General features: G+C 39.8%; 47 protein-coding genes (2 of these 47 cut by a window edge). 27 read left to right on the forward strand and 20 right to left on the reverse strand.

The features are described from left to right. The 8 genes from IQ31_RS17390 to IQ31_RS17425 all read right to left on the reverse strand — a co-directional run. Positions 1 to 629, reverse strand: the 5' portion of a protein-coding gene (locus tag IQ31_RS17390; protein ID WP_145328894.1) for a SusC/RagA family TonB-linked outer membrane protein. The gene continues 2,623 nt to the left of window position 1, outside the view; only the first 629 of its 3,252 coding nucleotides appear in the window; its start codon is at positions 627 to 629; its stop codon lies off the left edge, out of view. 138 nt (positions 630 to 767) lie between these two features. Then, complete coding sequence (locus tag IQ31_RS17395; protein WP_075991010.1) at positions 768 to 1,085, reverse strand: hypothetical protein; 318 nt, start codon at positions 1,083 to 1,085, stop codon at positions 768 to 770. A gap of 124 nt (positions 1,086 to 1,209) precedes the next feature. After that, the gene (locus IQ31_RS17400) at positions 1,210 to 1,581 is read right to left on the reverse strand and encodes a hypothetical protein (protein ID WP_075991009.1); all 372 of its coding nucleotides are present in this window, start codon (positions 1,579 to 1,581) and stop codon (positions 1,210 to 1,212) included. A 131-nt stretch (positions 1,582 to 1,712) separates the two neighbouring features. After that, positions 1,713 to 2,462, reverse strand: coding sequence for a hypothetical protein (locus tag IQ31_RS17405; RefSeq protein WP_075991008.1), 750 nt, complete (start codon positions 2,460 to 2,462; stop codon positions 1,713 to 1,715). Positions 2,463 to 2,477: 15 nt separating this feature from the next. Continuing rightward, a complete protein-coding gene (locus tag IQ31_RS17410; protein ID WP_075991007.1) occupies positions 2,478 to 3,131 on the reverse strand; it encodes a hypothetical protein in 654 nt (217 codons plus the stop codon). Further along, a complete protein-coding gene (locus IQ31_RS17415) occupies positions 3,115 to 3,804 on the reverse strand; it encodes a hypothetical protein (protein WP_145328896.1) in 690 nt (229 codons plus the stop codon). Before IQ31_RS17415 ends, IQ31_RS17410 begins: the two co-directional genes overlap by 17 nt. Positions 3,805 to 3,820: 16 nt before the next feature. Further along, positions 3,821 to 7,318: a DEAD/DEAH box helicase gene (locus IQ31_RS17420; protein WP_145328898.1), complete on the reverse strand. Its 3,498-nt coding sequence runs from the start codon at positions 7,316 to 7,318 to the stop codon at positions 3,821 to 3,823. Next, positions 7,315 to 9,057, reverse strand: a complete 1,743-nt coding sequence (locus tag IQ31_RS17425; RefSeq protein ID WP_088160190.1) for a hypothetical protein — start codon at positions 9,055 to 9,057, stop codon at positions 7,315 to 7,317. The genes IQ31_RS17420 and IQ31_RS17425 overlap by 4 nt, the downstream gene beginning before the upstream one ends. A 575-nt stretch (positions 9,058 to 9,632) precedes the next feature. Here IQ31_RS17425 and IQ31_RS17430 point away from each other — a divergent pair. From IQ31_RS17430 to IQ31_RS17480, 11 genes are all read left to right on the forward strand, one after another. Next, a complete protein-coding gene (locus IQ31_RS17430) occupies positions 9,633 to 10,703 on the forward strand; it encodes a S41 family peptidase (protein WP_145328900.1) in 1,071 nt (356 codons plus the stop codon). A 34-nt stretch (positions 10,704 to 10,737) separates the two neighbouring features. Next, positions 10,738 to 11,829 carry a DKNYY domain-containing protein gene (locus tag IQ31_RS17435; protein WP_145328902.1) on the forward strand — a complete coding sequence of 364 codons (1,092 nt, stop codon included), beginning with the start codon at positions 10,738 to 10,740 and terminating at the stop codon, positions 11,827 to 11,829. 368 nt (positions 11,830 to 12,197) lie between these two features. Further along, entirely contained in the window at positions 12,198 to 13,661 is a 1,464-nt protein-coding gene (locus IQ31_RS17440) for a hypothetical protein (RefSeq protein WP_145328904.1), read from the forward strand. Between the two features lie 127 nt (positions 13,662 to 13,788). Beyond that, entirely contained in the window at positions 13,789 to 14,316 is a 528-nt protein-coding gene (locus IQ31_RS17445; RefSeq protein ID WP_112373850.1) for an RNA polymerase sigma-70 factor, read from the forward strand. 96 nt (positions 14,317 to 14,412) lie between these two features. Then, positions 14,413 to 15,360 (forward strand): FecR family protein, encoded by a 948-nt coding sequence (locus tag IQ31_RS17450; protein WP_088160186.1) that lies wholly within the window; start codon positions 14,413 to 14,415, stop codon positions 15,358 to 15,360. A 67-nt stretch (positions 15,361 to 15,427) separates the two neighbouring features. Continuing rightward, entirely contained in the window at positions 15,428 to 18,775 is a 3,348-nt protein-coding gene (locus IQ31_RS17455) for a SusC/RagA family TonB-linked outer membrane protein (protein WP_244294521.1), read from the forward strand. Positions 18,776 to 18,955: 180 nt separating this feature from the next. Continuing rightward, positions 18,956 to 20,470 carry a RagB/SusD family nutrient uptake outer membrane protein gene (locus tag IQ31_RS17460; RefSeq protein WP_145328906.1) on the forward strand — a complete coding sequence of 505 codons (1,515 nt, stop codon included), beginning with the start codon at positions 18,956 to 18,958 and terminating at the stop codon, positions 20,468 to 20,470. Then, positions 20,464 to 22,317: an alkaline phosphatase gene (locus tag IQ31_RS17465; protein WP_145328908.1), complete on the forward strand. Its 1,854-nt coding sequence runs from the start codon at positions 20,464 to 20,466 to the stop codon at positions 22,315 to 22,317. Before IQ31_RS17460 ends, IQ31_RS17465 begins: the two co-directional genes overlap by 7 nt. Positions 22,318 to 22,484: 167 nt before the next feature. Then, positions 22,485 to 24,278 carry an alpha-L-fucosidase gene (locus tag IQ31_RS17470; protein WP_244294522.1) on the forward strand — a complete coding sequence of 598 codons (1,794 nt, stop codon included), beginning with the start codon at positions 22,485 to 22,487 and terminating at the stop codon, positions 24,276 to 24,278. Positions 24,279 to 24,489: 211 nt separating this feature from the next. After that, a complete protein-coding gene (locus IQ31_RS17475; protein WP_145328910.1) occupies positions 24,490 to 26,385 on the forward strand; it encodes a sensor histidine kinase in 1,896 nt (631 codons plus the stop codon). 155 nt (positions 26,386 to 26,540) lie between these two features. After that, a complete protein-coding gene (locus IQ31_RS17480) occupies positions 26,541 to 26,948 on the forward strand; it encodes a response regulator (protein WP_145328912.1) in 408 nt (135 codons plus the stop codon). A 106-nt stretch (positions 26,949 to 27,054) separates the two neighbouring features. Here IQ31_RS17480 and IQ31_RS17485 read toward each other — a convergent pair whose 3' ends face one another. Beyond that, positions 27,055 to 28,830 carry an aminopeptidase P family protein gene (locus IQ31_RS17485; protein WP_145328914.1) on the reverse strand — a complete coding sequence of 592 codons (1,776 nt, stop codon included), beginning with the start codon at positions 28,828 to 28,830 and terminating at the stop codon, positions 27,055 to 27,057. A gap of 238 nt (positions 28,831 to 29,068) precedes the next feature. On the opposite strand from IQ31_RS17485, the gene dacB reads away from it, so the two are divergent. The 5 genes from dacB (at position 29,069) to IQ31_RS17510 (ending at position 36,728) form a co-directional block, all read left to right on the forward strand. Next, positions 29,069 to 30,493, forward strand: a complete 1,425-nt coding sequence (gene dacB, locus IQ31_RS17490; RefSeq protein ID WP_120333575.1) for a D-alanyl-D-alanine carboxypeptidase/D-alanyl-D-alanine endopeptidase — start codon at positions 29,069 to 29,071, stop codon at positions 30,491 to 30,493. Between the two features lie 93 nt (positions 30,494 to 30,586). Then, entirely contained in the window at positions 30,587 to 32,869 is a 2,283-nt protein-coding gene (locus IQ31_RS17495; protein WP_145328916.1) for an NADP-dependent malic enzyme, read from the forward strand. Between the two features lie 32 nt (positions 32,870 to 32,901). Next, positions 32,902 to 33,483, forward strand: coding sequence for a Holliday junction branch migration protein RuvA (ruvA, locus tag IQ31_RS17500; protein WP_145328917.1), 582 nt, complete (start codon positions 32,902 to 32,904; stop codon positions 33,481 to 33,483). Between the two features lie 732 nt (positions 33,484 to 34,215). Next, entirely contained in the window at positions 34,216 to 36,072 is a 1,857-nt protein-coding gene (locus IQ31_RS17505) for a beta-N-acetylhexosaminidase (protein WP_145328919.1), read from the forward strand. A 179-nt stretch (positions 36,073 to 36,251) separates the two neighbouring features. Continuing rightward, positions 36,252 to 36,728 (forward strand): GAF domain-containing protein, encoded by a 477-nt coding sequence (locus IQ31_RS17510; RefSeq protein ID WP_046672350.1) that lies wholly within the window; start codon positions 36,252 to 36,254, stop codon positions 36,726 to 36,728. 24 nt (positions 36,729 to 36,752) lie between these two features. Here the strand turns inward: IQ31_RS17510 and IQ31_RS17515 are convergent, their stop codons facing one another. From IQ31_RS17515 to IQ31_RS17565, 11 genes are all read right to left on the reverse strand, one after another. Further along, the gene (locus IQ31_RS17515) at positions 36,753 to 37,658 is read right to left on the reverse strand and encodes a WD40 repeat domain-containing protein (RefSeq protein ID WP_244294523.1); all 906 of its coding nucleotides are present in this window, start codon (positions 37,656 to 37,658) and stop codon (positions 36,753 to 36,755) included. A 293-nt stretch (positions 37,659 to 37,951) separates the two neighbouring features. After that, positions 37,952 to 38,536: a bifunctional phosphoribosyl-AMP cyclohydrolase/phosphoribosyl-ATP diphosphatase HisIE gene (gene hisIE, locus IQ31_RS17520; RefSeq protein ID WP_088160174.1), complete on the reverse strand. Its 585-nt coding sequence runs from the start codon at positions 38,534 to 38,536 to the stop codon at positions 37,952 to 37,954. Positions 38,537 to 38,650: 114 nt separating this feature from the next. Beyond that, on the reverse strand, positions 38,651 to 39,403 hold the full coding sequence (gene hisF, locus IQ31_RS17525) for an imidazole glycerol phosphate synthase subunit HisF (RefSeq protein WP_088160173.1): 753 nt from the start codon (positions 39,401 to 39,403) through the stop codon (positions 38,651 to 38,653). 1 nt (position 39,404) lies between these two features. Beyond that, positions 39,405 to 40,157, reverse strand: coding sequence for a 1-(5-phosphoribosyl)-5-[(5-phosphoribosylamino)methylideneamino]imidazole-4-carboxamide isomerase (locus IQ31_RS17530; protein ID WP_075990987.1), 753 nt, complete (start codon positions 40,155 to 40,157; stop codon positions 39,405 to 39,407). Between the two features lie 12 nt (positions 40,158 to 40,169). Continuing rightward, the gene (gene hisH, locus IQ31_RS17535; protein WP_088160172.1) at positions 40,170 to 40,769 is read right to left on the reverse strand and encodes an imidazole glycerol phosphate synthase subunit HisH; all 600 of its coding nucleotides are present in this window, start codon (positions 40,767 to 40,769) and stop codon (positions 40,170 to 40,172) included. 1 nt (position 40,770) lies between these two features. Then, complete coding sequence (gene hisB / locus IQ31_RS17540) at positions 40,771 to 41,910, reverse strand: bifunctional histidinol-phosphatase/imidazoleglycerol-phosphate dehydratase HisB (protein WP_075990986.1); 1,140 nt, start codon at positions 41,908 to 41,910, stop codon at positions 40,771 to 40,773. Between the two features lie 4 nt (positions 41,911 to 41,914). Further along, positions 41,915 to 42,973 carry a histidinol-phosphate transaminase gene (gene hisC / locus IQ31_RS17545; protein ID WP_075990985.1) on the reverse strand — a complete coding sequence of 353 codons (1,059 nt, stop codon included), beginning with the start codon at positions 42,971 to 42,973 and terminating at the stop codon, positions 41,915 to 41,917. 227 nt (positions 42,974 to 43,200) lie between these two features. Continuing rightward, a complete protein-coding gene (locus IQ31_RS17550; protein WP_088160171.1) occupies positions 43,201 to 44,112 on the reverse strand; it encodes a ribonuclease Z in 912 nt (303 codons plus the stop codon). A 1-nt stretch (position 44,113) separates the two neighbouring features. Beyond that, positions 44,114 to 44,494 carry an STAS domain-containing protein gene (locus IQ31_RS17555; protein WP_075990983.1) on the reverse strand — a complete coding sequence of 127 codons (381 nt, stop codon included), beginning with the start codon at positions 44,492 to 44,494 and terminating at the stop codon, positions 44,114 to 44,116. A gap of 33 nt (positions 44,495 to 44,527) precedes the next feature. Continuing rightward, positions 44,528 to 45,478, reverse strand: coding sequence for a phosphoribosylaminoimidazolesuccinocarboxamide synthase (locus IQ31_RS17560; protein WP_075994626.1), 951 nt, complete (start codon positions 45,476 to 45,478; stop codon positions 44,528 to 44,530). 114 nt (positions 45,479 to 45,592) lie between these two features. Continuing rightward, a complete protein-coding gene (locus IQ31_RS17565) occupies positions 45,593 to 46,558 on the reverse strand; it encodes a PhoH family protein (RefSeq protein WP_046672338.1) in 966 nt (321 codons plus the stop codon). 350 nt (positions 46,559 to 46,908) lie between these two features. Here IQ31_RS17565 and IQ31_RS17570 point away from each other — a divergent pair, with 350 nt between their 5' ends. The 11 genes from IQ31_RS17570 to IQ31_RS17620 form a co-directional block, all read left to right on the forward strand. Next, on the forward strand, positions 46,909 to 47,697 hold the full coding sequence (locus IQ31_RS17570; protein ID WP_046672337.1) for an SAM hydrolase/SAM-dependent halogenase family protein: 789 nt from the start codon (positions 46,909 to 46,911) through the stop codon (positions 47,695 to 47,697). A 155-nt stretch (positions 47,698 to 47,852) separates the two neighbouring features. Beyond that, positions 47,853 to 48,407 carry a hypothetical protein gene (locus IQ31_RS17575; protein WP_145328923.1) on the forward strand — a complete coding sequence of 185 codons (555 nt, stop codon included), beginning with the start codon at positions 47,853 to 47,855 and terminating at the stop codon, positions 48,405 to 48,407. A gap of 160 nt (positions 48,408 to 48,567) precedes the next feature. After that, entirely contained in the window at positions 48,568 to 50,403 is a 1,836-nt protein-coding gene (locus IQ31_RS17580; protein ID WP_088160169.1) for an ABC transporter ATP-binding protein, read from the forward strand. A 103-nt stretch (positions 50,404 to 50,506) separates the two neighbouring features. Beyond that, entirely contained in the window at positions 50,507 to 50,905 is a 399-nt protein-coding gene (locus IQ31_RS17585) for a hypothetical protein (RefSeq protein WP_075990980.1), read from the forward strand. A gap of 41 nt (positions 50,906 to 50,946) precedes the next feature. Continuing rightward, on the forward strand, positions 50,947 to 51,606 hold the full coding sequence (locus IQ31_RS17590; protein ID WP_046672334.1) for a heme exporter protein CcmB: 660 nt from the start codon (positions 50,947 to 50,949) through the stop codon (positions 51,604 to 51,606). 37 nt (positions 51,607 to 51,643) lie between these two features. Next, positions 51,644 to 52,306, forward strand: a complete 663-nt coding sequence (gene ccsA, locus IQ31_RS17595) for a cytochrome c biogenesis protein (RefSeq protein WP_046672333.1) — start codon at positions 51,644 to 51,646, stop codon at positions 52,304 to 52,306. Between the two features lie 147 nt (positions 52,307 to 52,453). Continuing rightward, positions 52,454 to 52,663 carry a CcmD family protein gene (locus tag IQ31_RS17600; RefSeq protein ID WP_046672332.1) on the forward strand — a complete coding sequence of 70 codons (210 nt, stop codon included), beginning with the start codon at positions 52,454 to 52,456 and terminating at the stop codon, positions 52,661 to 52,663. A gap of 20 nt (positions 52,664 to 52,683) precedes the next feature. Then, positions 52,684 to 53,667 carry a DUF6427 family protein gene (locus tag IQ31_RS17605; RefSeq protein ID WP_088160167.1) on the forward strand — a complete coding sequence of 328 codons (984 nt, stop codon included), beginning with the start codon at positions 52,684 to 52,686 and terminating at the stop codon, positions 53,665 to 53,667. 175 nt (positions 53,668 to 53,842) lie between these two features. Beyond that, positions 53,843 to 55,168: a BamG family beta-barrel-assembly machinery protein gene (gene bamG, locus IQ31_RS17610; RefSeq protein ID WP_088160166.1), complete on the forward strand. Its 1,326-nt coding sequence runs from the start codon at positions 53,843 to 53,845 to the stop codon at positions 55,166 to 55,168. Between the two features lie 8 nt (positions 55,169 to 55,176). Next, entirely contained in the window at positions 55,177 to 55,806 is a 630-nt protein-coding gene (lptC, locus tag IQ31_RS17615; protein WP_075990975.1) for an LPS export ABC transporter periplasmic protein LptC, read from the forward strand. 293 nt (positions 55,807 to 56,099) lie between these two features. Beyond that, positions 56,100 to 57,671: the 5' portion of a peptidylprolyl isomerase gene (locus IQ31_RS17620; RefSeq protein WP_145328925.1), read on the forward strand. It continues 534 nt past the right edge of the window; only the first 1,572 of its 2,106 coding nucleotides appear in the window; it begins with the start codon at positions 56,100 to 56,102; its stop codon lies off the right edge, out of view.

A 57,671-nucleotide genomic window follows, 5' to 3' on the forward strand; every position in this document is an offset into this window, starting at 1 on the left:
TTGGGGTTGATATTGAGATTGTTCCCTGCTGGATAACCATCAATAACGTACAATGGATCCGAACCAGCATTGATCGATCCCATTCCGCGAACACGCATTTTGGTCCCATCGTATGGAGCACCACTTGTTTGCATCACCTGTACACCTGCTACTTTACCAACCAACGCCTGGGATAATTTTGGTGCGCTCAAATTGAGTTCCTCGGCCTTAACACTGGCAATAGCACCAGTGACATCCGACTTTCTGATCCGCTGGTATCCGATAGAGATGGTCACCTCTTCCAGTGTGTTCTCATCAGTCTGTAGGGAAAATATCTGCCCATTGGATTGGGTAACAGCTTGCACAAGTCTGCTATACCCAATAAAGGAAATACTCAGGTTATCGCCCATTTCGGCTTCGATCTGAAAATTTCCTTTTTCGTCAGACTGAACAGATTTTTTACTTTTCAAATTTTGAACAGTTGCTCCGGCGACAGCATTTCCTTGGGCGTCGACGACACGGCCTTTGACCATCCCCTGTACATGCGTAAATTGGGACGTGGTTAGTGTGAACGATTTGGCTTGAACAGCGGGTGAGCTCGCTGCAATGGCACATAACAACCAAAAGACATTGTTGGCTTTAAATTTCATAAGTAGCGCATTTGATTTATGGTTACAAGATTACAAATGCTATATGAAGGCAGGGTCAATAAAACATTAACAGTTTTTAACTAAACCGAGTTAGCATGTCATGAAAGCTTAACAAAAGGATAACAATACACCTAAGATTTATTTCCTAAGATTCCTGCTAACAAAGCTATAAATCAATAAAATCAGAAGATATAAAGTAGCAGAAAAAAGAATATTGCCGATCAATTTTAGAGGTTCAAATTCATGGTATCCAACCTGCTCATTAAGATCTGGGCTATAGCCGCTTCCTTCCCTATAAAATGTCCAGGGAAATCCTATTGTCAAGTTGCCGTCAACGTCAAGTTGATTATGATAGAAACAAGCTGTCAAAATAGCAAAAACACCAATAGTACCAATAAAAACTTTACATAATACTGGTACTAATGATGTTTTTCGTTGTTCAGGTTTTGCATGCATGATTAAATATAGCAATTCATTTTGATTGCATGTTATAATCACTATCGTTAGCCAATTAATGACGAGTTAGGTTTAAACATTTTGATCGTCGTATTTTACAAGGTTGATCAAACTTAACATAAAGTTACGCTATATCGTCCCCTTCATCTTCTTTCATAATACTATGAATACGATCCTCTAAAACTTTTTTGTGCCAGGCATCCAACAGTAGTCTTGTATTTCCGATCAGATCATCTCCACCAGTCTCCATCATTTTCACCCACTCTTCTGCAAATTCCCTATATTCAACAATACTGTTTTCGGACTGTGTATATTGGATCAAATATTCCATCGCAAATAGATTAGCCCAGCGATTGGGTTGTATTGGATCACACATATACTCTGCAATGTCAATTTTATCAATAAATTCCTGTACAACTTCTTCCGGTGTGAAATTGAACAGATCGCAGAACTGTTTAAATGCTGTTGTCAATTTAATATTTTCGAATGTTTCCATTATTTATTTAATTTAAGAAGTCATCATTTTTTTTATCCTAGTTACCTCTATTTAACCGCTGTAAGATTACGCCATCTTCATCAAAAGACAGGTTGTTTCCCAAACTTTCCAAAGGTTGTTTATAACTCAAATTAGTCCTCCTTAGTTTCCAAAAGATTATCTAGCCAGACGTGATAAAGTGCAACTCTTTGATCAAGATCCCGATAGAAAAAATAGCGTTTATTGAGTTCCTGCAAATCCATTATAAATCGTTTAAAAAAAGATGTATTACGATATTCCCAATCAATAAGGCCGCCATAACCGTCAAGGACACGATGAATAAATCCCAAAACTGGATTATAAGTCGCTTTATCGAGGTGCATTGCTGCTAAAAAATCAGGTGTTGATGCCTGCAGCATCATGGTATTGATATAATGCGATGGATGAACGGAATTCATAATGCAAGTCAGCAGAAAATCCTTACTCAATTTAAAGTATATGTTTTCATCTAAATAAATTCGATCTTTAAGCATTACCTTTTTAGCAAAAAGATCATAAAGCTGCGCAGTAATAATACGCCCTCTATTTCTGCGTTCGCCGGTACTATAATTTCTATTGACTGCTAATTTTACCTGACGTCGCAATAATTTTATCCCAACATCCCTGTCATTATCTTTGAATTCGATCTTCAAACGATTATGGTCTTTAGGAATTTTATCGTTGATAAAACGTATAGCCCTAGTCACAATATTATAGCTCGAATTATCTTTAAAATTCTGATCTATAAAAGAGTAATGATCTAGAAACAATTGAATAAAAGCTGGCACAGCGATACCAAAAAGCTCACATATTAACCGAAAATTTCGTGGTACCTTTAAAGGTACTCCAATTATATCTTCCATATTTTTTAATATTTTTTATTTATGTGCGATATAGCGGAAGCCAAAACTCTTGGCTTTAGTTTTCCGCAGCGGTGCACTCCCTTTCTTTCCTACGAACACGCCAATTTCATGCATCAAGCTTTTTATGCAAATTTTTTCTCCCAGATACTTTTCCGCATAACGCCATAGTTCAAGCGGTGTTCTATATTTCTTAAAATAATCCATCTCGATAAGCTTACCCAAAACGATTTCCACTACCATGCAATCGCATGCGAACTGTTCAGCTTGGGCTGAATCTTCTACCCTGATTTCCTCCATTAATTGAAAAAAAGTCATAGTTTCAACGGAATTGATAAAATATTCCATTTGATAATATCGAATAGCCTTTTCTTCCCAAATCGTCAACTCAAACTGATAGCTAGATTTATTGTCAAATCTACTGATATCTATACCCCTACGATTAAATACCCAACTGAGATGCACCATAACTTCAAGATTTCCGGCTGGGATTTTAAGTTCTTCCATTTCCTTAACATAGGTTTGCTCTTGTCCCATTAAGAAAGCCATTTCTTCACGGGTAAAACCGCAGCTGATCCGATTTAATATCAGGAGATAAATAATACCCGCATAGTACATGGAAAATTCTGCGCGAAATCTCTCTCTGCCAATATCATTAATTAAATTTTGCATGCTCCTCCTTTCTATCAACAGGATAAAAAGAATACCTTCCTTCCACATTTCTGACGACCAACCTGTTTTGCTGAATGAGTCCATACAGCACATTTTTCAAATGCCTTGGATAAATCTGGAGATGAACCTGTCCCGTTTCCTTAACTTTCCGAAACAGTTGCCAAGGAGCTGCACCATGCCCAAAGAACTCCAGATCCAATAGCCCTTCAATCTTTTGGCGCACATGTAACATCGCATCCGATTCAAGCTGGACATCTTTTTCAGCTTTCCATTCCTCAAATTGCAATGCAATTGAAGACTTTTTTTGCGAGACAAACCGCCAAGGAATTTCGATAGAATAATGCCACCTGACCTCGTCCTCTTCAATATGAAGACGGACGAGACGTTCTTCGGTAACTTCATATCTTTCGCGATTGAATTCCATCGGTTCAATGCATGAGCTCATGTATATTCGATCCAGCAAGATCGATTCCTGGGTCAAAAAACTTCGTACCTGATACATTTTTTCAAAGTCTAAATATGCATGATCAGGTCTACCAACCAAGAACGACAGTTCTTCAGGTCTCCAGCCCTTTTCTATTCTCCGTTTTAGATAGGTGTACCATAGTTGAAAATCGTGCGAAAACATCATTCCCCCATAGGATGCTTTTTGTGGAGATACTTTTTTGATCATTATAGTGTACAATTGGTTATTCAAATAATTTAAGCAGCTCATCTTTACTGATCGATTTCATTAGATTAGCCTCATCTAAAATCAGTCCTTCGGATATTCGTTTTTTACTTTCTTGAAGGGCTAAGATGTGCTCCTCAACGGAATCCCGACAAACAATCTTATAAGCCATCACATGCTTTTCTTGCCCTATTCGATAACAACGATCTATCGCCTGTGCTTCGGCAGCAGGATTCCACCAGGGATCCAAAATATAGACATAGTCGGCAGCCGTTAGATTTAAGCCGGTTCCTCCCGCTTTAAGGCTAATGAGAAACACACGGCATTCGTCCTCGTTCTGAAATCTTTCGACCGCATTTTGCCGCTGATCTTGATTCATCTTACCATCAAGGTAGACATAAGCTATTCCCTTATTTTCGATTCGTTGAGCCACCAGCTTAAGCATGGAAGTATACGCCGAAAAGAGAAGAATCTTATGATTTGGAGCTACTTCATCCATGATCTCATCAATAAAATCCAATTTAATAGATTCATGACCGAAGCCGCCATCTTTCATCAGAATGGGGGAGTTGCAAAGCTGCCGTAGTTTTTGCAGCGCCTCGATCGCTAAAAATTTGGATTTCGTGGAATCAGCGCTATTCAGATTATTTTCAATCTCTCCCTTGAATATTTTTCTGACCTTATCGTATATTTTCCTTTGCTCTGGAAGCATATCCATATAGAGAATTGTTTCGGTCTTTTCAGGAAGGTCCAAAGCAACCTGTTTTTTTGTACGCCGAAGAATAAAAGGTTGGATCATCTTTTGGAGGCTAGAAGTCGTCTCTTGAACCATATCTACCTCTTTGACACCCTTATATGCCTTATTAAAATTTCGATAATCTCCAAAGAAACCAGGATTAACTAAAGACATTTGCGCATAAATATCTTGTATACCGTTTTCAACTGGCGTTCCTGTCATCGCTACACGGTAATCGGCCTTAACCATTGACAGCACCTCAAAACGCTTCGAATTACGGTTCTTGACGGCTTGGGATTCGTCCATAATCAGATAGCTAAAGTCTAAACTGGTTAAATACGCCGCATCAGTCAACATCGTTCCATATGTCGTAAGAACTACAGTGCCTTCCTCTTCAAAAATAAATGCTTCCCGGTGTTTCCCATGATAGATTTCTATTTTTCGATAGGGGGCGAACTTTTTATATTCATTTTCCCAATTGAACAAAAGAGAGTTCGGGACAACCACTAAAGCAGATTTTCCTGTAGAATGCTGTTGATAAAAGTATTCCAGCACTGTTATAATCTGCAATGTTTTCCCTAAACCCATATCATCAGCCAAAAGGCCGCCCCACTGAAATTCATTCAAAAAAGTGAGCCAGCTGAAACCTACCTGCTGATAAGGTCGTAATTGCGCTTTTAAGCTTCTAGGGATTTCCAAAAGAGGGATTTCATCCAAAGCTGCGAGTTTTTCACGACGTTCCCGAATACTGTCCTGAATAATTTTTTTATCTATTTTATCCAAAACCTTCTGCATAGACACAAGTTGAATTGTATTTAAGACAAAACAATCTTCTTCTCTTCTTCCTCCTAAAAACAATGGCCTGAAGATTTCTCGGTCAGCGCGGCGTATAATGCCAAAAGCCCCTTCAGTAAGAGTAAAAACTTTATCTGTTCCCATAATCAAATCCTCAAATTCATCCATTGAAATTGTGTGTCTTCCAAATTTCGGCCCCAGTAGAATTGAACATAGGTTATTTTCCAGACGGATATTACGTACAGTACAATTTAGAGGGAAAGGATAGTATGCGCTACCTTGCTGAAGATGGTCAATTTCTAACGAAATTTCATTGAGAGAGCAGCTTTCCATGAAATCAAATAGCCAAGTGGTATTTTCAATTTCTTTCAAAGGAATCAACCAGTTATTTTCTAATGCTGTCTCCTTAAGAATCGGATGTTGTGTTTTAACAAATTCCTGAAAAACCTGTTCTTCGAGCTTATCCCTTTCAAAATATGCCAATTGATTCTGTCTCTCCCCTAAAATCAAATTGCTACTGGAGTTTAACAAAAACCTACCCTCTTTCTCATATTCGGCAAAAGCCGCTATACAAAGGAATTGGTCAATTACAGAAATAGTAGCTATTTTTTTAAACGGCTTAAAGACTTGAGGAATTGTCATATTTTCCCCTACCCTATTTAAGATGACAAGCTCCGCTATTTTTGATAGGGGTATCAGATAATCGTTCAAGAAGGTATGATAATTCTCTTTAAAGACAGTCAATCTATATTTCCATTGTCTAAACTTTTGCAATACTCCAACCTGGGTCAGGTTATCAATAAATAAAATTTCCTCGTTAGATATTTTCAGAAAGAAACAATTTTCATCCCCCAAAAACTCAGGACAATCTATTAGCTGGTTTCTGTAATAGAGACAAATTCGCATTTTCAGATATTGATCCTGATCATCAATTTCGACTTTGAGCTGCAAATCCCCCTGTGCTTTATTTAATGTAGCAGCACCCAGCACTCTCGAATTTTTCAAATTAATCTGATGTGCAAATCGATAGCGTTTAAATGTTTCGGCAAAACGTAATTTAACTGGAAACGGAGGATCCTCCAGTAAATCACGCCATACCTGTATAATTTCCCATTGTTTCCGCTCGAAGTAGTTGATATCTTCACTGATTAGATCCTTCTTCTCTTCCCGAAGTATTTTATCTTCATTAAGGAGGGCGGCAAATCGACGACTGAACAATTCCAGATACTGATCATAAGAATTTAAAGACATCTTCAAGTTACTTTCGTCCAATAGATAAGAGTGCGAAAAGGAACGAGAGCGTTTAAATTTATAATGAAAAGGGAAAAAAACAGGCAGACCAAAAGCGGAAAAATTTATTGTAACAAAAAAACATACTTCATCGTTTCGCTGTAAATCGAGATATCCTTCCAAGTTACGTGCAGGCAGACGAAGTCCACTCTCATAATCATTAGGAGCTAAACGATAAAATCGTCCATATTCATTATTCATTTCTACAGTTAACTCCGCATAAGAATAGTTCTCACAGACCTTAAATGGCACGATTTTTTTCTTCCATAGTGGCAAATTATTGATTTCAGCCCGATATAGGCCCTTTAAATAATTGGGGCAACTATCCAGTAATTTATTCGATAACAGGGTTGCTTCGTGTACGCAAAGCCCTGTTACATCGTCGCTACAAGAACAATTAATGCCGAGGTGTTCCGTAGTCAGTTCGACTTTAACCGTAGTACCCGAGAACTTTTTTAACTTAAGTTCATATTTTGGTGGATACGGTCGGACCTGAATAACAATATTCTCTCGTTCCATAAATGGAATCTCATCATCAGCATAATATTTGCTCAGGTAGCGCGGAGTCATTCTCCCTATAAATCCATCTTCCCAAGGAATTACAAGAGGTTCACTAGAATTTCTTTTTGGAAGTATTTTTTCGGCTGAACGGATCTTAGCATCCGTCGTAATGCAGTTAAAGCCAATTCCCATCATATCACTTCGTTTAATTTACCTTCAGATTTCACTTCCATATATTTTATACTTCGGTCGCACAAATCGACAAAGAAATCTGTAATTTCTCTCGCTTTTGACCTAAAGTAGTCCATATCAAGCTGAGCTAATTGTGAAGGAAGCTCATAGACCCGCCCTTTCATCTGTTTTAATAACTCTGCATTCAATATTTCTTCTACATCACCTCTGGCGGTAAAAAACTCCTTAACCTTTTTATCACAGATACAGGTCCAGTCCACCAGATCGGCTATCGTCACATTCATTGGGGCATAACCGATCCGTAGGTAGAGATAACTGTATAGTCCAATTGAAGTCAATTGATTTAAAAATAATACAGCCAATTGTGGACTAGCAAGTCCTTCAAAAGCAAATACACCTAGCAGATCCTGCATGAGTTTTGAATTGCGTGTCCATGAAATGGATGTCTTAAACAATGTATCATGCCAATTGATCGGAGAAACGGAATACGTCGGTTTATAACTCGGACGACGGTAAACAACAACAGATTCATTCCAGATGGTATGGGAGAAACGGCTGCCCAGATCCAGTTTTGTTGCCAGGAAATCTGTACTCATAAAAGCTACAATTGCAGTAACTCCACCATAAACGATTTTTCGAAAATGACAGTGACCTATTTTCTTTTTTATTACTGCAAGGTAGATTTCTGCCTTTTCATTTTCCTGCGGTGGAAAATGAAAAAGTCCTTTCCCATGCGCATCGCTGACGTAATAATTGAGCAGCATCATTTGTTCGGGATTATTCTCCTGACGAATCTGAGCCAGCACATGAAGTATATCTGTCTCATACCGCTCCGGCCAAGGAAATGCATGAAACTGCGAGGCCGTAGCATTCGATAATGCAGCGTCCTTCGCCGCCAGATTACCTACTGCAACTTCGACGTTTTTATTCGCGACTTTTTGTTCCGCTATTGCCAACAATTTTTCATGGCCCGCTTTAAGGCCTTCCATAAAACTCAGGTACAGCTGTTCAATCGTATAAAGAACAAACTTGCAATGCTCATAAAGCCAGGAGGCGTCAAAGGCGGAGATTTCGAGATCCTTGTTTTGTTTCACCGCATCAAAGGCGCTGTCCAATAATCTAAAACGTTTCTTTTCTTCCTCATCCTTTCCGACAATGGACTCCCTTAACATGGAAAAATGTTCATTGAGGCTTTTAATTCTGTTATTAACATGATGTACATTATTGGCTTTTCCGTCAATCATTAGCTGTAAAAAACGCAAATGATTTTCCATACTTTGATGTAACATAAATACAGCCCTTTGATAGTTCCCCTGCTGACCAAATGTTTCAGCCCCCTGTAGGAATCCCGCTGAAATAGGCAAGAGCTTCTGGTAATATTCATCAGCTATTTCTAGGACACTTTTTAGTTCTTTCGCTTGAAGGGGTGGGTTCTTTTTGCTACTAGCCTGATATATGGTATTTTCGGGTAGGGAGGCATAGGAATAATACAGGCTGCCCACTTTGACTTTACTGAGCATTTCAGCAATTGGCACCAGCTCAAAGGAAATATTCTTCTGGTCCATTAAACATAATTCCACAATAGGTTTTAATACCTTCGGTGAAAGCCCGCTCACATGCTTGAGCGCAAGAAGCAAATGATAATGATCCTGCCCGAGAAACTGATATTTAAAAAGATAGGCACGATCGAGATCCATACGCTGAGAAAGCCTATCGATAATTAATTGGCTATTAATTTCCATACTAAATGATTTAAGATTAAAAATTTGGCACAATAAATTACCCCAACAGATCAGACTGTTACAGATCATTATTGCAAATAATCAATACTTTATTGTAAAAAAACAGTATTACAACCAAGGAGACTAAAGAGGGGTTAACACATTACTACATATAGACGTTCGCCCCTTGGCTTTTCAGGAAATACCAGCATTTAAATCAACATGTATTCAAATCATTCATTTAGCGAAAAAGTGTTTCACCGTCGCTGGCAATATAGACAGAGCAAACACTTTGTTTTCCCATTAAAAGAAAAACAAAATAGAATACATTAATATAGTTTATATATACAAATATATAAATAAACAAAACCAAATCAAAATATTATTTATCATTAAAGTTTTAAATAAAGGATACCGGCCTGTACATAGACACACGACCATTTATTTCCAGCTTTTACACATTATAAATATATGCTGCGAATTGTAAACAACTCACGAATCAATTATATATTTCTACTATTTTTAGGCTATTCAATTATTAAGCTATCAGAAAATACGCTATTTCTTTAATTGCATTAATTTTAACAACGATATCCATGACCAATACCAAATTATTCCTCATCTTTTGTCTTGTTTTCTTTGTTCGACCAATATATGGTCAAACCACCTGCAACTGCTCACAGGCACTTAAGCAATTAATTGTAAAAATAGAGAGCGAGTACCCTGGTTTTCCAGAAAAAACCAAGCAGAATAAGGACCTGTATCAAGCTAAAAAAAATATATTGACGAAGAAAAGCTTGCTGGTTTCAAATGGGAGCTGTATGCGACTTTTGCAGGAATATCTTGACTTCTTCCAGGATGAACACATTGTCTTAGATGATCTTTCCAAAAAGAAAAATGCTCCACAGACAAGTACCGAAAACCCAAAAGCAGAACCAGAAGAGGAAATAAGTTCAAAATCGATCAGTCCCGATATATTTTATATTAAGATCTCAAGCTTCGGGTATGAAAACATAGCCCCTTTCAAAGAGCTGATCGAAAAAAACAAAGAAAAGATCGAAAGCAGTAAAGGACTTATTATAGATGTACGAAACAACGGTGGTGGAACGGACGATGTATACCAGCCCCTGTTGCCCTATATCTTAACTAACCCGATCCGGATTATGAGTGTTGAGTTTTTTGCGACACAGACCTTAGTCAATGGGTTGCGTGATTATGCCATCAAAAATATCAAGCAGGATTCTCTGAATGAAGTAAAAAGAATTGACGAAGATCTGCGGGAATACAGGGAGAATATCGGAAAATTTGTACTGTATGGTGACAAGAAGGTGATCATAGATACGATTGTCCTTAATAAAAAGAGTCCGCAACAGGTCATTATCCTAGCCAATAGAAATGTAGCCAGTTCAGCGGAGAATTTTTTATTCAGTTCCCGCCAGAGCAAAAAAGTAAAAATCATGGGAACCCCGAGTATGGGTGCCCTTGACTATGGCTCTATACGTGAGTTCAAATTTGGTTGCGACAACTACCAGCTCCTTTTGCCAACCTACCGATCTACCCGTTTACCGCAATATCCGATTGACAATATAGGTATACAGCCCGATATCTATCTGGATGAATCCATTTCAGACTGGATCGATTTTGCGGTGCGTTACATCAATGAATAATCAATAATTGCGATAAAGTATAACGTTGGCGAGTATGAAAAATATCTTAAAAATGGGTATAATAAGTGCTTTGATAGGCCTGCTCTTTTCCTGCAAAGAGCAAGTGAGTCCTTTGTCTGAAGATTACTACAAAAAGAGCGGTGCGATTTATTTTATACCGGGCGGAAACGGTTTTGAACGAGGTTCGAGAAAGATGGTTACCGATCTGGCAAGTTTTGCTGTGATCAAAGAGGTCTATGCCCGCGATAAAGATCACGTCTATTTTATGGGATGCCCGCAAGAGCTGGTCGATGTAAAGACCTTTCAACTGAAAAACAACATTCCAATCGATCAGGCGCATGTATTCAAGTTTGAAGGTTTTGCTTCGGCTACTTCATCGTGCAATCAAAACCAGCTCACCATTATCGAAGGTGCCGATCCCGCAACTTATACAACGTTATATCATCAACTTCCAGCACTAGCTAAAGATAAAGCACATTACTTTTATAGGTATCAACCGCTGAACGTCGACTATGCGTCATTCAACGTAGTTAACAGTAATTTCGTAAAAGATAAAAATCAGCTTTTCGTAGTAACAGACAAAGCGATTCTTCCGCTCCACTATAAAACAGAGAACGTTAAGGCTCTCAATATAGCCTATCTACTACTGAATGACCGAATACTGCTCTACTACGAGCCTTATCAAAACATCGGTATACTGGAGATCGAACTTCCTTCATCAAACAACATAAAATTCCTTAATGATAAGACAGTAATCATTGACCAATTGGTGATTATCTCGGGTAAGCAATTTGAATATGCAGCGGTCGATGCCGAAAGTTTCGAGCTATTGGAAGGGGCAAATGGAAAAGTCCTGTGGTCGCGCGACAAAAATCATGTCTATTACGAGCAACAATTATTTGCCGAAGCAGATCCGAAAACCTTCGAGGTTCTCAAGTTCGCTGTAGCGAAAGATGCGAACCACATTTTCATTGGAAATAAAATATTCAATGGCCCTGATGTAAAAAGCTTCAGAAAGGTTGATAAGTCGCGAGTAAACCATGATTTCGAAGATGACCTGGGCAACAAATACTGGTACCAAACCAACAAAGGGGAGGTTATTTTGGTTCCGGTTACTAAAAAGTGATCACACTAATTGGCTCAACAATAAGCGAAATTTGAGCCGATTAACCAATTTAATCGGCTCAACCCCAAAATTAGCGCTGCTCCTTCCCGATATCATCTGTCCAATCAACGGTTAATATTACACGCCAACAGGCTATAACTTACAATATACGGTATTCCATTTCACTTTCATTACACTAAATCTCTCCTGATTGCCGCCAAGATAATCACTGAAATCGGCTATTTTTCCAAAGCTTGTTTTCCACTACTTTAGCTTCGAAACCAACGCGTTTCAGAGCGTGTACGATTCGCATTCGGCCTCGATCAACGAGAGCAATTGCAATAACATGCGAGTTGCAAACAAACAGGTTCAATTTATAGAAAAAAAGGATGATCAAATCAGTATTACTAAGTATAACAGCTATGCTATGTATCACAGCATGTGCACAGGAATCCGCCATAATCACAAAAAATGACCGGGTTAAATGGATTCCCTATCAAACCAAAAACAAGCAGTTTGTCTATGTCGACAGTGCATTCCATAAGAAGCTATCCCAAGAGTTCCATTGGGCTCAGCCTTTCACGTCCACAGGATATGCACTGGTAGCCAATGAAAAGGATCAAACGGGGATCATTACCAGTAAAGGTGAATTTATCGAACATTATTCCGACGCAGATTTACAGCTCTTAGACCTCAAACAGCTGACTCTTGTAATGAAACGCCAGGAATATGAAAAGAAATTACCCTTCTGGAAATGGGACTGGAATATCCTAAGCAGTTATATCAAGAAAACAGCTACTTATGTTAAGCTCGAAATACGGGTATTGGAAAGCAATCAGGTCCTGTTGAAAAAAGATATTCCTTACGATGAGAACGAGTATAACCTTGCAACTTACCCCTTAGACGATAAGCACCTGATCCTCAATGGAAACCTGTATCTGCTAAAAGATCAAAAACTTAAGAAAATAGAAGAACACATTGAAATGCCCTTGGAAAACGGACGTTATATTCCAGCATCAACAAACAGTTTTGCCATCCTTGATATCAAAAGCAAAAAACCGGTTTTATCCGCTTTGACAGGCATTGACAAAATAGACCTTCTTTGGAAAAATGAGGTCATACAGCTCGATTCCATCAATCAGGAGCGCTACAGCCCAACAATCCCCAAACTACTAAAGGACAATAATACAGGGACTATATATGCCTTTCCACAATACGACAAAGCTTTTCCAAAACAAATTAGACAAGCCAATGCGACACAGATTGCCTTTCTAAAAGAAATATCCTTAGTTTATTCGGTGACTAATTCGCCCTATTTTATTCTGGGCAGATTTAACTACGATCATGCGATCTGGGCTTATGATTGGTTATATATAGATAAAGATGGCAACTTATTGGACACCATCAAAGCCCCGAATTTCTATATCCTGGATCAAGTGGGTAATTTGGTCTGGCCAGACAAACACATGTTACTCACCTCGAATGCCATGGAAAAGAATTGGAAGACCGGAAAAATAAAATACATCGATTCATCAGAAGATCTTTATTTAATTGATGTAAAACGAGGTGATCTGCAACCTACAAAAGGCCTATGGAATTCAAGTGCAAAGACTTGGGATATAAACCCCGATTTCGAACATATTGAAACCTTAGATGGTAAACGACAAATCTTCGCATTACAGGAACATAAAGATGGTCGCTATACTTTATACAACAATAAGACAAAACAACGAATCGGCAACAAAAGCTACATAACCATCAATCCCAACGGTTGGGTACAACATAAAAATGAGCAGAATCAGGACGATGGCTATTTTATTGACATTGCTACGGGCGAGGAGTATAAAGAATAAAAATATACCGCTCAATTTCAGCTGAAATTCCAAAGATTAATTTATAACAGACAAAATATACTCTTTAAGATTTATTAACCTTAAAGGAATACTGAGTTATTAGCTTTGTCCAATTAAAACTGATCTTGTGAGCGAATTATTGATAGCATCATTAAAGCAAGGTGACCACTTTGCCATGGAACAGATTTTTAATCTGTATTGGGAAGCCATATTTGATGCAGCTTTTAAGAAAATAGGTGACGAAAATGTGGCTCAGGACATTACCCAGGAAATCTTCATTTCACTGTGGGAAAACCGTGAACAGGTTATCATATCTGGTGGCCTTGCAGCCTATCTACATGGGGCGGTAAAATTCAAAGTAATCAACCATTTTCGGAATACGACAGTTAAAGATGGACACAAAGCCGAACTTGCGACTTTAATGAACCAACAATATGCAGATTCAGCGGACGACCTGCTGATCCTAAAAGATGCGCAGCAAAAAGTTGAAGAAGCGTTGATGCAGCTTCCCGAACGTATGCGACTGGTCGTCACAATGAGCCGCAAGCAAGAAAAATCAATCAAGGAAATTGCGAGCGAGCTGAATGTATCGGTACAAACCGTCAAGAATCAAATTACCTCGGCCATGAAACTGCTCAAAAAAAGCCTCTCTTAGGCAGTTCCTACATTTTTTTGAGTGTTAACAATAATTTAATATACTCCTAATATTTTCAACTAGTACCAATTCCCATTTGAAGTGACATGTATTCAAATGATGGAAGAAAAAGCAAAGCAGCTACTGCAAAAATATTTAAATGGAGAGGCCAGCGCCGCCGAGATTAAACAAGTCGAAGATTGGTACGCCCAACTGGATAACGCATCAAAAAAAATTCCGCAGGAACGCAAGGCAGCACTGCGCGAACAATTATTGGCCAATATCCAGTCCGGTATTTCAGAAAAGGAAAATAAACGACCTTCCCTGCTGTATTCACCTGTATTCAAAATAGCGGCCGCTATTTTAATGATTGCTTCTATAGGACTTCTTTATTGGAAAGTAAATAATCAACCTATCGCACCATCTGCGCAGATCGTCACGACAACCCTTGCAGGTGAACATAAAAAGATTGTATTGGCAGATGGTTCGGAAATTATCATGGAACCATCTTCAAAAATCAGCTATCCAAGTAAATTCAGGGGAAATATCCGTGAAATAGCACTTACTGAAGGGGAAGCTTTCTTTGATATTGCCCACGACGAGCAACACCCATTTCAGGTACAGCTTGCATCCAAGCTAGCGGTTAAAGTATTGGGTACCTCCTTTCGGATAAAAGCCTATCAGGCTTCCGACCAAGTCGAAGTCACTGTTGCTACCGGTAAGGTTGCGGTACAGCAACAAGATAAAATCTTGGGTATATTAACCAAAAACCAGAGTTTACGTTACAGCAAAGAAACCGCACAATCTTCGCGTAGCGTAGTAGAAAAAAATACCGCTGTCGCCATAGCATTTGATGGTACAAACCTCCAAGAGGTCGCAAAAAAACTGGAATATATCTACAACATTGAAATTATCTTAAAGGATACATCGCTTAGGTCTCTAAAAACAACAGCCACATTCAATAGCACACAAAATCCAGCAGAAATACTGGATATCATCTGCAGCCTACATCATCTTAAGTACAGTACGATTGAAAAGGATAAAGTATTTAAAATCCACAAATAATGTCTAAAAATTTACCTAAAACATCTTAGTCACCATGCGTAATTCATTACCTAATTATTACAAAAAAATGAAAACACCTGCATTCAAGAGAGAATTCTCTTTTTACCGGATCATGAAGTATCCCTGCATCGCATTTTCGATTACTTCAGTATTCTGCAGTTCATTGATGGCCTCCCCAAGCATGGCCCAACGTTTGGACAAAAGCAGCGTAAACATCAAAATAAGCAAGGGCGAAAAACTCGATGTGATTCTCCACAAAATCGAGAGTCTTTCGGGCCTTCATTTTGTTTACAATCCCGATCTATTGCAAGAACGGAACACAGTCTTAAGCGGCAGCTTTAAAACTGAACCCGTTCGCGCGCTCTTGAATAAGCTTGGAATCAATGCAGTGGAAAAAGAGGACTATGTGATCCTGAACACGCAAGCAAACATCAAGGCAGACCGCATCGTTACCGGTTTTGTAAGAGATACAACAGGGGCTGCAATTGTAGGTGTTTCTGTAAAAGTAGTGGGTACGCAGGTAGGAACCACAACAGATACAAAGGGTGCATTTCGAATCGAGGCTGGACCACAGGCCGTACTTTCTTTTTCGATGGTCGGATTCCATTCTAAAGATATTACCATCGGTGAAAATGAAATTATTAATGTAACGTTAAGCGAAGAGCGTTCGACCCTATCCGAAGTTGTTGTTGTTGGTTATGGAACCCAGAAAAAAGAAACACTAACGGGTGCTATAGGTGTGGTATCCCTTGATAAATTATCCTCACGATCGGTAAACAGTGTTGGCGAAGTATTGGCTGGAAAATCTCCTGGTGTCATTGTGACAAACGAAGGTGGCGATCCAACTTCGCCTCCTCGCATTAATATTCGGGGTGCCGGTGGTATAAATGGTGAAAATGTACTCTACGTTATTGACGGTTCAATTTTCCTAGGCACCCCACAGCTCAATCCAAACGATATCGAATCCATTTCGGTCCTTAAAGACGCGTCGGCAGCAATCTATGGAGCGAGAGCTTCTGGTGGTGTGGTATTGATCACCACTAAAAAAGGGAAAAAAGGACAGATGCAGATCAGTGTTGATGCCAAAATCGGCCAACAAAGCGCTTGGCGTAAATTACAGCCTTTAAATGCGGAACAACGCGCTGAGGTAGCAGCAACGGCAGCAAAAAATGGTGGAACAGCCATTTTACCAGCTTTCGATCCAACAAAATATCCAGATGGGCTTGTCACAAAAACCAATTGGATGGATGAAGTATTTAGAAATGCGACATTGCAAGATTACAATGGTGCTATCAACGGTGGAAATGAAAAGTCTAATTTTTACCTAAGTTTCAATTACCGTAAAGCAGAAGGTATTGTACTCAATACAAAAACACAACGTTACAACTTCAGGATAAACTCAGAACATCAAATTACACCCTGGTTAAAAGTAGGTGAAAATCTATCCTACAGCAATACCAATGGAAATGGCGCTAATACGAGCAGCGACTACACAGGAGCGTTATTGTCGGCCATTTATTATCCAACAAATGGAACACCTTACAATGCCGATGGAAGCTTTGCTGGTTTGCCAGGACCTTTCCCTGGCGACTATGGTGATATCATTAACCCTGTCGCAGAATTGATGCGCATAGACATTAATAATCCTGTCAGTGTCCTGGTTGTAAATCCATATGCCAATATCCAATTAGCAAAAGGCTTAACATTCAGATCTAACTTAAGCATTACCAAATCGAACATTAGATATAAAAGCTTTACACCAAAACGCCCTGAAATAGGTAAACCCGTTTTGAGCAATAGTCTAGTGGAAAGAGCGAGTGACGCAAATGATATCCTTGCCGAACAGGTCCTAAATTATAAAACTAAATTTGACGTTCATCAGCTCGATTTGACCGGAGGCTACAGTTTTCAAAAAACCAAAAGTAGTTATTTGAATGCTTCGGGAACCGGCTTTGACGATGAATCCAAGCAATACAGATACCTGAATAACGCGAACACAATACAACCGTCGGAAAGTGGTTATGGAGCCACAGCACTTTCGTCTCTTTTCTTACGGGCAAACTATAATTACAATGAAAAATACCTACTATCCTTAATTGGCCGAAGAGATGCTTCATCCATAATTCCATTAAAAGAAAATAGAGCGCGGTACTATTATTCAACATCTGCTGGATGGGCTCTACACAAAGAAGATTTTTTGAAATCTGTAGAATGGTTAAACGAGCTTAAATTAAGAGCTAGTTACGGTAAATTGGGTGGTCTAGCCAACCTAAACCCACTGGATGTTAACCCTCTTCTTATTCGTGCCGATGCCTATTTTGGTGAAAATCCAAAACTACAAAATGGATATGCTCAGAATGTGTTACCCAATATGGATATGCGATGGGCTGAAAGCAAACAAACCAATATAGGTTTAGATCTTGGAATTTTGAATGGATTGAGCTTGGTAGCGGATTATTTTGTCAAAGAAACAAATAAGATGATCTTAACCAAACCTCTTCCGGGAACAGCGGGTTTGAGCACACAAACGATTAACGGGGGTTTAGTAAAAGATAAAGGTATTGAACTAGGGCTAACTTATAGTAGTGCTAAAAATAAAGATTTTTCGTACTCTATTAATGCGACGCTAACCAAATTAACCAACAACGTTCAAGAATTGGCTCCTGGATTGAACAATATCGCAGTAGGTACTAATTTTAGAAATGAGCTAGCTCCGTTGACAATTACTGTTGGCCAACCTCTTTACAGTTACTACGTATTAAAGACCGATGGTATCTTCCAGAGTCAGGCAGAAGCTGATAACTACAAAAATGCCAATGGACAAAAAATTCAACCCAATGCAAAAGCGGGCGATTTCAAATTTGTAGACATCGATGGGAATGGTTCGATCGGACCTGAAGATCGCTATTACGCCGGTAGTGCATATCCTGATTTTTCTTACGGTCTGAGCTTCAATGCGAATTACAAAAACTTTGATCTCAATATTTTTGCACAAGGTGTACAAGGGAACAAATTGTTTAACGCCATCAAAAGAACAACCTACAGCGCGAGCGGTCCCTCATACAACAAATTAGTAGGAATCCTAGATGCATGGTCACCAGAAAACCCGAATGGGAAAGTGCCTATTATCTCAAGTTCAGACGCTAACGGAAACTTTAATGCATCAGATTTCTATATCGAAGATGGTTCTTTCCTTCGTATCCGAAATGTCACATTAGGTTATACACTGCCAAAATCTTTGACTGACAGATATAAACTTGGAAACGTGAGAGTCTATGCGACTACGAACAACTTATTTACGTTTACAAAATACACTGGTTTTGATCCAGAAATTGGTATGGATAACAATGGACTTGATGTCGGACGTTACCCACAAGCCCGCAGCTTTATCTTCGGTCTAAATGTCAATTTTTAATATTAGCAGAATGCCAATGGGATCTAAACGAAGCTTACTTCATACAAGGATTATTTAGTTTAAGATCTTATCGATTATTAAAACGAGAAAAATAAAAATGATGAAACCGAAAAATAAAAGTTGTCATTCACAGACGGAAGACTTTACCCAGGTTTTATCAGTCATAAAAAAAATAAAACGATGAAAACGAATATCAAATACCTTGCAATAGCAGCAGCAGCACTTTTTGCATCGTGCGACAAACAGTTGGATATAACGCCTGAGGGTTCACCTTCCGCTCAGAATTTTTGGAAAACCGAACAGGATGCCATCAAAGCGGAGGCTGGTATGTATGAAAAATACAATGAAGAGGATTATTACGGCCGCGGAATGTTTTGGTTTATTAATGCCAGTGACGACATGGTAACAGGGCGTAACAAACCGGAAGCCGATAATATCAAAAATTTCAACCGCAATTACATCGGTGGTGGTTATACCGAATCTCAATGGAGCATGCGTTATGCGATTATAAAAAGAGCTAACGATATTATTATCAATGTTCCCAATATAACCATGGATGAAGCTCGAAAAAAACAGATCATTGGCGATGCCTATTTCAATGCAGGTCTGGTTTATTTTCAATTGGCGGCAAACTATGGTAATGACAAAGCTGGAATTCCGATAGTTAAACCTGAAACTGACGTACCCGTACCCCGTGCTAACAATGTCAACGAGAACTATGATTACATTGCCTCTTTATTTCTAAAAGCTGCAGAGAACCTTCCATATTTCTCAGACATGAATACCTCAGATTACGGTAAAGCGCACAAAACTGCGGCATGGGCCTATTTATCAAAAGTATATCTCTACAAAAAGGACTATACAAATGCCGCCAAATATGCAGATATGGTGATCAATTCGGGCAAACATGATTTACTGCCTAATTTTGTCGATGTGTTTAAAGCTGCCAACAACTGGTCCAAAGAATATATCTGGTCAGTGGTCTGTACGCCAAATGGCGGTGGTACTGGATGGGGAAGTAAGCTTCCAGGAGTTATGCTCACCAACAAGGCCTGGGGAATCTACAATGGCTGGGGCTATTATCTACCGACAAAAGAACTGTATGATTCTTTTGAATCTGGAGATCTACGCCGTGAAGCGACGATATTGAAACCTGGGGACAAATTCCAGTTTTTTGGCGCAGAACGTGCATTTACAAAAGATGGTGGCGCTACATCGAGTTACCAATTCAAGAAATACATGGAGCCGTTTTCTTATAAAGACCCTATTCCAACACATGTCAATCCAAATGGCGATAATGGAACAACAGACCTCAATGTACCATTGATGCGTTATGCCGAAGTATTATTGACTAAAGCTGAGGCTGCCATTAATTTAAATGGGGCTGGAGCCGGTGATACTGAATTAAATAAGATTAGAAAGCGAGCTGGTTTGGTAACAAAAAGCGGAATGACCCTTGTAGACCTAAAACGCGAGCGCCGCAATGAGCTTGCTGGTGAATGGGCAGACCGTCACCGTGATTTGGTCAGATGGGGTGATGCGCAAGCTACATATGCCAAACCTTTACACGATTTCGATGGTGCTGTAATTTGGCCGGCTAGAAATTTCAATCCGCAAGTACATGATGTTTGGGCAGTTCCACAACGCGAGATCGACAACAGTTCCGGCGTCATTAAACAGAATGCAGGATGGTAAAAAACAATAAATTAATGTGGCTGCTCTTTGCCGGCCTAAGCATTCAGTCAGTTTCTGCACAACAGAAACTGACTGCCAATGCAGGTCACAGCCACAATGATTACAAACAGCAAATCCCGCTGTTGGAGGCTTACTATGCTGGAATGGGCTCTATCGAAGCGGACGTCTTCTATCGCAATGGAGAGCTTTACGTCGCCCATGAAAGCAGCGAAATCAAACCAGGGAAGACGTTAAAAAAACTTTACATCGACCCTTTAATTGCTTTCTTTAAGGAGAACGGCAATAAACCTTATGCCAAACCTGAGCAGACCTTACAGCTCGTGATTGATATCAAGGAAAATTACGAACAGGTATTGTCTAAATTGTTGGCCGATCTGAAGGGCAACGAATCTATATTCGACCAGCAGAAAAATCCTTCCGCCATTAAAATTGTCGTCAGCGGTGAAATCCCGCCGCCCGAAAAGTTCGACAATTATCCATCGATGATTTATTTTGATGGCCGGCCGGAAAAAGATTATACGCCGGCACAGCTCAAACATATTGGGATGATCAGTCAGGATATTAAGCAGTATTCTGTCTGGAATGGCAAAGGGACACCTACTCCACCCGACCTAGAAAAGATGAAATCTGTGATAGACAAAGCGCATAAATTGGGGAAACCCTTTCGTTTCTGGGCAACCAAAGACAGCCCCAATAGTTGGAAAGAGCTTGGTCACATGGGGGCAGACTGGATCAATACAGACCATCCTACTGCGCTTAAGAATTTCTATTTAAACAACGCTAAAGTCGAATACGCAAATCCAAAGGCCTACGTTCCCTATCAGCCAACCTATAAAAATGATGGTGCAACGAGCAAGGTTAAGAACGTTATTTTACTTATTGGTGATGGAATGGGCTTGGCTCAAATACAAGCGGGTTTAAGTGCCAATTTTGGTCAGTCCAATATCATCAATATGAAACATATTGGTCTTTCGCGCACCGAAGCATCCAATTCGGATTTTACCGACTCCGCTGCGGGCGGGACAGCTTTGGCTACTGGACATAAAACCAATAACCGTTACATTGGCATGGATGCTGACGGTAAATTGTTGAGCGCTATTCCCGACACACTTGCTCAACACGGGATCAAAAGTGGTATCATCAGTGCGGGAGATATTACAGATGCCACTCCGGCTGCATTTTACGCACATCAGATCGATCGAACAATGTCACAGGAAATTGCGGCAGATTTCAAAAATAGCCATGTGGATATCTTAGTTGGATCCCGTCGCGAAAGCTTCCTCAACAACAAGGATAACACGCTGATAAAGCAACTGACCGAAAAAGGGTATCAGCTTCAGCAAAATTTAGACGACTTTGAAAAAGCGACATCGGGCAAACAGTTGGTGCTCCTAGCTGATTCTGCGACAAGAAGAATCCTCGATGGACGAGGAGAAATGTTAAAAAATTCCCTCTCAAAAACGATTCAGCTTTTGTCTAAAAATAAAAATGGCTTCTTTATCATGGCCGAGGGTGCACAAATCGACTATGGAGCCCATGCCAACGATCTTCCCTATGTTGTTACCGAGCAACATGACTTTGATCGGCTTGTCGGGGAAGCCCTAAAATTTGCGGACCAAGATGGTGAAACACTAGTCATTGTCACTGCAGATCACGAAACTGGTGGACTTTCCCTATTGGATGCCAATTATAAAAAGGGAACTGTTAGAGGCAATTTCAGTAGCGATGACCATACCAATATTATGGTACCTGTCTTTGCTTACGGACCAGGTGCGCAAAATTTTATTGGCATTTACAACAATACAGCCGTTTTTAAAAAGATTATCCAAGCCTATAACTTGAAATAATCGCTTTAAAGTTTTCATACAACATGAAACCCCTTAGTTTAAATACGAGGGGTTTTCACTTTTTCACCGACTACATTCCATAGTTTACAACCACTCCAAAATCCAATTTAAGGATTGATGTTCGATTTTTTGCCTATCTTGTAAGTCAAAAAAACAGAACAACCTTTATGATACCATCAATCAAGCGACTACTGATTTTGTCATTATTGCTATTCAGTATTTCGACCCAACTATTTGCACAAACTTCTGAAAAAGCCTCTTGGTTTAAAGATGCCCGCTTTGGCATGTTCATTCATTGGGGACTATACAGTGCGGCTGAAGGCATGTGGAAGGGTGAACCTTTACGTTATATGAATAACTATGCCGAGTGGTTAAGATATCGCAACCGCGTTTCCAAAGAAGAGTACGGTACTTTGGCAAAACGTTTCGACTGGAGTAAAATAGATCCTGAGCAATGGGTTCTTCTAGCAAAAGAGGCTGGGATGAAATATATCATCATCACCGCCAAACATCATGATGGTGTTGGCCTTTGGGACACAAAAGTTGGTGATTATAGCCTCCCAAAATTGAGTGGTTCCAATCGGGATGTCATCAAAGATATCGCAGAGGCTTGTAGAAAGCACGGCATGAAATTAGGTTTTTACTATTCCCATTGGATTGACTGGGAACATCCATACGGCTGGAATCATCAACAGGAGCTGTCGGGACATGTTACCGATGCCCAATACAATCAATATTGGCAGGAGAAAGTTATCCCTCAACTTCGCGAACTGATGACCAACTATGGCGACATTGCATTGATATGGTTCGACATGTGGATCCCTTATCAAAAGTCGATCATAAAAAAAGAAGAATTACTGCAAGTTGTCAAACTGATCCGTGAACTACAGCCTAATTGCTTGATTAATTCACGTCTAGGTCTTCCTACAGATGCGGAGAACGTGGATTTTGAGACATTAGGAGATAACCAATTTGGCAGCAATTACATTAACCATCCATGGGAAACCCCTGGGACGATTGCCCATTCATGGGGTTACAACGGTCAGGAGAATGAATGGAAATCAACCAGTCAAATTTTCCAATCGTTGATCTCCAATGTAAGTCTCAACGGGGGCTTCACCTTAAATATCGGGCCACGTGCCAATGGAACAGTTCCCTACGAAAGTGTCAGTCGTCTGCACGAAGTCGGAGATTGGCTAAACAGTTATGGAGAGGGCATCTATGGCAGCACCGGCCTTGATCTAAAAAACAACCATTTCGATTGGGGTTACCTCACGACCAAAAAAGAAGGGCAAAAAACAGTCGTATATGCGCACGTCTTTAATTGGCCCTTAGATCATACACTTCGGATTACAGGAATCAAATCGACCCCAGAACAGGTTTCACTGATGAACGGAAGTGTATCTACGGCGCTAAAATTTGATCAAAGTCTCAGTCTAATCCATATCCAATTACCTGACGCGCAACCTGATCATTATGTTTCAGAAGTTAAATTGACTTTTAACAGCCCGCTAGAATTGGACAAAAATACAATCCCGGAATCAACCTTTGGTGGCTTTTCGTTGAAATCAACCAATAGCCTCAACCAAGGACTCAAAATTGTACGCTATAACGGCAAAAATCCAACGCATGCGATCCTGACGGGTGATACGAAGATCGATTGGGAGGTAACCATCCCTGAAGCAGGCGTCTACTCACTCGATTTTTCAGCACATAATCCCAATAAACAAAACAGTGTTTTTGAAGTCAGTACTGCCAATCAGCGGTTGCAAGGAAGTTTTGCTCCTACAAACAAAATGGTGGTCGAGCCCAATAGGAACAACTACACAGAAGAATTTGTCGAAAACCGCATCGGCAAATTTAAATTCGATAAGCCCGGAAAATATATCGTAACCTTTAAAAGTAAAGAACTACAGCCACTTTGGTTTAACTGGATTTGGCTCGAAAAAATGAAGAATTAAACATACGTTCCTCGGTACAGAACATGTAAAACACCAGCAGGCAGATTACTATGCCTACATAACAATCTGCTTGCTAGTAATTTATACAAAAAGTTACATATTTTAATATTTATTTATTATTTTGGGGTAAAAGTTACCAATTTTGCAAATAGGGGCTGATAGGCCACTTATGCTTATAAATGAGAAAATTAACCCTAAACATTGTTAGATAATGCATCTGCAACGGGACTCTTTATCTGTGCTTTCTGACCAAACTGTAAATACAAGGTTGGAGGGATTAATCACGACCACCGATGATGGCACTATTCTACTGTTTAACAAACGCGCACAAGAGCTTTTAGACCTCGAAAGTACGGCAACCACCAACAAACTACATGATTTAATTACATTTTACTCAGCAGATGATCTTTCGGAACTATCGCCTACAGAAACGCCATTTTTTAGTGCTCTTTCCAAAAACCAAAACCAAAATGAAATTATCCTAGGAAGAAAAAAGGATCAAGAGTTTAGATGGTATCAATTCAATGTTCATCTTACTATAGAAGACAATAAAAAAGGTCTTTCAATCTCATTTATTGATGTATCGAAATTGGTCAATAAAAATCGTGTCCTAGAAGATAAACAACACCAACTTCAATTGCTTGTTGCCTCATTGAATGATCTTGTATTCGAAGTAACCGATACTGGAGTATTTAAAAACTACTGGACCAACAATCCGGATCTATTGTTCTATACGCCAGAAGAATTTCTAAATAAGAGCCTCACGGAGCTTTTCCCACCTGATCTTGCAGTGCCCGCTCTTCAATTAATACAAAGTTCATTAAAATTGGACCGCGAACTTAAGATGGATTTTCAATCCAATTTAAAAGAGCACAAAGACAAATGGTACCGTTTACAGATAAAACCTATACATAGGGCGCTGAACCGGGTAGCCCTGGTTATTTCCGACATTACAAAACAAGTCGAGTCCAATGAAAAGAGTAAATTCAATGAACACAAATTTAATCAAGCATTTTATTTATCTGGTCTGGGAATCTCTTTGACAAGCCTCGAAGGTTACTGCATAGAATCCAATAACATGTTAACCAAAATTCTTGGTTATTCTCATGAAGAAATGTCGACAACCAAGTTTACTGATCGAACACACCCAGACGATATAGATAAAGATGTTGAACTTAGAGAAAAACTTGTCAGGGGCGAAATTGAAGCATTTACGCTTCAAAAACGCTATTTACATAAATTAGGACATTTTGTATGGTGTTCTGTAACGGTTGCGGCAGTTTTTGATAATGCCAATACCGCACAATTTCTGATCGTCCAGGTGCAGGATATTTCCGAATCAAAAAAGAATATAGAAATTCTAAAGAGGCAAAAGATTGAATCGGATCTAGTCAAAATAGATCTTGAAACCAAAATACGACAACTGGAAGAATTTGCTAACATCCTCGCTCATGATCTAAAGGGCCCACTCAGTAATATACAGATGCTTATTGACGAAATCAAGGTAACGGATGACGAAAAAATAAAAGCAGATTTTATGAACCTTCTGGATATTAGCAGTGACAACCTGACTGAAACATTACATGATTTGGGGGGTATACTTGATATCAAATCAAACAATTCACTGATTTACGAGCAATGTAATTTTCTCGATGTATTCAAAAAAGTGCAACAGCAATTTCTGGAAGAAATACAGCAAAAAAATGCGACTATTTCCATCGAATTCAATGTAAAAGATATTTATTATCCTAAGATTTACCTGGAAAGTATCTTAAGCAATCTCCTGAGTAATGCACTCCGATTTACGGCAAAAGATAGAGCCCCTAGGATCGAAATACATACGCATCTGGAACAAGAAGGAACCTTATTAACGGTTAAAGACAACGGGCTGGGTATTAACCTACCAAAATACAAATCTGAGCTGTTTATGTTCAAAAAGGTTTTTCACCGTGGATTTGAGACTAAAGGTGTCGGATTGTTTCTCATAAGATATCAGATCGAATCATTGGGCGGAAAGATCGATGTACAAAGTAAAATCGATTCGGGTAGTACCTTTTATGTCAAATTTTTAGAAAAAGCATATAAAGATCCGCTGATACAACTATAAAAAATAGCGTTCAATCCTGTTCGTAGAAAATAACTGCTAAGATCCTGGACAGCGTGATCTCACAAGTAAAAGAGTAAAAGAAAAACTGCGATGTCAATCAACGACAAAGATGAGGTTTATTGACACGATGAAAACAATTATTAATCAAAAAGACCATGACTCCTGAAACTAAAAGAACGATCATTCTCATTGATGATAATGCCATTTTACGTACTATTTTCGGCCATATGCTACAGGGATTTACCGACTATGAGATTGACTTTCATTCCTTCAAAAATGCACTGGATGCATTGGATTTTTTGGATAACAATGACATCTGCCAGTCGCTGATGCCACCCATACTCTTTGTGGATATCAATATGCCATTTATGACTGGTTGGGAGTTAATGGATGTACTTGAAAATAGGACAGACTTCATCAAACGAACCAAGATTTTTATTGTCAGCTCCTCTACGAGCAAAAGCGATCAGGAGCAACTGGCTAATTATCCTTTTATAAGCGGTTTTATTCTGAAACCTTTTGGAAAAGAATCTATTTACGAGATTTTGAAAAAAATCGATTAAAAAAAAGCCCCCCAAACTTTATTACTTAATTATTGGAGGGCTTTTTATTTTGACAACTTATTGTTGTGGACAGCGGACAGCCACTGTCGTTATTCTTTTTGAGCGATTAAATCGCCTGACACTTGTCTGCCAACCAATTCTTTTCCTCAACCGTAAGATGAGTCGATAATTGATCAAATACCCACTGATTATAGTTATTTAGCCAGGCAATATGTTTCTTATCCAATAAGGATTTTTCGACTAAATCGGTTGCGATATAACACATTGTTAGTGTCTCAAAGTCCAGGAAGTCTCCAAATTCGGAAGATCCTGCTTTACGGGTCAACACGAGGTTCTCAATGCGAATACCATGTTTGCCGACGCGATACAATCCAGGCTCTATTGAAGTGATCATACCTGGTTCAACAGCAACATCTATTGCTGCTGCATTGAACACTTGTGGACCTTCGTGTACATTCAAGAAGAAACCGACACCATGTCCCGTACCATGTCCATAATTGCGTAATGTTTCCCACAATGGACGACGCGTAATTGCATCGATCTGATAGCCGCGCGTTCCAGTAGGGAAGATAGCCTGAGAGCCTTCTATTGTTCCCTTGAGCACAAGGGTATAATCCTCTTTTTCCTCCTGCGTAAGACCTCCAAGCGTTACCACTCTGGTAATATCCGTTGTCCCTGTAGTATATTGCCCCCCAGAATCGACCAATAGTAAACCTTTAGGCTCTAGTGTATAATTCGATTTTTCATTAGCCGAATAATGCGGCAGGGCACCGTGATCCAAATATCCCGCAATAGTCGTGAATGAGACGTCAACAAAGCCATCTTGACTTTCACGAAATCCACGTAATTTGTCAGCAATAGATAATTCAGAAAGCTCACCAGAGGAGACATTCTCTTCCAACCATTTGAAGAAACGAGTCAACGCTATACCGTCTTTTACAAACGTATGGCGGTTATTTTCAACTTCAACCTTATTCTTAATTGCTTTTAAACTCGTCGAAGGGTTTATTTTCTCAACAATTTTAACCTGTTTAGGTACGCTGTCGAAAACAGCAAAACAGGTACGTTTTGGATCGATAAGAATAGATGCAACCTCCAATGTCGGAACTATCTTAAAGAGATCCTCATAAGCTGCAATATCCACTCCATAGCCCTTCAGTTCTTCCGTTGCCTGAGTTGTCAACTTCGAAGGTTCAATATAAAGCGTTGCTTTTTCTGCTGTAATCAATACAAATCCCAAAACAACAGGGTTACAAGGTACATCTTGACCACGGATGTTTAATAACCAGGCCAGGTCATCCAAAGATGAGATCAGATGAGCCTCCGTTCTATTCTTTTTCATCTCCGCGCGGACAGCTTCAATTTTAGAAACCGTTGACTGTCCCGTAATATTTTCGTCCAGCAGGTAGGCCTGTGCCTTAGGAAGCTCTGGTCGTCCTTCCCATAATGGTGACAACAGGTCAACATGACCATCTACTTTAATCTCCAAAGGCTCCAAAGTATTCTGAACAGATTGGGCCACCAATAAAGAAGCGAGATTGCCATCAAAAGCAACCTTAGCACCAGCACCCAACTGCTCGCCCAACCAATCAGCATATTCTGCAGCTCCCTGCACTTTCAATTTCACCAATTCAAAACCTGTTCCTGCCAATTGCTCCGCTGCTTGGACAAAATAGCGAGAATCGGTCCAAAGGCCGGCAAAATCTTGTGTGATTGCCAACGTACCTGCTGACCCGGTAAAACCCGAGGCCCAGGCAATGCATTTATAACGTTCCGGTAGATATTCACTAATATGAGGATCTGAAGATGGAATGATATATCCATCGATTCCCTGAACCTTCATCGCCTCACGAATGGCAGCTAATTTTTCGATATGCTTCATGTCGTCTATACAATTTTATGCAAGTTAGGATTTTTTAGGGTCGAATGCCTAACTTTAAGCCAAATAAAACAAACGAAGTACAGCGAACGCTTTTCCCTTAAAATAGGCTGCGTTCAAGTCATCATGATAAATCCAATGGAATATCCATGATTGCCTGCACGAATATAGATAACCGTGTTTGCAAACTCATTGAAGATAAACTGGGATATACCCTAGGACGATAAAAAAAATAGTATATATGAACCAATTTCTGCTAAGTACCATTGCTTTTTCTACTTACGCGTTAACGACCGTTACCACTCCATTATTTGCGCAGGATCTTCGCAGTAAAATTCAGGATGCTTTTACGCAGTTTCAAAATCAGGAAAGCCTCAGGAATGGTTTGAGCTCACTGATAGTTTTCGATGGAAAAACAGGTCAGACTGTATTCGCAGCAAATGAAAATATCGGACTAGCAACCGCGTCCACCATGAAGGTAATCACTTCGGCCACGGCATTGGACTTCCTGGGTAAGAATTTTCAGTTCAAAACAACCCTGTATTATACAGGTGAAATCGACGAGAACGGTGTGTTAAACGGAAGTATTATTGTGACAGGTACGGGCGACCCTACCCTTGGCAGCGCTCGCTATCCGGAGACTCAGGCAACAACGATACTGAATAAGTGGCTTACAGCGATCCAAAATGCCGGTATCAAAAGTATTAATGGCGCTATCATTGCCGATGATCGGCTTTATAATGGGAACCAGCTTCCGGGTGGCTGGATCTGGACTGACATGGGTAACTACTACGGCGCGGGGATTTCTTCGCTCAATTGGTGTGAGAACGCTTTTGGCATAAATTTTACCCCAAGTAATAAAATTGGCGCCAAAGCGGAGATCCTTAGTTATACAGCCCAAGTTCCCTACCTGGAAATTATCAATGAAACAACCACTGGTAAATCAGGAAGCGGCGACAATGTATACGCCTATGCTGCCCCCTATTCAACTAAGATATTTGTGCGTGGTTCCTATGGGCAGGATCTCAAGAAAACAATTGAGCTCTCCTCTCCCGATCCAGCTTATGATCTCGCTTATCAATTAAACGAAGTCTTAAACAACAACGGTATTGTTGCCAGCGAACGGCCTGCTACCGGAACGAAGATGGATTCAGTCGATGTTTCAAAAAAACAAACCCTGGATATTCACCTATCTCCAACCTTAGATAAAATTGTCTACTGGTTTAACCAAAAGAGCATCAATCTCTATGGAGAAGCCCTATTGAAAGCGATAGCTTATACAACAGCGGGTAAAACAGGTACCGACGATGGCGCCTATTATATCCAAAAATATTGGAACGCCAAATTAGGCATAAAATCCAGTGAACTCAATAGTATGGATGGTTCGGGACTATCACCTCAAAATCGAGTGACCACAGCCGCGATGAATAAGATTATGCAGTATGCACAAAAACAAAGTTGGTACCCTGCTTTCTATGAAAGTCTTCCCACCTATAACAATATGAAGATGAAAAGTGGAACAATCGGCGGCGTACTTGGTTATACAGGTGTACATACCAATAAAACAGGACAGTCATTTACCTACACGTTACTGGTTAACAACTATGCTGGGTCGGCCTCCAGCATGCGTCAGCAAATGTTTAAACTGTTGGATGTCCTGAAGTAACATATTATTGTCTAATTATAATAAGATATTGGCAAATATTTCCAATTATCAAAAAGAATGATAGATTTGTAGCCTTAAATTAATAAAATCGTAATGAGTAACACTAATCGTAAACAGGCAGCGTTAAACTACCACGCAATGGGTAGACCTGGTAAAATAGCTGTTGTTCCGACCAAACCAACAAATTCGCAAAGAGACTTATCATTAGCATATTCTCCAGGTGTAGCGGAGCCATGTTTGGCTATTGCTGAGAACAAAGAAGATGCTTATAAATATACCGCAAAAGGAAACCTTGTTGCTGTTATCAGTAATGGTACAGCAGTATTGGGCTTAGGCGATATCGGCGCCCAAGCTGGTAAACCAGTCATGGAAGGTAAGGGTTTATTATTCAAAATTTTTGCCGACATTGATGTATTTGACATCGAAGTGGACACCAAAAATGTCGATGAGTTTGTCAACATTGTCAAAGCATTGGAGCCTACTTTTGGAGGGATCAACCTGGAAGATATCAAAGCACCGGAATGTTTTGAAATCGAACGCCGTCTAAAAGAAGAAATGAACATCCCGGTGATGCACGATGACCAACATGGTACAGCAATCATCTCAGGTGCAGCATTGATCAACGCCTGTGAAATTATCGGTAAAGATATTTCAAAAGTAAAAATCGTCGTCAATGGCGCTGGAGCAGCTGCAATGTCGTGTACTGCAATGTATATTTCAGTAGGTGCTAGCAAAGAAAATATTGTGATGCTGGATAGCAAAGGTGTAATCCGTACTGATAGAGAAAATCTAGACAGTATGAAAGCACAATATGCAACAGATCGCGATATTCGCACCCTGGCAGATGCTGTAAAAGATTCGGATGTATTTATCGGTTTATCGGCAGCAGACGTCATGTCGGCAGAGATGTTGTTAACGATGGCTCCAAACCCAATTGTATTGGCGATGGCAAATCCAAATCCTGAGATTGCTTACGATTTGGCGATGGCAACACGTAACGATATTATCATGGGTACAGGTCGTTCAGATTATCCTAACCAAGTAAACAATGTATTGGGTTTCCCATATATCTTCCGTGGTGCTTTGGATGTACGTGCAACAGCAATTAACGAGGAAATGAAAATTGCCGCAGTGCGTGCCATTGCAGACTTGGCGAAACAACCTGTTCCAGAAGAAGTAAATCAAGCCTATAACACGAGCAATTTAAAATTCTCGGAAGAATATATCATTCCAAAACCTACCGATCCGCGTTTGATCACTGAAGTTTCCATGGCTGTTGCAAAAGCTGCCATCGCATCAGGTGTGGCAAAGACCGTAATCGAAGATTGGGATCAATACAGCGATGCCCTACGTAAACGTCTTGGTAAAGATGATGCGATTATGCGCAATTTGACTATGGCTGCAAAAAGAGATCCTAAACGTGTTGTTTTTGCAGAAGCAGACAATTACAAAACGTTGCGTGCGGCACAGATTGTTAAAGAAGAGGGCATTGCGATTCCAATTCTTTTAGGTAGAAGAGATAAAATCGAACGTTTAATCAAAGAATATGCTTTTGAATTGGATGGTCTTGAAATTATCGACCCAGTTGCTGAAGTCGACAACGAAACGGAGCGTTCAAAGAAATTTATTGAGCATCTTTACATCAAAAGACAACGCCGTGGTATATCGAAATACGATGCCCGTAAGTTGATGTACGACCGCAACTATTTTGGTGCCTCTTTAGTGGAATTTGGCGAAGCTGATACCCTAATTTCCGGTATGACCAAAAATTATGCAAATACAATCCGTCCGGCATTACATGTAATCGGTGCTAAACCAGGCAGCCGTGTCGCAGGTATGTATATGATGTTAACAAAAAAAGGACCAATCTTCATGGGTGATACAACCGTAAATGAAGACCCTACAGCACAAGAACTAGCAGACATTACCCTGTTATTGGATAAAGCTGTGAAACGCATGAACATTCAGCCACGTATTGCATTACTATCTTACTCTAATTTTGGTTCAAGCGAAGGAAAAACGCCAACAAAAGTAAGAGCGGCAGCGCAGATCCTACACGATCAACATCCAGAGATTATTGCTGATGGTGATTTACAAGCAAACTTCGCCTTAAACAGCGAAATGTTGACAGCAAATTTCCCCTTCAGCTGCTTAAATGGAAAATCTGCGAATACACTCGTATTTCCTAATTTGGAGTCCGGAAATATCGCTTATAAATTATTGCAAGAAGTTGGTGAAGCTGAGGCTGTAGGTCCAATCCTTTTGGGTATGAACAAACCAATTCACGTATTGCAATTGGACAGCTCTGTACGCGAAATCGTCAATATGGTTACCATTGCCGTAGTCGATGTACAAGCACATCTTAAAAATTTATAGAATAGCTTAAAATCTTCCTATATTCGTATACTATGTACGAATATTTCAATGGAAAATTAGCATATAAAGCCCCCACTCATGTTGTTATCGATGTGAGTGGGATTGGTTATTATGTCCACATCTCTCTCTATACCTTCTCCCAAATCAAGGATCAGGAAAATTGTAAACTATTTATATCACTTCAAGTTCGGGAAGATTCACACACGCTTTATGGCTTTGCGACAGAAGGCGAGAAAAAATTATTCGAAAATTTGATCTCTGTTTCTGGTATTGGCCCCAATACAGGCCGCATGATCCTATCGTCAAACACACCGGATGAGATCCAGTCTGCCATCGTCAATGGCCAGGTTGCCCTAATTCAAAAGATTAAAGGAATCGGCCCTAAAACAGCACAACGTCTTATACTGGAACTTCAGGATAAATTAAAAAAACAGGGCTTCGAAGCCTTGGCATCACCTATCCAATCCCAATCTGTGCCAGAAGAAGCTTTATCAGCGCTGGTTATGCTCGGATTCAACAAAGTCGCGGCAGAGAAGGTGTTAAATACCATTTTAAAGACCGAAAGCAATCTTTCCGTAGAGGATATGATCAAATTAGCATTGAAACGACTTTAATGCATAAACATTAGCAGTACGTATCCGATATTAATCATTAGATAACGGATACGTACTGCTAATGCTGTAGCGTAAAAGATATAAAGGAACCTTCGGGTTCCTTTGTTATTTCCCGAACCTCAGTTTTGCAATAAATCGAGGGCTAAAAAGGAAGCATCACAACAGCGATTTATTCTTTACAAAGGCGAGCCCTTTCCTTCTTTTCGCTTTGGTTTTTAGATACAGCAAACGGACATCAAATAGGGATCAAATGTGGTATTTTGACACTGTTTATTCAGTGATCGTTCAGTGCTTGCTCAGTGATCAGTCAGTGAAGACTGAATAAGCACTGAGTAAGCACTGTCTAAAAATTGATTAAATATTATCCTTATTTTGAATTTGGTATCAACCAATTATCGCCATCTTCAAAATGGCGCTTGAGGGACTGTTACCAGAAAAGCAGATTCCGTTGTGCTCTACTGAACAGCTGCTCAGTAGAACACGGATAAATACAGTTAAAAGGCATATTTTTTTTACCTAAATTTGGATACTATTCTCCAAAGTAAAATATCCCCTTTAACAGACTAAACAAACGATTGATCTACCCCAATGACGCTATTATCCAAACTACTTCTAAGTGCCCAAAAACACTTTCAGCAGTATTTTCATACCCTATTTGTTACATTTCCTCTTTGCTAAAACGTATTTATTCACCTATTTTTAGGACTTCTTATTTCAGTTATAATCTCACGCATGAAGAAACTATTTTCACTTGCGCTGGCTCTAAGTGTAGGAGCAGCAGTATTTGCGCAAGAAAAGAAAGATGCTACCTTGAACATTGTGCCATTACCGCAACAGGTTCAAATTAAAAATGGTACGTTTAAAATCAACGCTAACACCAAAATCGCCTTTGATAGCGAAGAGGACAAAAAAGTTGCAATGCTGTTTCAGGATTTCCTAAAAAGCAACTACAATCTCAATTTATCAGTAGTGAAATCAGCGAGCAGCAATACGATCTATTTCTCCTCCAAAAACGCAAAATCCACTAATGTGGAAGCATATGAACTTAACATAAGTTCGGACCGCGCAACTATTAGCGGAAAAGCTGCCGGTCTATTTTATGGTATGCAATCGTTGATCCAATTGCTACCTGTAGATAAAAAGGCCAGCATAGAAATTCAACAAGCTGCAATCCAGGATGAACCGCGTTTTGCCTATCGTGGATTACATCTCGATGTTGGCCGTCACTTCTTTCCTGTAGAATTTGTAAAAAAATACATTGATATTCTGGCATCTTACAAATTGAATACGTTTCATTGGCATTTGACAGACGACCAAGGCTGGCGTATAGAAATCAAATCACATCCAAAATTGACTCAAGTTGGCGGTTACCGCAAGCAAACACTGCTGGGTAACTACAAGACAGATGGCGATTATGACAATACACCTTATGGTGGTTTCTATACCCAGGACCAAATCAAAGAAGTGGTTGCCTATGCAAAAGCTAAATATGTAACGGTTATACCCGAAATCGAGATGCCAGGACATGCATTAGCAGCACTTTCGGCTTACCCAGAATTGGGTTGTGGTGAAAAGCCAGGACCTTACACAGCTGCTCAGACTTGGGGAGTGTTTGACGATGTTTTCTGTGCCGGAAAAGAAGAGACATTCAAATTATTGGAAGATGTAATTGATGAAGTCATTCCCCTATTCCCTAGCGAATATATCCACATCGGTGGTGATGAGTGTCCAAAAACAAAATGGAAAACATGTCCATTTTGTCAAAAAAGAATCAAAGACAACAACCTCAAAGATGAACATGAGTTACAGAGCTATTTTATCCAGCGTATGGAAAAATACATCAATAGTAAAGGTAAACGTATCATTGGATGGGATGAGATCTTAGAGGGTGGTTTAGCGCCTAATGCGACTGTCATGAGCTGGAGAGGCGATCAAGGCGCAATTGATGCAGCCAATCAAGGTCACGATGTGATCATTACGGCAAACAGCTATGGTCTATATTTTGATCACAAACAAGGTCCTGATCAAAACAGAGAACCTTTAAGTATCGGCGGACTTTCCACATTGAGCAAAGTATATTCGTCAGATCCAATGCCTAGCAAAATTGCTGAAAACAACAAGAAACACGTTTTAGGTGTACAAGCAAATATTTGGACAGAGTATATTGGATCATCCAATAAAGTCGAATTTACAGTGTTACCGCGCGTTTTAGCGCTTTCTGAAATTGCCTGGACACAGCCAGAGAAAAAGAACTGGAAAAATTTCTCAGAACAACGTGCAGCAAATCAGCTGGCTAAACTTGACCAAACCAATACATTCTATCGTGTACCGGAAGTATATGGCATAACAGATACCACCGTATATGCTTCGGAATATACGATCAGAGGCTTGAAACCATCTGTTGAAGGAGCCAAAATTTATTACACATTGGACAACTACGATCCTTCAGAATTGGATTTAGAATATACAGGTCCAGTGAAAATTACGGTTCCTAATAGTAAGGAACGTGTTTTCAAAGCCGTTGTTGTAACGCCTTCCGGCAAAAGAAGCAACTACATTCGGGTGAATATTATCAACACCAAGAAATAATAACATTTGCCTGATAAGAAAGCGCTAATATTCTGTTAACTTTGAACAGCGTATTAGCGCTTTTTCATTTCATGCAGGTTGGAACTCAATATGCCCTGAAGCTTTCCGGACAGGCAAAACATGCTTGGCAATTGTAATCCTGATAGCAAATGCATGATTATTTTTTTACATAGATTTTTATGGCAGAGGATTTACAAATAGCTAAAGGTAGCAAAGAAGAACAATATCAAAATTTACTTCCTCAGATTGGAGGACTATTGCAAGGCGAGCCTAATCAAATAGCCAATTTGGCTAACATCGCTGCTGCACTGAAAGAACAATTCAATTTTTTCTGGGTTGGTTTCTATCTTGTTGATGGAGACGAGCTCGTATTAGGCCCTTTTCAGGGCCCCGTTGCATGCACGCGTATCAAGAAAGGCCGTGGCGTATGCGGGGGTGCTTGGGCACAGGAAAAAACATTGATTGTTCCTGATGTAGAGCAATTTCCGGGACACATTGCCTGTAGTTCGCTCTCGCGGTCCGAAATAGTGCTACCCGTTTTTAAACAGGGACAGATTATCGGTGTGCTGGACGTTGACAGCAGTGAATTAAATAGTTTTGATGAAGTCGATGAGAAATACCTTACGCAGGTATTACAGCTTTTAGACAGCGAATAGATAAGCTGCGCTATTTTTGATCATTTATTTATTTTCAAATTCCCAGACTTTCACTAATTTGTCGTCACCGACACTAAAGAAATATTGTCCATTTTCGGACCATGATCCTGCATTTACAGATAAATGATGGCCATCTTGCATCTTCTCGCGGCTCATATTTTTCAATAGTGCAAAATCGGCTGTGGACCAAAACTTCAACGATTTATCGCGACTGACAGTTGCAAAAATTGGCGCTTCAGGATGGGGATATATTCCGTATACGGTAAAAAGATGAGGTACAAAGGAAAAATTAGTTGTCAATTGATTTGGATCTGAAATCACCAATTGCGCATCCCTTCCACCACTTAGCAATTTATTATGGATAAATGCCAGCGACGTAGTGGGCATACTATGCAATTTTGAATCAGTAATAACATGAAAGTCAGTACTGTCCAACATATAAACCTGTCCATCTTTATCGCCCAATGCTATTCGTCCAAGTCCTTCATCAATTGCAATTGCCCGAATTGTTGTTGGGGATATACGCTTCTCGTAAATACTTTTATAAGTTGCCAAGTCAATGACATACAATGTCCCCTCTTCACCTACCGCCAAAAGCTCATTTTTCCAGGACATATAAGCCAATGCAAAAATAGCTTTGGTGCTCAGTTGTATGCTTGCTACAAGCTTTTGCTCTTCTACATGTACAAAAAGTAGCTTGCCCTCGCGCAAGGCTATGGCCAGAATCGGCGTACCCGTTATCAACCGTAAAGCGTATACCGATGAACTTACTGCGCAGAGAATACGCTTAAATGCATTCTGCTCAATATCCCATTCGACAACGCCCTTATCGTTACCAGCTGTAAAAAATGTGTGCGTATAATAACCCTTCTCTACACAAAAAATAGGGTTTTGATGTCCTGGTAATGTCGATTTTAATGTAATATCCATAGTAATTTCGCTAAAACTCCTTCTCCAGCCGGATCGCATATTTTACGCCCAGTTTTTATGCTGTAGGACTCCACTGATCGAACTGTGAGTCCAGTAAAAATCAATACAGCAATACGTATTGTTAGCCGACAGAAACAAGAAGTGCAGTATATCCACAAATATACTGCACTTCTTAGATTATTTTGTCATCTTAGCTTAAAGCCTTCTCCCCGTTTCGGATTTTGTTCAACGGTGTTGCCATCTTCCGATTTTAAGTGAGCTAGGAGCACGAAGTAAGATGTCCCTTCAAATACCTATTGATGTCTGCTCTCGAGGTTTTTCGCAATTGTTTCCAAAGAAAATCCTTTCTCACGCAACAATACGATCAAATGAAACAATAAGTCTGAAGTTTCATTGATAAAATCAGCATCTGTTTCTGTCAATGCTGCAATTACTGTTTCTACAGCTTCCTCGCCAACCTTTTGCGCAATCTTATTGATACCGCGAGAACGCAGGCGGTTGACATAAGATTCATCAGAAGGATGTTCATAGCGATGGTTGACAATACGCTCTAACTCCAACAGAAAGTTTTGGTTAAAGTCTGTACTGAAACAGCTTCTGCTCCCTGTATGACAGGTAGGCCCCATTGGTTCTGCTTTGATCAAAACAGTATCCTTATCACAATCAACATGGATGCTTTTTACATTCAAAAAGTTTCCACTCTCCTCTCCTTTTGTCCAAAGGCGATTTTTGCTTCGGGAGAAAAACGTAACACGTTTCTCTGCTTGTGTCTTCTCCCAAGCTTTCTCGTTCATATAGCCTAACATCAATACTTCCAACGTTTGGAAGTCCTGCACAATCACTGGAACGAGGCCGTCACTTTTTGCAAAATCTAACATGATTTTAGTATTTCAATTTTAAATTATTTTCGAAGAACCGTGAGCTCTCTTTTAACTTCTCAGGATTTCATCCAGCAAGTTTATGACTTACTTCTCCTTGATCAATCTTGTTTTCTATCTTACGACAATTCCATTTTGACGCAAGGTAGCTTTAAGATCCGGAATCAATATTTCACCATAATGGAAGACCGATGCCGCCAGAGCAGCATCTACGTTAGCTTGCTGAAAAACATCCACAAAATGCTGTTGATTACCAGCTCCGCCAGAGGCAATCAGTGGAATATGAATGCGGTCATTTATTGTTTTTAAAAAACCATTATCAAAGCCATTTTTTGTTCCGTCATGATCCATTGACGTCAGCAGGATCTCTCCCGCTCCACGTTCCTGCGCTTCAAGTATCCAATCCGCTGTGTTCAATTCCGTCCTAATGCGTCCACCACTCAGATGGACAAAATGCTGACCGTCGATGGACCGGGTATCGACAGCAACAACAACAAATTGTGCACCAAAAGCTGCAGCCATCTGATTGATAAGATCGGGGTTACGTACCGCCGCGGAATTGATGGAAATTTTATCTGCACCTGCATTCAACAGGATGTCAGCATCTTTGATTTCATTGATACCACCGCCAATTGTAAAAGGAATATTCACTTGACGTGCGACTGCTTTGACTAAATCAATTGTCGTTTTACGCTCCTCATGTGTCGCTGTAATATCCAGGAAAACGAGTTCATCAGCCCCTTGTTGAGAATATTCATAGGCCAATTCAACGGGATCACCCGCATCGCGCAGATCCACAAAATTGACTCCTTTTACAGTCCGCCCATCCTTAACATCCAAACAGGGAATTATACGTTTTGCCAGCATTTTAAAATCTGATTAACGATTTTAAATTCCAATCTTTGATTTCATCGATCGAGATTCTATTTTCATAGATTGCTTTACCAACGACAACAGATTCTACACTGCCCAGTTCCTGAAGTTTCTGAATATCGTCCATTGAACTGATCCCGCCAGAAGCAATTAACTTGATAATCGGAGAATGGTTCAACAACTTTTGGTACAATTCAACACCTGCACCGCCCAATTTACCATCTTTACTAATATCGGTACATAAGAATCTAAAGAACCCTAAAACCAAGCATTTATCAATATATTCGATCAATTTGATTGGAGAGCTTTCCAACCAGCCGGAGTATTTGATGACTTCATCCAATACGTCGATCGCTATAACAATGTGGTCTGCATATTTTACTTTACCTTCATTCAATGTCGCCAGTTCCTCCAAGAATGAAGGATTTGTAATTGCCTGTGTTCCGACAATAACGCGATAAACACCCGCATCTACCAATTCTTTAACCTTCTCTATGCTTCTAACACCACCGCCATATTGAATCTTCATATCCGTCTTCTGGATGATATCAAATAAATAGGCCTGATTGCTGAAGTCTCCTTTTGCACCATTTAAATCAATGATATGGACGAGTTCCGTACCATTTGCGCGGTAGGTTTCGATTTGCTCTTCTAAACTAATCGCATACGTTGTAACGTCATTGTAGTTACCCTCTCTCAAACGGACAACTTTTTTGTCCAAAACGTCTATTGCTGGAATGATATACATAGTCGAATATTTTTAATCAATTTGAATAGTTGAAAAATTGAGCAACAGCTGCTCTCCTGCTTTTCCAGATTTCTCTGGATGAAATTGTACGCCAAAGAAATTGTCTTTAGAAATTGCAGCCGAAAAAGGATGTCCATAGACACATTTTGCCGCAGTATATGTCGCATCGAATTCGATAAAGTACGAGTGGACAAAATAAAAATAAGTTTGATCTTCAATATGTGCAAATAAAGGACTATTTGCTGGCACGGAAACACTATTCCAGCCCATATGTGGTACTTTACCCGACTTTTCGGCATCAAAATGTAACGTCTTCAAAGGAAAAAGCTTTAACATTTCGGCATTTCCTTCTTCTGAAAAAGCCGTCAGTAATTGCATACCAACACAAATCCCCAATACAGGCTTTTTTAGCTTTTTGATATAAGGCACCAATCCTGATTCCTGTAGTTTGTCCATTGCTGCGCCAGCATGCCCCACTCCAGGAATGATGATACGATCGTATTGATCGATCTCATCTGCGGTATTGACCATACCATAGGTAAGCCCAACACGATCCAGTGCCGCTGTCAAAGAGAAAATATTCCCCGCACCGTAATTAATAATTCCTATCATCTTACAATACTCCTTTTGTACTTGGCAATTGCATATGGTCGGCATCGCGTCTTACCGCTTTCTTGATAGATTTAGCAAAAGCTTTGAAGATCGCTTCGATCTTATGGTGCTCATTGTCACCTTCAGCTTTAATGTTTAAATTCGATCGTGAAGCATCTGAAAACGACTTAAAGAAGTGGAAAAACATTTCCGTAGGCATATCGCCGATCTTCTCCCGTTTAAATTCCGCATCCCACACAATCCAGTTGCGACCACCAAAATCCAATGCAACCTGAGCCAAACAATCATCCATTGGCAACGTATAGGAATAGCGCTCAATTCCACGTTTGTCCCCTAAAGCCTTCAAAAAGACCTCACCCAGTGCGATACCCGTATCTTCGATGGTATGATGTTCGTCGATATGAAGATCACCTTTCGCCTTAATGGTCAAATCAAGTGCTCCATGTCTAGCCAATTGATCCAACATATGGTCGAAAAACGGTAACCCCGTTTCGATATCAGACTTACCCGAACCGTCCAAATTCAACTGAATAAAAATATCCGTTTCATTGGTTTTACGATGATGTTCGGCAGTGCGCGTACCCAATTTAAGGAATTCATACACCGTCTTCCAATCTGTTGTCTCTAAAGCTATAACAGTTGAATCTATCGCAAGGTTTTCCAAAGCACCTAATTGATCGTTAGCACGCAGCCAAATTGCCTTTGCACCGAGGTTTTGTGCTAATTTAACATCATTCACACGATCGCCGATGACGAAGGATTGGCTCAAATCGTATTTCGACGTATCAAAATAAGCTCCAAGCATACCAACTCCCGGTTTTCGGGTTTCCGCATTCTCGTGTGGAAAGGTTTTATCAATATGTTCCTCGGCAAACACTACTCCTTCTCCTGCAAACGTATCAATCACAAAATGATGGACTGGCCAGAAATTCTCCTCCGGATGGGAAGACGTTCCTAAACCATCTTGGTTGGAAACCAAGATCAATTCGAAATCCAGCTCCTTTGCGATACGTGGAAGATACTGCAAAGCACCAGGATAGAATTTTAATTTGGCAAAAGAATCGATTTGTTCGTCTTCAGGTTCCAAAATTAATGTTCCATCGCGGTCTATAAACAGTACACGTTTTAAGTTATCAGGCATAGTATTATTTATTGATTTGATTAAGTTTTTCTAACAATATTTGATTTTCGGCAGGCGTTCCAACAGTGATCCGTAGGCAGCCTTCACATAATTCGACTTTGGATCTATCTCTAACGATAATTCCATATTGAACTAGATAATCGTAAACTTCACGTGGCTGCTCCATCTTGACCAAAATAAAGTTGGCATCAGAAGGTGTAATATGCTGCACATAGTCCAGTTCAAGCAATTCACGCACGAGTTTCTCGCGCTCCGCCACCGTCTCCTTGATCCAGTCATTGACTTGATCAACCTGATCTAAGGCTTCCAATACAATATCTTGTGTAGCCTGGTTAATGTTGTATGGTGGTTTTATTTTATTGTAAACAGCTATAATCTCTTTACTGGCAAAAGCCATGCCCAGGCGTAGCGCCGCAAGCCCCCAAGCTTTAGACAAAGTCTGCAATACCACTAGATTGGGGTATTCAGCCAGTTCTTGCGTAAATGACTTGACAGCAGAAAAATTAATATAAGCCTCATCGACAACAACAAGCCCCTGAAAATTATTCAAGATCGTTTCAATATCCTGGCGACGGATTGAGTTTCCTGTTGGATTATTTGGAGAACAGATAAAAATCAGTTTAGTATGTGCGTCTATTGCATTGGCAATACCATCCAAATCCAGCTGGTAATCAGCAGTAAGGTTTACTTTTTTGAAAGCAACATCATTGATGTTCGCAGAAACTTCATACATCCCGTAGGTTGGCGGAACTAATATGACATTGTCAACACCAGGGGTACAAAATGCACGGTATAAGATATCAATAGCTTCATCACTTCCATTTCCCAAAAAGATATGCTCTGATGGTACACCTTTTATTTTAGAAAGTTTTGCTTTAACTTGATGTTGGAGAGGGTCTGGATATCGGTTGTAATCATGGTTTAAGGGGGATCCAAAAGGATTTTCATTGGCATCAATCAATATGGATGCCTCCCCTTTAAATTCATCTCTTGCGGATGAATAAGGTACGAGCTTCTTAATATTTTCCCGTAGTAGGTTGTTTAAGTTGAATGGATTATCCATTATAAAAAAATTAGAGCCGTAAACTTAGATAAATTGTTCATCATATGCAATATAATAAGCAATTATTCATAGGCGACTATTGGATCTTCAGTTGCATTTATCAGCTTGTTCTACCTGGTAGTTTTTGGTATCTATTCGTTTTGTGGTCCTGATTACTTCCCCTTTATCACTATTTCATTGGTCTTTACCCGCTCATCGCTGGGATATACAGAGAAAAATCAAAAAAACTAAACGGAAAACCACCTACCTTCCACAGAGAGTTCCGTGTCTGGGAATACAGTTCTCGCTTCTTCCAATAGGGGATTTAAATCTCTGTACCGAGCTGAATAATGACCTAATAGCAACTTCTTTGCGTGAGTTTCCTGGGCGATTTCTCCAGCTTCCAGCGCTGTTGTGTGAAACGTCTCTTTTGCGCGATCAACCATATCGTGCAAGAATGTAGACTCATGATACATCAGATTAGCCTTTTGCACATAAGGCAGATATTCTGGCGTCCGTACGGTATCCGAACAATACACATAACTGCGCGATAAGGGGGCAGGAAGGCTCAGGTCGTCTGCACGATATACTGTACCGCTTTCATCGACATAATCAAATCCTTTTTTGATCATCGGAAAATAGGCGGTCGGTATATTTAATTCCTGCACGACATCGCCCAGCAATGTTCGCGCGCGGGGTCCCTCATCAAAACGAAAGCCGGTGCAGGCGATACGGTGCTTTAATGGAAAAGCACTTACTTTTAATGTTCTGTTTTCAAAAATAACGCCAGGCTGTTCGGGTGAAATCGGATGAAAAACAAGATTATAGCGTAAAATAGTCTCGGAATGCAAAAACTGCACGTCTAAAATTTCCTTTAACGCAGGTGGGCCATACAAATGGAGATCACTTTTTCGGCCGACAAGGTGCATCGATGAAAGCAGCCCCACCAAGCCCAAATAATGATCCCCATGCAAATGGCTAATAAATATATGTCCTATGCGATTGCTTTTGATGCCGTATCGGCTAAGTTGCATTTGTGTGCCTTCTCCACAGTCGATCAAAAACAATTGCTCATTAAAGTTCAACACTTGGCTAGTCGGATGACGATCAAACATCGGCGTTGCCGAGCTATTTCCCAATATCAGAACTTCAAACTTCATATTAATCCTCAATAGTCCCCCGATACTCAGATTCCAATTCGTGCGCAAAGATTAAATCCTCCGCAACCTTTAATGATGGTGCTATTTTCAGCGATTTATCCAAATGCGATACACGAACCATATCCATTAACGTTGGACAAAGATTAACCAAAATAAATATGCCACCAACAGACTGACATAAACGATGGGCAAGCACGCCTAAACGGATACCTACCTCGTCCGTTTGCTTAACGTGGATCATATCCAAAACAATATTCCGTTGTCCAATCGTATTCCGCAACAAAAACTCCCCTTTGAGTTTAGCGGCGTTATCCGCGTCAATCACATCGACATGAGGTTCTATGACAATATAGCGATCGTGCTTATCAATGGTATACTTCATTAGTCTATCTCCTTTGTTTGAGGATACAATGTACTAATAATTTAGCGTTTTCAAGGCGTTTGCCACATTTCTTTCCACACGTTCCAGTACGTTTTCCTGATCTGGATACACAAACTTCTCTCCGACGATATGCTCGTATAGCTCAATATAACGTTCAGAAATGGAAGCCACGATCTCATCGGTCATCTCCGGAACGACCTGACCGTCTTTCCCTTGGAAGCCGTTTTCAATTAACCATTTGCGAACAAACTCCTTCGACAATTGCTTTTGTGACTCACCTTTTTCCTGGCGTTCCTGATAGCCTTCTGCATAAAAATAACGGGAAGAATCTGGTGTATGAATCTCATCGATCAACACAATTTTTCCATCTTTTTTTCCAAACTCATATTTTGTATCCACCAAAATTAGCCCTCTTTGCGCAGCAATTTCAGTACCTCTTTGGAACAATGCTTTGGTATATTGCTCCAATTGAATATAATCTTCCTCGCTTACGATACCCTTTTTCAAGATATCGGCACGTGAGATATCTTCATCATGTCCAACAGCAGCCTTTGTTGTCGGTGTAATAATTGGCTCAGGCAATTTGTCATTTTCTTTCAGTCCTTCTGGCAATGCCTCACCACATACTTCACGTTTGCCTGCAGCATATTCACGCCAAGCGTGTCCCGACAAGTAACCCCGAATAACCATTTCTACTTTAAACGGCTCACACATTTGACCGATAGTAACACTTGGATCCGGAACAGATACGACCCAATTTGGAATAATATCAGCCGTAGCCTTTAAAAATTTGGCTGCAATTTGATTCAACACCTGTCCTTTATAGGGTATAGGACGTGGAAGTACCACATCAAATGCCGAAATACGATCTGAGGCAACCATCGCCAAATAAGTATCGGCAATCGTATACACGTCACGTACTTTTCCCCGGTAAAAAGCAGTCTGATTTTCGAAATTGAAATTTGTTTCTTTTATAGCATTCATGTTCAAAGTAAAATTCAAATGTAAGTAATTGTTCATTTATGACTGCGTTTAATGGCATTCATAAATGCAGCGCATTTATTTAAGAGCTCGCTCGGCTCGATTTGTCTTTTAATATTAAATATCACCATACGCTTCGAGGATGCGGCGAACCAATTTATGGCGAACCACATCTCCACCGCTGAGGTGGATAATGTCTATTCCTTCGATATTCTCCAATAAACGAATCGAAGTAGACAATCCAGATTGATTTTTTTTCGGTAAATCTACCTGTGTCATATCACCTGTAACGATAAATTTTGCCGTCGGCCCCATACGTGTCAAAAACATCTTCAGCTGCATATCCGTTGCATTCTGAGCTTCGTCCAGAATCACAAAGCAGTTGTCAAGTGTTCGCCCACGCATAAATGCTAAAGGAGCGACCTCAATGGTCCGATTTTCCAGATAACCTTTTAGCTTCTCTGCTGGAATCATATCGTCCAATGCATCGTAGAGCGGTCTCAAATAGGGATCTACCTTCTCCTTTAAGTCGCCAGGTAAAAAACCGAGATTTTCTCCGGCCTCTACGGCTGGTCTCGTTAGAATGATCCTTTTGATTTCTTTATTTCGAAGTGCTCGAACAGCTAATGCAACCGCCGTATAGGTCTTTCCTGTGCCCGCCGGTCCGATAGCAAATAAGATGTCATTTTTCGAAATACTATCCACCATCTTTCGCTGGTTGGCCGTACGTGCACGTACAATAAGACCATTAGGTCCATACACGATCGGTTCAGATCCAAAGGCTGCATGTTTGGCCGCAAGTTCTTTTTCTTGTTGAACAGCAGAACCTGCACTTGCTCCAAGGAGATTTTCAAAATCCAATAAAGTAATGTTGTTAAATTTCTCCAGATGAGCCATGACTTCCTTAAACGATTGCTCAAACAGATCTAATTCCTTCGCGTCTCCCAACACCTTCATTTCACTTCCGCGAGCTACAATCCGCAGTTTTGGGAATTGCTTCTTCAAATAATCGAAGTGCTCATTGTCTGCTCCCCATAATATGGGCAAATTCAGACCATCTAATGCAATTAGTAATTCGTTCAAATTTTATCCTATTTAGAATTAATTAGATTGTAGCCATTACACAATATCGTTCCTGTATAATACTATTCAAAATTAACGTATTCTAACGAAACAACCAAGAAGATACAGCGTACAAACGACGATGATTTAGAAGCTTATGGAGACAGCCCACAAAGGGGCACAAAGATTTCATTATACATAAAATCTTCGCTATGTTTGTGTATATCAATCGAAAAAAGACAGATTCAAAATAAGTTATCCAATTAGCTTTATAAATCATCTGATAAATAGTAATTTTGTCCACTATTTAGATAAATATAAGGGTATATTTAAGGGAATTCGACAGCAATTCGATCTAGGATTAGATTATAATGGCAGTAATTACATTAACAACAGACTTAGGACACAAAGATTTTTATCAAGCCGCGTTAAAAGGTAGTCTTTTATCGCAGTTGTCCGGTGCCAATATTGTTGATATTACCCACGAAATTCCAGCATTCAATATCCCTCGGGCGGCCTTTGTATTAGGTAACGCTTATCATTATTTTCCTAAAGGAACCGTACACATTATCGGAATTAACACCCTGTTTCATGAAGAGTCGAAATATATCGGCATGAAATACAACGATCATTATTTCGTCGGTGCCGACAATGGTATATTCAGTCTATTGCTGAATGGCAATGAACCACAGGAACTCTATGAGCTCAACTTAATGCAAGACCTTCGGTATCTTCACTTTCCGCTCGCAGATATCCTTTCTAAATCCGCCTGTCATATTGCCAAGGGAGGCAAACTGAAAGAAATCGGAACTTCAATGCAACAGCTCATCGAAAAAGTAACTTTGCAGCCTATCTTTGATAAAGACATGATCCGAGGCAACGTCATTTATGTGGATGCTTTCGGCAATGCCATTACCAACATCTCGAAAGATCTATTCAATAAAGTTCAAAAAGGACGTCATTTTGTCCTTTATTTCAAACGCAATGAAACCATTACCAACCTTTCCTGGCATTACAACGAAGTAGGAGAAGGCGAGAAACTTTGTTTATTTGGTATTTCCAACTACCTTGAAATCGCCATCAATAAAGGTAATGCAAGCCAGCTACTCGGACTTCACGATGACGATTCCAATGTAATTCGTATAGAATTTAAAGATTAATTTCATAAATTCATCTGTAATGCTTTCGCTCCATTTTTTTCCTTGGTCAAACTGATCATAGGGCTAAAATTGTAGATGTAGCTTTATGGCAAAATAAAATTTTACCATGAACGTTAGTTTAAACTAAACATTTAATAAATAGATCGTCCAAGTACATGATGAAATTCTTAAGATTCCTACTTCCAATCACCGTTCTTTTTTGCTTCTTTGAACAGGCCAAGTCGCAAAACAACCCAGACTCCAGCTCTTTTGAGGTACAACGAAGCCGTGTAAATGACCTACTCGATGCCCGTCAACAGAAATTCGGGGCTTATGACACGAGCCTCACACAAAAAACAGGACTTTTTGGTCTTTTCAAATCGAAAGGTGACATGCAAAAGAGCATCGATATCCTTAAAGATATCGTCATCACAGATAACAACATTTTCCTGGAAACCCAAAAACTATTGAAAATCAAAGATTTTGAGAAAGATAAATACCAACAATTGGCAACAGATTACGACAAGCAGGTCTCAGCCTATATTGGTACCATAAGTAAACTTCAAAAAGAAAACGAAAAGCTGCGGGCACAGGGAGACAAAACATCCGAAAATTTACCGCTAAGCAACATCCTCCTCTATATCGCTTTACTTGTTATCGCCGTATTAGGCTATGTACTCTATAAATTTAAAGCGCAACAAACAGCTTCAAAACAACAAAATTTAGGATAAAACGCCACAGCAATAGACATCTACACAACGACAAGCCACTTAAAACTGCTGTTTAAATCAGAAAAAGTACGATTCTATTCAAAAATTGACTAAAGTATGATAGCAAAATATTTTTAATCTCTTTACATTTGTCCTCGCAACAAAATTTGAAGTAGCGGATATGGCAAGAGGATTCAACAGCGGTAATAAACAAGAAGAAGATCTACCAAAACCAAAATTGAATAAGGAGCTCCTATTGAGAGCATCTAAATTGATGACCTATTTAAAACCTTATCGGTTTAAATTTGGGGTCGGCATGTTTTTCTTGGTATTATCCAGTTTGGCCATGCTCGCCTTTCCGGCTTTGCTTGGTGCCATGATTGATGCTGCGCAAGGTAAGCAAACTTATCCATGGCTTGCACCACATGTTTATTATATTGGTGGAATTGCCTTTATTATTCTGTCTTTTCTATCAGTCGTCTCTTTTTTTCGTATACGCATTTTTGTTGAGATTGCAGAACGTACGCTATCCGCATTACGCAAGGACACCTACCTCAAACTCATTTCATTACCAATCGAATTTTTCGCCAATCGCCGTGTCGGGGAATTAAACAGCCGCTTGTCTGCAGACCTTTCACAGATTCAGGATACGTTAACAACAACATTGGCTGAAATCTTAAGACAGTTGATTAGTCTTTGTTTCGGTGTATTCCTTTTGGTTTGGGTATCCCCCAAACTTGCGCTCATGAACCTTTGTATATTACCGATCATTGTTGTGGCTGCTATTATTTTCGGAAAATTCATCCGCGAATTATCCAGACAGGCACAGGATAAAATGGCCGAGTCAAATAGTATTGTCCAGGAAACATTGTTGGGGATAAGCAATGTAAAAGCCTTTGTGAATGAATATTTCGAATTCAACCGTTACAGTAATCAGATGGATTCGGTCGTGAAATTAGCGGTCAAAGGAGCTACCTTCCGAGGTGCTTTTGCCTCTTTTATTATCTTCTGTATTTTCGGAGCTGTGATCGCTGTCATTTGGTATGGAGCTGCATTAGTTTCTATCCATGAAATGACAGTAGGCGACCTAACGACCTATATTCTATATTCGATGTTTGTAGCAGGTTCTATGGGTAGTTTTCCGGAGCTATACGCTAATATCCAACGCTCTTTGGGAGCGAGTGAACGGATTTTGGAAATTTTGGATGAGCCACAAGAAAACCTTAATGTGAAACCAACTTGCAAGGAAGTCCACAAAACCATGACCGGTAAACTAAGCTTCAACCATGTTTCCTTTGCCTACCCAAGCCGTCCCGATATTGAAATCCTGAAAGACATCAACTTTACAGCCAATGCGGGTGATAAAATCGCTATAGTTGGCCCAAGTGGAACCGGGAAATCAACGATAGCTTCATTGATTCTACAATTCTACACAGCAAAAAAAGGGGAAGTAAGTTACGACGACAGACCTGCATCCGATTTTGAGCTTTGTGATATCCGCAACCAGGTCGCTATCGTACCACAGGATGTTTTGTTATTTGGCGGGACAATCCGTGAAAATATAGCTTATGGTAAGCTCGAGGCTACAGAAGATGAAATTATAGCAGCTGCGAGACGTGCCAACGCGCACCAATTTATTTTAAATTTCCCTGAAGGCTATGACACCATTGTTGGTGAACGTGGCGTTAAACTCTCCGGTGGTCAGCGCCAGCGCATTGCCATTGCCCGTGCACTTCTAAAAGACCCTGCAATTCTTATTCTGGACGAAGCCACCTCTTCCTTAGACTCAGAGTCAGAAAGACAGGTACAGGAGGCATTGGAGGAATTAATGCGTGGACGCACCTCGATCATTATTGCACACCGACTATCGACCATTGTTGATGCCGATAAAATTATCGTTGTCGAAAATGGAATCGTATCTGAAAGCGGTACTCACTTTGAACTGCTCCAAAAAGAAAGCGGTCTCTATCAGCATCTGTATAATCTGCAGTCAAAGCAGCAGAAAATTGATATGTAAAATTTTGTTAATTATTGATTCTTTTTAAACAAATTCACCCTGTGATTGTTCATTTGGTATCATACTTGATTATCATTTGAATATATAACAAAATAGAAGAATTATGAAAAATAGCAAAAATGGATTAGTGGCATTTGCTTTGGTAGGATTAGCTGCGGGAGCTGCTGCATGGTATCTTTTAGGAACTGATGATGGAAAAAAACAATTAGATCGTGCAAATGATGGCATTAAAAGCTTAACTAAGTCATTGAAAGATCTTTCAAAAAAAGAAGCTAAAAAGGCACAAAAACTAGCCAACAGAGCTTCGGCTGAACTAGACCATTTGAAATCAAAGGCACAAGCAGCGTTCAGCAGAGCTTCAGATGATGCAGATGCATTGAAAAACAAAGCAAAAGAAGCCGGCAGAGAAGCTTTGGACCACGCCAATAATGCCGCTCAAAATTTGGCAAGCAAAATCGACAATACAACTGATGCTGCAAAATCCAAAATTTCTAACGCATAAGTAGAAAAATAGGTCAAAATACATTTGTATCTTTGCCGCATATGACTTTGCTGCAACAGGTAAAAACTTTAATTCTTAAAGACATCATTCTGGAATGGCGTTCAAAATATGCTATTAACGGAATTCTACTATATGTCGTATCAACTGTTTTCGTTTGCTATCAAGCGTTCAAATCAGTTGATACGGCTACTTGGAATGCATTATTCTGGATCATTATGCTCTTCGCTTCGATCAATGCAATCAACAAAAGCTTCGTCCAAGAAAACCCAAACCGGCAACTTTACTATTATTCACTGGTCGATCCCAGAGCAATCATTTTAGCGAAAGTCATTTACAATATGATGATGATGACCCTGCTGGCGATCATTGCCTATTTTGTCTATTCGACGATATTCAGAAACCCTGTCGGTGATCCAACCCTTTACTTCATTTCGGTCATCTTGGGCAGCATAAGTTTTGCTACTGTTTTTACCATGATCTCGGGGATCAGCTCCAAAGCAGGCAACAATAGCACCCTAATGGCCATCTTGAGTTTCCCCGCCATTATCCCGCTGTTAATCGTATTAATCAAGCTGTCTCGCAATGCAATAGAAGGCCTGGAAAGGGCTTCCAGCAGCAAAGAAATAATCGTATTACTTGCAATTAATGTAATCACCATCACTATTTCTTTGTTGTTATTTCCGTACCTTTGGCGAGATTAAGTGTCAGAATTGAGAACAAACTAAATTCAATTTATCCATGAGAAAAAAATGGTGGAAAATATTAGCGGTAATGATTATCTGTGCGGTCATTATCAATGGTCTTTTAGGACCTGTTCCCCGCCTATTCATCCTTCACGAAAGCATACGAAATGTTTATTTTCATGTCCCAATGTGGTCTGCCATGTTCGTTATGTACTTGGTTTCCGTTATTTACAGTATTAAATACCTCAATACGGGCAAACAGGAGTATGATTTAATGGCCATTGAAGCTGTCAATACCGGAATAACATTTTGTTTTCTTGGACTTGCCACAGGCATGCTTTGGGCAAACATTACCTGGGGAGAACCCTGGCCAAACGATCCGAAGCTTAATGGCTCCGCAATAGCAACACTGATGTATCTGGCCTATTTGGTACTCCGTAATGCGCTGGAAGAAGAGCAAAAAAGAGCAAAAATATCCGCTGTGTACAATATCTTTGCATTTCCAATTATCATCGTGCTACTTTATATTCTACCGAAGATGACAGACTCTCTTCACCCCGGAAGTGGTGGAAACGCTGCCTTTGGCGATTTAAAAATGAGCAGCGAGCTACGTCCTACATTTTATGCAGCGATGATTGGCTGGCCAATGATTGCAGCTTGGATCTGTTCACTCCGCTATAGAGTACGTTTGCTCGAAAAGAAAGATTTGAACGCATAGAATTGAACGGCTAATACAATCCTCTATTTCTATCATAGAGAAATCGGGTAAAGCCCAATCAATAAAAAACAGGATATTACATAAATCAAATAGCGTGTATCGAGTCATGTATAACAATGAAAACGACACGAATAATATTTTAAACAAATGAAAAAAATAACATTGTCAATCGCCTTACTACTCTTATCGACTTTGAGCACATTTGCACAAGATGATGTCGAGATGGCGACTGGATTGCGTAGCGAAGGTAAAATCTACGTTGTTGTATTGGTCATGTTGGTCATTTTTTTAGGTTTGGCTTTCTTCCTTTTCTTGCTCGATCGCCGTATCAGCAAATTGGAAAAAAAGAATAAATAGCATTTTATTGATCGCATACAATGATTATAAGTCAGTTTAGAAATTATTCACCCATCAATATTTTATTTCTATCCCTCGTGGGTTTTGTTTTATGTTTAGGCATATTTCTTCACCTTCCGGACAAACTTGATTCTGTAATCTTTGAACCTGCCTTGGGGAATCTTTTAGGAGAAAATAACTTAATCAACCTCTCTCCTTCGACCAATGTTTTTATCACACTGATCTTGACGATTTTTCAAGCAACGATACTCAATCGCATCACAAGCCATTTTAACCTGCTGGGCAAACCCAGTTTTTTGGTGGCTTTGATGTATATGTCACTGGCCAGCTTGTTTTTACCATTTTTGGTACTGTCCCCGACCCTGATCTGTAATTTTATTTCGATATGGATGTTAAGCAAGTTGCTCTCCCTCTATCGGCAGACAGATGTTAAAGCCGAAATGTTTGATCTCGGTATGATTGTAGGTATAGGAAGTCTGATCTACTTCCCGTTTCTGAGTATGTTCTTCCTATTGTGGATAGGCCTACTCATTTTTAGGCCCTTCAATTGGCGTGAGTGGATCACCCCTTTACTTGGCCTGGCAACAGTTTATTTCATCTTAGCGGTTATCTATCTATGGATGGGTAAAATGCAGCAGTTTTATACCATTTGGCTGCCGTTTACCTACAAATTCCCTACTGCTATTCGCATTCAATTAGTCGATTATCTGGTACTCGTCCCGGTAATCTTTACGTTAATACTCTTCCTTTTGGTATTGAAAGACAATTTTTTCAAAAGTGTCGTGCATATTCGCAAGTCATTTCAACTGTTGTTTTTTATGTTATGCCTAGCGATCGTCTCTTTTTATTGGAATAAAAAACTAACGGAGGCTCATTTTTTACTTTGTGCCCCTTCTATCGCTATTTATATGGCTTATTATTTCACCTATGCCAAAAAGAAATGGTTTTTTGAAGTCGTATATGCCATCATAACACTTACCATAATCTACTTTCAGTTTTTCTAAACTACTGTACAATAAGTGTTTAACCTTTTTTAACAAAATCGGCTTAACAAGCTCGCAAAAATTGAATAGTTTTGTATGCGATTAAAAGCAAAGAACATTTAATATAAGAGTCAGATAACTCGAAAATTTCACTAAAACTAAATAAACATTAGTTTCTCAATTTTATAGATTGACCATGCAGAAACGCTTTACAAGCTCTCTAAGAAATAAATCACTCCAACTGTTGTTAGCAGGTGGAATTTTAGCTAGTTCTACTACCGCATTTGCACAAAAAACGACATCCGCATCACCTTATTCTCAATTTGGACTTGGTCAGATGCGTGAAGATTTATTGCCACAATATAGAGGGATGGGAGGTGTCAATACCGCTATCCGGAGAATCAATGGCGTATACAATACCAACCCAAGCAACCCTGCATCTTATTCTGCAACACAGTTTACAACCTTTGATGCTGGTTTATACGGGAATTACACGCAGTTAAATTCGACGACCAGATCCGATAATACTGCTGACTTTGCCTTTAGCCACATCACCATGACTTTCCCAATGAAACGATTTGGTGGTATCAGCTTGGGTATCCTTCCCTACTCGGATATAGGCTATCGGACATCTTCATCTGGAACGGTCAATTCTGATCCCTATACGAAAGTATTCACGGGCGAAGGTGGTTTAACTAAAGCCTATGCAGGTTGGGGTGTACGCATTGTAAAAGGTCTGAGTATTGGTGCCAATATGTCTTATCTATTTGGAACCTTAAATGATTATAGCCGTGCAGAGTTTTTGCCTACATCCGGAGCATTAAATACGCAACAACAAAATAAGCGCGAAATCCAAGGAATTATCTTTGATTATGGATTACAGTACGAACAACCTTTAAATAGAGAATATTCGTTGATCGTTGGTTATTCAGGATCGCTAAATAATGACATCAAAGAAAGAACAACAATTTTTAATACAAGAATTACACCTTCAACGGATCCAGACAATCAAAACATTCCTTTGGATAGTACCTATGTTTCTGGCCGTAGCAGCAGGCATTTGACGCTTCCGTTGAAACACAATGTAGGTATTACCCTTGCACGTAATAACCGCTGGTTGGTAGGGGCCGATTTTAAATATGCCGATTGGTCAAGATTTCAGACAAGAGCGGGTGAAAACGAACTACGGAAGAATTATGGCGTAGCCATTGGTGGTCAGATAACACCAGATGTTACTTCGCTCAAATATTTAAACCAAGTAGACTATAGAGTTGGTTTTAGGTATAATAAAACACAATATTTCTTAAGCGACCAAAATATCAACGATATGGCGGTTACTGTAGGCGTAGGTTTGCCATTGGCAAGAAATCAATTTTCAGGGGCCTTCTCTAAAATAAATTTCTCTGCAGAATTTGGCCAAATGGGTAAAATTAGCAATAGCCTCCTACGTGAACGTTATATTAACTTTAATATCGGCTTTACCCTAAATGACCGCTGGTTTAGAAAACCTCCTTTAGATTAATTAATACGATGGTACGCAAGGCATTTGCTTCATCCATATTCCAAAATATATCGCCCCTAGTAATATTATCTTTACTAGGGGCGCTCTCATTGACCTCTTGCGAACCGGATCTCAAAGAGGTGGATCGCCTTGCCAACATGAAAAAGGAAGAGGCGGTCGACATTTCACGTCATGTCGATATTATCTATAGCGATTCCACACGGGTAAAAGCGAATCTCACAGCGCCCGAAATGCGTATCAAACACGATAGCACCGAAGTATACGAATTTCCAAAAAGCATAAAAATCATCTTTTACGATGACAATTTAAAGGAAACTCAGCGAATCACTTCCGACCACGCCATCCGAAGGGAAAAAGAAAAGACGACCACCTTTACAAAAAATGTGGTGGTAACGATGGCTGACGGTTCTGTCATCAAAACAGAAGAGATTATCTACGACGAAAGTAAGGCCGATAGCAACAGCAACATGACCTTTTATAATCATGTTCCCATTACGGCATTCTTTCGAGATAATCGCGGTAACTTACAAGGTTCATCATTTACTTCGGACAAAGATTTTAAACATGTCAATATAGCCAATGCAACTGGGTATACGGTCATTACCAACAACAACCTCTTCCCTTCGTTAGGTAAATAGCTCATCGTGGGCCATAAACCAGATTCCGGTTTGGTTTAAAAGCAGCTATGGATCTGATACAATGGCTCCAGACTGTTTATTTATACGATTAAGTTATTCAAAACGAATCATTTGAACTAAAAGAGAACAAAAAACTCCACTTTATACAAATAGTTTTCAAATTTGTTTTGCTACATTCAGGAAAATATTCCGTTTTTTTTTATAAAAATTGTATCTTGCACCGCATTTTGCTATGCTATGCATAAATTAACGAAATACAAGTATTTACACAATATAAACACAATAAGCAGACTATGGGATTAATGGGCTTTTTGCGTAACAAAGCTGGTGTCATCTTGACCGCGGCTATGGCTATCGCAATTTTAGCATTTTTACTAGGCGATGTCGTTCGAGGGGGAGCTCCTTTTTGGGCGAGACATCAAAATCGTGTAGGGGAAGTCAACGGAACTGAAATTGAATATCCTGCGTTCAGTAAGCAAGTTGAACAAACAGAGGAAATGTTCAAACAACAAATGGGCGGTGCAGTCACCCCTCAAATGCGGACCTACGCTGTTCAACAAGTATGGAATCAATTTTTGTCAAGAGAGATCTTGAAAAAGGAAATTGAAAAAATCGGTTTGACTGTCGGTAAAGACGAATTAAATGATTTAGTGCAAGGTAACAACCCTTCGCCTCAAATCGTTCAAGCCTTCACCAACCCACAAACAGGACAATTTGACCCGAGTCAACTGCGTGCTTTTATCACCCAAATGAACACATCAGGTAACCAGCAAGTGGCTGAACAATGGGAAGAACTACTGAAAGGCGTTAGAGATGAGCGTTTAAGCAGCAAATATGGTGAATTGCTTTCCAATAGCGTATATGTTACTTCTTTGGAAGCAAACGAAGAATACCAAGAGCGTAATAAACTAGCAGACTTCAAATACATTCTTTTAGATTACGCTTCTGTTAAAGATGCTGATGCTAAATTGACTGATGCAGATTACCAAGAATATTATAACGAACATAAAAGTATGTTCAAAACACAAGAGGAAACACGTGCGATTCAATACGTAATGGTGGATGCAAAACCTCTTGCGAAAGATTCATTGGCCGTAAAAGAGACGATCAACAAATTGAAACAAGATTTAATCGTTGCTAAAGATGACTCTTTATTTGCTTCGATCAATTCAGACAACAAATTTCCGTTTACTTATGTGAAAAAAGGACAGTTGAGTCCTTCTTTGGATTCAGTTGTATTCAATGTTGCTGCCGGAACAACAGTTGGACCTTTCTTAAACAACAATGCATTTGAAATCGCAAAAGTTGTTTCGACGATCGTAAGCCCTGACTCTGTGAAAGCATCACACATCCTATTGGATCCTGCTGCCGAAGGTGGAATGGATAAAGCATTGGCGAAAGCAGATTCTATCAAAGGATTGATTCAAAAAGGAGACAATTTCGCAGCATTGGCCGTTCAGTTCAGCAAAGATCCAGAAAGCAAAACCAATGGTGGAGAGCTGGGTACTTTAACAAGAGGCCGTATGGCACCAGATCTTGAGACAGCCATTTTCGAAAGTAAAACAGGCGATATCAAAGTTGTAAAATCACAATATGGTGTCCATGTCATTAAAATTGAGAAACAATCAGGTAGTTCAAAATATGCTAAAGTTGCCATCATTGACAAAGTGATCAACAGTGGAAAAGAAACGTTGAACAATGCGCATAGCAAAGCAACAGCATTCTTATCTGCAGCTACAGCACAAAACTTTGCTCAGGAAGCGAAAAAACTTGGTCTAGAAGCAAAAACAGCCTCACGCGTAACAGCGATGGACAATGTACTAGATGGTGCCGAAGCTCCGCGTGATTTAATCAAATGGGCTTTC

This window comes from Sphingobacterium siyangense (assembly GCF_007830445.1).
Classification (GTDB): Bacteria; Bacteroidota; Bacteroidia; order Sphingobacteriales; family Sphingobacteriaceae; genus Sphingobacterium; species Sphingobacterium siyangense.

Coding starts and splice junctions, on each gene's coding strand:
- IQ31_RS17400 (WP_075991009.1), bottom strand. CDS start 1,581: ATGGAAACATTCGAAAATATTAAATTGACAACAGCATTTAAACAGTTC.
- IQ31_RS17475 (WP_145328910.1), top strand. CDS start 24,490: ATGCATCTGCAACGGGACTCTTTATCTGTGCTTTCTGACCAAACTGTA.
- IQ31_RS17495 (WP_145328916.1), top strand. CDS start 30,587: ATGAGTAACACTAATCGTAAACAGGCAGCGTTAAACTACCACGCAATG.
- IQ31_RS17600 (WP_046672332.1), top strand. CDS start 52,454: ATGAAAAAAATAACATTGTCAATCGCCTTACTACTCTTATCGACTTTG.
- IQ31_RS17440 (WP_145328904.1), top strand. CDS start 12,198: ATGATCAAATCAGTATTACTAAGTATAACAGCTATGCTATGTATCACA.
- IQ31_RS17420 (WP_145328898.1), bottom strand. CDS start 7,318: ATGATGGGAATTGGCTTTAACTGCATTACGACGGATGCTAAGATCCGT.
- bamG (WP_088160166.1), top strand. CDS start 53,843: ATGCAGAAACGCTTTACAAGCTCTCTAAGAAATAAATCACTCCAACTG.
- lptC (WP_075990975.1), top strand. CDS start 55,177: ATGGTACGCAAGGCATTTGCTTCATCCATATTCCAAAATATATCGCCC.
- IQ31_RS17405 (WP_075991008.1), bottom strand. CDS start 2,462: ATGGAAGATATAATTGGAGTACCTTTAAAGGTACCACGAAATTTTCGG.
- hisC (WP_075990985.1), bottom strand. CDS start 42,973: ATGGATAATCCATTCAACTTAAACAACCTACTACGGGAAAATATTAAG.
- hisF (WP_088160173.1), bottom strand. CDS start 39,403: ATGCTGGCAAAACGTATAATTCCCTGTTTGGATGTTAAGGATGGGCGG.
- IQ31_RS17395 (WP_075991010.1), bottom strand. CDS start 1,085: ATGCATGCAAAACCTGAACAACGAAAAACATCATTAGTACCAGTATTA.
- IQ31_RS17605 (WP_088160167.1), top strand. CDS start 52,684: ATGATTATAAGTCAGTTTAGAAATTATTCACCCATCAATATTTTATTT.
- dacB (WP_120333575.1), top strand. CDS start 29,069: ATGAACCAATTTCTGCTAAGTACCATTGCTTTTTCTACTTACGCGTTA.
- IQ31_RS17575 (WP_145328923.1), top strand. CDS start 47,853: ATGATGAAATTCTTAAGATTCCTACTTCCAATCACCGTTCTTTTTTGC.
- IQ31_RS17515 (WP_244294523.1), bottom strand. CDS start 37,658: ATGGATATTACATTAAAATCGACATTACCAGGACATCAAAACCCTATT.
- IQ31_RS17460 (WP_145328906.1), top strand. CDS start 18,956: ATGAAAACGAATATCAAATACCTTGCAATAGCAGCAGCAGCACTTTTT.
- IQ31_RS17590 (WP_046672334.1), top strand. CDS start 50,947: ATGACTTTGCTGCAACAGGTAAAAACTTTAATTCTTAAAGACATCATT.
- ruvA (WP_145328917.1), top strand. CDS start 32,902: ATGTACGAATATTTCAATGGAAAATTAGCATATAAAGCCCCCACTCAT.
- IQ31_RS17465 (WP_145328908.1), top strand. CDS start 20,464: ATGGTAAAAAACAATAAATTAATGTGGCTGCTCTTTGCCGGCCTAAGC.
- IQ31_RS17585 (WP_075990980.1), top strand. CDS start 50,507: ATGAAAAATAGCAAAAATGGATTAGTGGCATTTGCTTTGGTAGGATTA.
- IQ31_RS17505 (WP_145328919.1), top strand. CDS start 34,216: ATGAAGAAACTATTTTCACTTGCGCTGGCTCTAAGTGTAGGAGCAGCA.
- IQ31_RS17435 (WP_145328902.1), top strand. CDS start 10,738: ATGAAAAATATCTTAAAAATGGGTATAATAAGTGCTTTGATAGGCCTG.
- IQ31_RS17410 (WP_075991007.1), bottom strand. CDS start 3,131: ATGCAAAATTTAATTAATGATATTGGCAGAGAGAGATTTCGCGCAGAA.
- hisH (WP_088160172.1), bottom strand. CDS start 40,769: ATGATAGGAATTATTAATTACGGTGCGGGGAATATTTTCTCTTTGACA.
- IQ31_RS17510 (WP_046672350.1), top strand. CDS start 36,252: ATGGCAGAGGATTTACAAATAGCTAAAGGTAGCAAAGAAGAACAATAT.
- IQ31_RS17415 (WP_145328896.1), bottom strand. CDS start 3,804: ATGATCAAAAAAGTATCTCCACAAAAAGCATCCTATGGGGGAATGATG.
- IQ31_RS17480 (WP_145328912.1), top strand. CDS start 26,541: ATGACTCCTGAAACTAAAAGAACGATCATTCTCATTGATGATAATGCC.
- hisIE (WP_088160174.1), bottom strand. CDS start 38,536: ATGTTAGATTTTGCAAAAAGTGACGGCCTCGTTCCAGTGATTGTGCAG.
- IQ31_RS17550 (WP_088160171.1), bottom strand. CDS start 44,112: ATGAAGTTTGAAGTTCTGATATTGGGAAATAGCTCGGCAACGCCGATG.
- IQ31_RS17555 (WP_075990983.1), bottom strand. CDS start 44,494: ATGAAGTATACCATTGATAAGCACGATCGCTATATTGTCATAGAACCT.
- IQ31_RS17425 (WP_088160190.1), bottom strand. CDS start 9,057: ATGGAAATTAATAGCCAATTAATTATCGATAGGCTTTCTCAGCGTATG.
- IQ31_RS17560 (WP_075994626.1), bottom strand. CDS start 45,478: ATGAATGCTATAAAAGAAACAAATTTCAATTTCGAAAATCAGACTGCT.
- IQ31_RS17470 (WP_244294522.1), top strand. CDS start 22,485: ATGATACCATCAATCAAGCGACTACTGATTTTGTCATTATTGCTATTC.
- IQ31_RS17450 (WP_088160186.1), top strand. CDS start 14,413: ATGATGGAAGAAAAAGCAAAGCAGCTACTGCAAAAATATTTAAATGGA.
- IQ31_RS17570 (WP_046672337.1), top strand. CDS start 46,909: ATGGCAGTAATTACATTAACAACAGACTTAGGACACAAAGATTTTTAT.
- IQ31_RS17455 (WP_244294521.1), top strand. CDS start 15,428: ATGAAAACACCTGCATTCAAGAGAGAATTCTCTTTTTACCGGATCATG.
- ccsA (WP_046672333.1), top strand. CDS start 51,644: ATGAGAAAAAAATGGTGGAAAATATTAGCGGTAATGATTATCTGTGCG.
- IQ31_RS17530 (WP_075990987.1), bottom strand. CDS start 40,157: ATGTATATCATTCCAGCAATAGACGTTTTGGACAAAAAAGTTGTCCGT.
- IQ31_RS17485 (WP_145328914.1), bottom strand. CDS start 28,830: ATGAAGCATATCGAAAAATTAGCTGCCATTCGTGAGGCGATGAAGGTT.
- IQ31_RS17430 (WP_145328900.1), top strand. CDS start 9,633: ATGACCAATACCAAATTATTCCTCATCTTTTGTCTTGTTTTCTTTGTT.
- IQ31_RS17580 (WP_088160169.1), top strand. CDS start 48,568: ATGGCAAGAGGATTCAACAGCGGTAATAAACAAGAAGAAGATCTACCA.
- hisB (WP_075990986.1), bottom strand. CDS start 41,910: ATGCCTGATAACTTAAAACGTGTACTGTTTATAGACCGCGATGGAACA.